The organism is Devosia epidermidihirudinis, assembly GCF_000971295.1.
Classification (GTDB): domain Bacteria; phylum Pseudomonadota; class Alphaproteobacteria; order Rhizobiales; family Devosiaceae; genus Devosia; species Devosia epidermidihirudinis.
Map to the genome: position 1 here is coordinate 1 of NZ_LANJ01000002.1, position 57,671 is coordinate 57,671.

At 61.0% G+C, this 57,671-nt stretch carries 56 protein-coding genes and 1 riboswitch; of the genes, 24 read left to right on the forward strand and 32 right to left on the reverse strand.

The genetic code is table 11. The features are described 5' to 3' along the window. Together WH87_RS00735 and WH87_RS00740 are read right to left on the reverse strand one after the other, a co-directional pair. Positions 1-1,878: DUF2207 domain-containing protein (locus WH87_RS00735; RefSeq protein ID WP_046173209.1), on the reverse strand; the 1,878-nt coding region annotated here is incomplete at its 3' end. Then, positions 1,878-2,435 carry a LemA family protein gene (locus WH87_RS00740; RefSeq protein ID WP_046137712.1) on the reverse strand — a complete coding sequence of 186 codons (558 nt, stop codon included), beginning with the start codon at positions 2,433-2,435 and terminating at the stop codon, positions 1,878-1,880. The genes WH87_RS00735 and WH87_RS00740, both read right to left, overlap by 1 nt. A 292-nt stretch (positions 2,436-2,727) precedes the next feature. On the opposite strand from WH87_RS00740, the gene rnk reads away from it, so the two are divergent. Next, positions 2,728-3,144, forward strand: a complete 417-nt coding sequence (gene rnk / locus WH87_RS00745) for a nucleoside diphosphate kinase regulator (RefSeq protein WP_046137726.1) — start codon at positions 2,728-2,730, stop codon at positions 3,142-3,144. A gap of 53 nt (positions 3,145-3,197) precedes the next feature. Here rnk and WH87_RS00750 read toward each other — a convergent pair whose 3' ends face one another. The 4 genes from WH87_RS00750 to WH87_RS00765 are packed head-to-tail and all read right to left on the reverse strand — an operon-like array spanning position 3,198 to position 6,024. Next, positions 3,198-4,121 (reverse strand): glycine--tRNA ligase subunit alpha, encoded by a 924-nt coding sequence (locus WH87_RS00750; RefSeq protein WP_046137711.1) that lies wholly within the window; start codon positions 4,119-4,121, stop codon positions 3,198-3,200. A gap of 52 nt (positions 4,122-4,173) precedes the next feature. Next, entirely contained in the window at positions 4,174-4,407 is a 234-nt protein-coding gene (locus tag WH87_RS00755) for a hypothetical protein (protein ID WP_046137710.1), read from the reverse strand. Between the two features lie 3 nt (positions 4,408-4,410). Beyond that, the gene (locus WH87_RS00760; RefSeq protein ID WP_046137709.1) at positions 4,411-5,247 is read right to left on the reverse strand and encodes a S49 family peptidase; all 837 of its coding nucleotides are present in this window, start codon (positions 5,245-5,247) and stop codon (positions 4,411-4,413) included. 51 nt (positions 5,248-5,298) lie between these two features. Further along, positions 5,299-6,024 (reverse strand): tRNA1(Val) (adenine(37)-N6)-methyltransferase, encoded by a 726-nt coding sequence (locus WH87_RS00765; protein WP_197410696.1) that lies wholly within the window; start codon positions 6,022-6,024, stop codon positions 5,299-5,301. Positions 6,025-6,197: 173 nt separating this feature from the next. Between WH87_RS00765 and WH87_RS00770 the strand changes: the two genes are divergently transcribed. After that, positions 6,198-7,193: a polyprenyl synthetase family protein gene (locus WH87_RS00770; RefSeq protein ID WP_046137707.1), complete on the forward strand. Its 996-nt coding sequence runs from the start codon at positions 6,198-6,200 to the stop codon at positions 7,191-7,193. Between the two features lie 111 nt (positions 7,194-7,304). On the opposite strand, the gene WH87_RS00775 is transcribed toward WH87_RS00770, so the two are convergent. The 3 genes from WH87_RS00775 to WH87_RS00785 form a co-directional block, all read right to left on the reverse strand. Next, positions 7,305-8,180, reverse strand: coding sequence for a 4-(cytidine 5'-diphospho)-2-C-methyl-D-erythritol kinase (locus WH87_RS00775; protein WP_046137706.1), 876 nt, complete (start codon positions 8,178-8,180; stop codon positions 7,305-7,307). Between the two features lie 7 nt (positions 8,181-8,187). After that, the gene (locus WH87_RS00780; protein WP_156167870.1) at positions 8,188-9,927 is read right to left on the reverse strand and encodes a tetratricopeptide repeat protein; all 1,740 of its coding nucleotides are present in this window, start codon (positions 9,925-9,927) and stop codon (positions 8,188-8,190) included. Positions 9,928-10,039: 112 nt separating this feature from the next. Next, on the reverse strand, positions 10,040-11,686 hold the full coding sequence (locus WH87_RS00785; protein ID WP_046137705.1) for an electron transfer flavoprotein-ubiquinone oxidoreductase: 1,647 nt from the start codon (positions 11,684-11,686) through the stop codon (positions 10,040-10,042). A 68-nt stretch (positions 11,687-11,754) separates the two neighbouring features. Here WH87_RS00785 and WH87_RS00790 point away from each other — a divergent pair, with 68 nt between their 5' ends. From WH87_RS00790 to moaB, 3 genes are all read left to right on the forward strand, one after another. Then, complete coding sequence (locus WH87_RS00790; protein WP_046137724.1) at positions 11,755-12,561, forward strand: uracil-DNA glycosylase; 807 nt, start codon at positions 11,755-11,757, stop codon at positions 12,559-12,561. A gap of 337 nt (positions 12,562-12,898) precedes the next feature. Continuing rightward, positions 12,899-14,224 carry an MFS transporter gene (locus WH87_RS00795; RefSeq protein ID WP_046137704.1) on the forward strand — a complete coding sequence of 442 codons (1,326 nt, stop codon included), beginning with the start codon at positions 12,899-12,901 and terminating at the stop codon, positions 14,222-14,224. Further along, positions 14,202-14,738 carry a molybdenum cofactor biosynthesis protein B gene (gene moaB, locus WH87_RS00800; protein ID WP_046137703.1) on the forward strand — a complete coding sequence of 179 codons (537 nt, stop codon included), beginning with the start codon at positions 14,202-14,204 and terminating at the stop codon, positions 14,736-14,738. The genes WH87_RS00795 and moaB overlap by 23 nt, the downstream gene beginning before the upstream one ends. A 63-nt stretch (positions 14,739-14,801) precedes the next feature. Here the strand turns inward: moaB and WH87_RS00805 are convergent, their stop codons facing one another. Further along, positions 14,802-16,283 carry an MDR family MFS transporter gene (locus WH87_RS00805; protein WP_046137702.1) on the reverse strand — a complete coding sequence of 494 codons (1,482 nt, stop codon included), beginning with the start codon at positions 16,281-16,283 and terminating at the stop codon, positions 14,802-14,804. A 424-nt stretch (positions 16,284-16,707) separates the two neighbouring features. Here WH87_RS00805 and WH87_RS00810 point away from each other — a divergent pair, with 424 nt between their 5' ends. Continuing rightward, entirely contained in the window at positions 16,708-17,856 is a 1,149-nt protein-coding gene (locus WH87_RS00810) for a PA0069 family radical SAM protein (RefSeq protein WP_052726209.1), read from the forward strand. On the opposite strand, the gene WH87_RS00815 is transcribed toward WH87_RS00810, so the two are convergent. Further along, positions 17,853-18,539, reverse strand: coding sequence for an HAD family hydrolase (locus WH87_RS00815; RefSeq protein ID WP_046137701.1), 687 nt, complete (start codon positions 18,537-18,539; stop codon positions 17,853-17,855). The genes WH87_RS00810 and WH87_RS00815 overlap by 4 nt on opposite strands. Before the next feature lie 42 nt (positions 18,540-18,581). Beyond that, complete coding sequence (locus tag WH87_RS00820; protein WP_156167873.1) at positions 18,582-19,187, reverse strand: hypothetical protein; 606 nt, start codon at positions 19,185-19,187, stop codon at positions 18,582-18,584. A gap of 76 nt (positions 19,188-19,263) precedes the next feature. Between WH87_RS00820 and WH87_RS00825 the strand changes: the two genes are divergently transcribed. From WH87_RS00825 to WH87_RS00845, 5 genes are all read left to right on the forward strand, one after another. Continuing rightward, positions 19,264-19,620, forward strand: coding sequence for a DUF4180 domain-containing protein (locus WH87_RS00825; protein ID WP_046137699.1), 357 nt, complete (start codon positions 19,264-19,266; stop codon positions 19,618-19,620). Between the two features lie 40 nt (positions 19,621-19,660). Further along, a complete protein-coding gene (locus WH87_RS00830) occupies positions 19,661-20,311 on the forward strand; it encodes a ribonuclease HII (RefSeq protein ID WP_052726208.1) in 651 nt (216 codons plus the stop codon). 118 nt (positions 20,312-20,429) lie between these two features. Beyond that, a complete protein-coding gene (locus tag WH87_RS00835) occupies positions 20,430-21,563 on the forward strand; it encodes a site-specific DNA-methyltransferase (RefSeq protein WP_046137698.1) in 1,134 nt (377 codons plus the stop codon). Positions 21,564-22,396: 833 nt separating this feature from the next. Beyond that, positions 22,397-24,073, forward strand: coding sequence for an RNA-directed DNA polymerase (locus tag WH87_RS00840; protein ID WP_046137721.1), 1,677 nt, complete (start codon positions 22,397-22,399; stop codon positions 24,071-24,073). A gap of 252 nt (positions 24,074-24,325) precedes the next feature. Further along, positions 24,326-25,018, forward strand: a complete 693-nt coding sequence (locus WH87_RS00845; protein WP_046137696.1) for a spermidine synthase family protein — start codon at positions 24,326-24,328, stop codon at positions 25,016-25,018. 199 nt (positions 25,019-25,217) lie between these two features. Here WH87_RS00845 and WH87_RS19470 read toward each other — a convergent pair whose 3' ends face one another. Both WH87_RS19470 and WH87_RS00850 read right to left on the reverse strand, forming a co-directional pair. Then, a complete protein-coding gene (locus WH87_RS19470; protein ID WP_156167876.1) occupies positions 25,218-25,526 on the reverse strand; it encodes a hypothetical protein in 309 nt (102 codons plus the stop codon). Positions 25,527-25,698: 172 nt separating this feature from the next. Then, complete coding sequence (locus WH87_RS00850; protein ID WP_046137720.1) at positions 25,699-26,727, reverse strand: A/G-specific adenine glycosylase; 1,029 nt, start codon at positions 26,725-26,727, stop codon at positions 25,699-25,701. Positions 26,728-26,845: 118 nt separating this feature from the next. Between WH87_RS00850 and WH87_RS00855 the strand changes: the two genes are divergently transcribed. From WH87_RS00855 to gcvPB, 12 genes are all read left to right on the forward strand, one after another. Further along, complete coding sequence (locus WH87_RS00855) at positions 26,846-27,358, forward strand: DUF721 domain-containing protein (RefSeq protein WP_046137695.1); 513 nt, start codon at positions 26,846-26,848, stop codon at positions 27,356-27,358. A gap of 132 nt (positions 27,359-27,490) precedes the next feature. Beyond that, positions 27,491-28,243 carry a thioredoxin domain-containing protein gene (locus WH87_RS00860; RefSeq protein ID WP_052726207.1) on the forward strand — a complete coding sequence of 251 codons (753 nt, stop codon included), beginning with the start codon at positions 27,491-27,493 and terminating at the stop codon, positions 28,241-28,243. 159 nt (positions 28,244-28,402) lie between these two features. Next, positions 28,403-31,858, forward strand: coding sequence for a chromosome segregation SMC family protein (locus tag WH87_RS00865; RefSeq protein WP_046137694.1), 3,456 nt, complete (start codon positions 28,403-28,405; stop codon positions 31,856-31,858). A gap of 360 nt (positions 31,859-32,218) precedes the next feature. Then, positions 32,219-32,611 carry an AtpZ/AtpI family protein gene (locus tag WH87_RS00870; RefSeq protein WP_052726206.1) on the forward strand — a complete coding sequence of 131 codons (393 nt, stop codon included), beginning with the start codon at positions 32,219-32,221 and terminating at the stop codon, positions 32,609-32,611. A 24-nt stretch (positions 32,612-32,635) separates the two neighbouring features. Further along, a complete protein-coding gene (locus WH87_RS00875) occupies positions 32,636-33,409 on the forward strand; it encodes a F0F1 ATP synthase subunit A (RefSeq protein WP_281175150.1) in 774 nt (257 codons plus the stop codon). A 62-nt stretch (positions 33,410-33,471) separates the two neighbouring features. After that, positions 33,472-33,699: a F0F1 ATP synthase subunit C gene (locus WH87_RS00880; protein WP_046137693.1), complete on the forward strand. Its 228-nt coding sequence runs from the start codon at positions 33,472-33,474 to the stop codon at positions 33,697-33,699. A 100-nt stretch (positions 33,700-33,799) separates the two neighbouring features. Next, the gene (locus WH87_RS00885; RefSeq protein WP_156167879.1) at positions 33,800-34,441 is read left to right on the forward strand and encodes a F0F1 ATP synthase subunit B; all 642 of its coding nucleotides are present in this window, start codon (positions 33,800-33,802) and stop codon (positions 34,439-34,441) included. A 5-nt stretch (positions 34,442-34,446) separates the two neighbouring features. Then, positions 34,447-34,935 (forward strand): F0F1 ATP synthase subunit B family protein, encoded by a 489-nt coding sequence (locus WH87_RS00890; RefSeq protein ID WP_245622279.1) that lies wholly within the window; start codon positions 34,447-34,449, stop codon positions 34,933-34,935. A gap of 165 nt (positions 34,936-35,100) precedes the next feature. Continuing rightward, a riboswitch (glycine riboswitch) is annotated at positions 35,101-35,189 on the forward strand. Between the two features lie 159 nt (positions 35,190-35,348). Then, positions 35,349-36,506 carry a glycine cleavage system aminomethyltransferase GcvT gene (gene gcvT, locus WH87_RS00895; RefSeq protein WP_046137716.1) on the forward strand — a complete coding sequence of 386 codons (1,158 nt, stop codon included), beginning with the start codon at positions 35,349-35,351 and terminating at the stop codon, positions 36,504-36,506. 10 nt (positions 36,507-36,516) lie between these two features. Then, positions 36,517-36,882 (forward strand): glycine cleavage system protein GcvH, encoded by a 366-nt coding sequence (gcvH, locus tag WH87_RS00900; RefSeq protein WP_046137690.1) that lies wholly within the window; start codon positions 36,517-36,519, stop codon positions 36,880-36,882. 9 nt (positions 36,883-36,891) lie between these two features. Further along, positions 36,892-38,235 (forward strand): aminomethyl-transferring glycine dehydrogenase subunit GcvPA, encoded by a 1,344-nt coding sequence (gcvPA, locus tag WH87_RS00905; RefSeq protein ID WP_046137689.1) that lies wholly within the window; start codon positions 36,892-36,894, stop codon positions 38,233-38,235. Further along, positions 38,232-39,755 (forward strand): aminomethyl-transferring glycine dehydrogenase subunit GcvPB, encoded by a 1,524-nt coding sequence (gene gcvPB / locus WH87_RS00910; RefSeq protein WP_046137688.1) that lies wholly within the window; start codon positions 38,232-38,234, stop codon positions 39,753-39,755. The genes gcvPA and gcvPB overlap by 4 nt, the downstream gene beginning before the upstream one ends. A gap of 214 nt (positions 39,756-39,969) precedes the next feature. On the opposite strand, the gene WH87_RS00915 is transcribed toward gcvPB, so the two are convergent. From WH87_RS00915 to WH87_RS18705, 3 genes are all read right to left on the reverse strand, one after another. After that, a complete protein-coding gene (locus tag WH87_RS00915) occupies positions 39,970-40,560 on the reverse strand; it encodes a hypothetical protein (protein ID WP_046137687.1) in 591 nt (196 codons plus the stop codon). Positions 40,561-40,582: 22 nt separating this feature from the next. After that, positions 40,583-41,077: a peroxiredoxin gene (locus WH87_RS00920; RefSeq protein WP_046137686.1), complete on the reverse strand. Its 495-nt coding sequence runs from the start codon at positions 41,075-41,077 to the stop codon at positions 40,583-40,585. Between the two features lie 127 nt (positions 41,078-41,204). Beyond that, on the reverse strand, positions 41,205-42,014 hold the full coding sequence (locus WH87_RS18705; protein WP_052726205.1) for a protein-disulfide reductase DsbD domain-containing protein: 810 nt from the start codon (positions 42,012-42,014) through the stop codon (positions 41,205-41,207). A 129-nt stretch (positions 42,015-42,143) separates the two neighbouring features. Between WH87_RS18705 and WH87_RS00930 the strand changes: the two genes are divergently transcribed. Next, positions 42,144-42,719: a YqgE/AlgH family protein gene (locus WH87_RS00930; protein ID WP_046137685.1), complete on the forward strand. Its 576-nt coding sequence runs from the start codon at positions 42,144-42,146 to the stop codon at positions 42,717-42,719. A 77-nt stretch (positions 42,720-42,796) separates the two neighbouring features. Here WH87_RS00930 and WH87_RS00935 read toward each other — a convergent pair whose 3' ends face one another. From WH87_RS00935 to coxB, 15 genes are all read right to left on the reverse strand, one after another. After that, positions 42,797-45,679: an EAL domain-containing protein gene (locus tag WH87_RS00935; protein WP_046137684.1), complete on the reverse strand. Its 2,883-nt coding sequence runs from the start codon at positions 45,677-45,679 to the stop codon at positions 42,797-42,799. A gap of 164 nt (positions 45,680-45,843) precedes the next feature. Continuing rightward, a complete protein-coding gene (locus WH87_RS00940; RefSeq protein WP_046137683.1) occupies positions 45,844-46,287 on the reverse strand; it encodes a DUF1284 domain-containing protein in 444 nt (147 codons plus the stop codon). After that, on the reverse strand, positions 46,284-46,847 hold the full coding sequence (locus WH87_RS00945) for a biotin transporter BioY (protein WP_046137682.1): 564 nt from the start codon (positions 46,845-46,847) through the stop codon (positions 46,284-46,286). The genes WH87_RS00940 and WH87_RS00945 overlap by 4 nt, the downstream gene beginning before the upstream one ends. 176 nt (positions 46,848-47,023) lie before the next feature. Continuing rightward, positions 47,024-47,692, reverse strand: coding sequence for a GntR family transcriptional regulator (locus WH87_RS00950; protein WP_046137681.1), 669 nt, complete (start codon positions 47,690-47,692; stop codon positions 47,024-47,026). A gap of 45 nt (positions 47,693-47,737) precedes the next feature. Next, on the reverse strand, positions 47,738-48,346 hold the full coding sequence (locus tag WH87_RS00955; RefSeq protein ID WP_046137680.1) for a GNAT family N-acetyltransferase: 609 nt from the start codon (positions 48,344-48,346) through the stop codon (positions 47,738-47,740). A gap of 12 nt (positions 48,347-48,358) precedes the next feature. Then, positions 48,359-49,621 carry a M16 family metallopeptidase gene (locus tag WH87_RS00960; protein WP_046137679.1) on the reverse strand — a complete coding sequence of 421 codons (1,263 nt, stop codon included), beginning with the start codon at positions 49,619-49,621 and terminating at the stop codon, positions 48,359-48,361. A gap of 52 nt (positions 49,622-49,673) precedes the next feature. After that, the gene (gene thrC, locus WH87_RS00965) at positions 49,674-51,068 is read right to left on the reverse strand and encodes a threonine synthase (protein WP_046137678.1); all 1,395 of its coding nucleotides are present in this window, start codon (positions 51,066-51,068) and stop codon (positions 49,674-49,676) included. A gap of 68 nt (positions 51,069-51,136) precedes the next feature. Further along, on the reverse strand, positions 51,137-51,895 hold the full coding sequence (locus WH87_RS00970; protein WP_052726204.1) for an SURF1 family protein: 759 nt from the start codon (positions 51,893-51,895) through the stop codon (positions 51,137-51,139). Then, positions 51,892-52,245, reverse strand: coding sequence for a DUF983 domain-containing protein (locus tag WH87_RS00975; protein ID WP_245622280.1), 354 nt, complete (start codon positions 52,243-52,245; stop codon positions 51,892-51,894). Before WH87_RS00975 ends, WH87_RS00970 begins: the two co-directional genes overlap by 4 nt. A 67-nt stretch (positions 52,246-52,312) precedes the next feature. Next, complete coding sequence (locus WH87_RS00980; protein ID WP_046137676.1) at positions 52,313-53,149, reverse strand: cytochrome c oxidase subunit 3; 837 nt, start codon at positions 53,147-53,149, stop codon at positions 52,313-52,315. A 2-nt stretch (positions 53,150-53,151) separates the two neighbouring features. Beyond that, positions 53,152-53,718 carry a cytochrome c oxidase assembly protein gene (locus tag WH87_RS00985; RefSeq protein ID WP_046137675.1) on the reverse strand — a complete coding sequence of 189 codons (567 nt, stop codon included), beginning with the start codon at positions 53,716-53,718 and terminating at the stop codon, positions 53,152-53,154. After that, positions 53,718-53,900: a hypothetical protein gene (locus WH87_RS00990; protein WP_046137674.1), complete on the reverse strand. Its 183-nt coding sequence runs from the start codon at positions 53,898-53,900 to the stop codon at positions 53,718-53,720. Before WH87_RS00990 ends, WH87_RS00985 begins: the two co-directional genes overlap by 1 nt. After that, the gene (locus WH87_RS00995; protein WP_046137673.1) at positions 53,897-54,823 is read right to left on the reverse strand and encodes a heme o synthase; all 927 of its coding nucleotides are present in this window, start codon (positions 54,821-54,823) and stop codon (positions 53,897-53,899) included. The genes WH87_RS00990 and WH87_RS00995 overlap by 4 nt, the downstream gene beginning before the upstream one ends. Positions 54,824-54,892: 69 nt before the next feature. Beyond that, positions 54,893-56,587, reverse strand: a complete 1,695-nt coding sequence (gene ctaD, locus WH87_RS01000; protein ID WP_046137672.1) for a cytochrome c oxidase subunit I — start codon at positions 56,585-56,587, stop codon at positions 54,893-54,895. A 21-nt stretch (positions 56,588-56,608) separates the two neighbouring features. Further along, positions 56,609-57,532 carry a cytochrome c oxidase subunit II gene (coxB, locus tag WH87_RS01005; protein ID WP_245622281.1) on the reverse strand — a complete coding sequence of 308 codons (924 nt, stop codon included), beginning with the start codon at positions 57,530-57,532 and terminating at the stop codon, positions 56,609-56,611. Positions 57,533-57,671: the final 139 nt, after the last annotated feature.

Consider the following 57,671-nt stretch of genomic DNA (forward strand, 5'->3'; position numbering starts at 1 on the left):
GCCGGAGCCACCGCCTCCGCCACCACCGCCTGAGCTAAAGCCGGACGAGCTGGCCTGCACGGGCTGAGCGGCGACCATTGCCGCCGACATGGCCGTGGCGGCTGCACCTATGGTGTTGGACATACTGCCTGCGGAAAACGGCGCCGAGCCGGAATACCAATAGGGTTGATAGGTCGAAACGCCGCGCGCATCGCTGACTGCATTCCGCGATAACTCGCCATCGAAATGGTCAGACCACGGCTTTTCCACACCCAAGGCGATGGCGTAGGGCAGGATACGCTCAAAGCGCGTGACCGTCATGGGCGGCTCGCCGACGATGTTGAGCCGGTTCTTTTCTGCAGTTTCCAGATACATTTTAAAGCCGTCGATCTGGTCCATGACCTTGCGGCCCTGAATGGTCGGCGCCCGCATCAGCGCGGCGAAAATCACCGTGATCAAGACAATCGAACCCGCAGAGATAGCAGCCGTGTTGATCGAGAGATGGGTCAACATTTCCAGCCCGCTGCCGAAAAAGTTGAACCCGACGACACCGACCCACAAGATCAGGAAGAACCGCTGAAAGCCGCGCCCTTTCCACATATTGGTGACGATGGTGCTGAAAATGCCGAGTATGATGCCCACAACGACCGCGCCGAACAGCCAGATTGGCTCCAACGCATCGAACAGCACCATGACGCCTAGCACCATAAACGCCAGGAAAAAGCCGAACGCGGCATAGCCGAAATTGTGGTTGAACCACACCTTGCGGTTTTCTCGCGAGATGGCCTCGTTGAACGCCTGATGCTGCGCTGCAAGCTCAACGCCGGTCGATTTGTCGACGTTCAGCGTGCCTTTGGTCTGGATATAGTCAAACAGCGTCTGCTCGCCTACCGGCAGTGGTTCATCCGGCTGCTTGCCCGTCACTTCGACCGATAGCCCGCTTTTGGGGTTGTCGATTTTGACCAGCCCTTTGACGCCGAGATCAAACAGCGTCGCGGTGAAGGCCGTCCAACCAGAAAAGCCCCAGCGGTGCACGAAATGGGTCAGCGCGGGCGAGAAATCCTTGGGGGGATGAAACAGGGGTATGATCGTCCCCTTTGGCGGATCACGGCCAACCTTGTTCCAGGAGATCAGATTATAGGCCAGCACCAGAATCACGCCAAAAACCGGCAGGATGATTTCGCGCAGGTCACTCAGCCATTGCAGCAGGGCCTCGGCCCCGCTCGGCGGCACCAAAATGCCCTTCTGGAACTTCACCGCAAAGCTCATGCCTTCGCCAGCCATCAGCTGGCGTGTGGTGGTAAAGGTGGCGGTATTGTCCGAGGTCTTGCGGCTGGTAACGGCCTGCTCCATCGAGCCGACCGCACCGGTATAGGCGATGAGGTCGGAAATCACGGCGCCACTCGGCAGCGTCACCCGCGCCGTCGCGTTGACGATCGGGAATATCCAGTAATTGCCGGTAGCGTTCCAGTAGAGTTCGTCATGATCGTCAAAGCTGCGCGCCATGCGATCCATGGTGTAGTCGATCACATAGCTATTGCGTCCGCGCGGCACGAACTGTTCGGGGTCGCCGATCCAGATGCGCACGAAGTCGCCCATCCGCTCGGTACGGAAGGGCTCTGGCGCACCATTATGGGTGACGTTTGTGACCGTCAGGGTCGAGCGTATTTTTTGTCCGGATATGGAAACCTGGGTCGTCGGGATGTCGCGATAGATCCCGCGCCGAATGTCCACGCCTTCAGCGTTAACGGCAAGCGCTTCGACGACCGAAACCGCGCCATTTGTTAACAGTGTGATATCACTTTGGTAGGAAGTGATCTCTTCGCGTGCATGCGCTGGCAAGGCCAGCGTCAGAGCCAGCAACACGCATAGTGCAACCCGGAAAAAAATCCGACGCATCAGAACTTTACGCTTGGAACGGCGCGATCAGCCTCGTTTTCCAGCTCGAAATACTGGGCTTTCTGGAAGCCGAATGGCCCGGCGATGAAGTTGGACGGCACAGACTCGACCATCACGTTCAGATTGCGCACGGCGCCGTTATAATACCGGCGCGCCATCTGGATTTCGTCTTCGACAGTCTGCAACGCAGCCTGGAATTCGAGGAAGGTCGTATTGGCCTTGAGGTCGGGATAAGCTTCGGCGGTCGCGATCAGGCGTCCCAGTGCAGACGACAATTGTCCTTCTGCTGCAGCACGTTGCTCGGGTGTACCATTGGCAACGCTGGTTGCGGCAGCGCGGGCATTGGTCACCGCTTCGAGCGTTTCGCGCTCGTGGCTCATATAGCCTTTGACGGTTTCCATCAGGTTGGGAATGAGATCGGTGCGGCGCTTGAGCTGCACATCGATCCCGGACCAGCCCTCTTCCACCAGCTGCCGGTTTTTGACGAGACCATTGTAGAGGGCGACGCCGTAAGCGGCTGCCACAACCACCAATCCAAGGATAATCCAACCGATCATGACGCGTTCTCCGTGAGTTAGCCGAACACTGGCACCGCTGTCGGGCAAGCGCAATGGCTGCACCTTGACACAACAGAACGAGGCACTACCTTATACCCATGAGCATGCACGTGACATATTGGCTGGAAAACCCCCTCGCGGGATCGTAGCCCTAAGCATGCCTGCCGCGCTGGCGCCTGCTTAGGGTAGGCTCGCCGCGTTTATCGCGCGATCTGGCGCACATTCCATTTTTCACAATTTTTGGCCCGCCCGGCGCGCATTCCGCGCGACGGTGGCCATTCGAGATATCATCATGACTGAAACTATTCACAACGACCTCAACCCAGAGATCATTCTGGGCCATGCCGACCACCGCCAGCTGAACATCCTTGCGATGGCCGGCCTCGACCACACACCCGAGCAGTCCGACAATCTGCTCTATGAGCTTGAGCGCGCTCGCGTTCTTGAAGACACCGACGTCCCCACCGACATTGTGCGCATGGGCTCCTCTGTCCGCTATCGCACTGATACTGGCCAGGAAACTGACGTGGTGCTGGTTTACCCAGCTGACGCCGATATTGCCGAAGGGCGTATTTCGGTAATGACCCCAGTGGGCACGGCCCTTATCGGCTTGCGTGCGGGTCAGTCCATCACCTGGCGCGGTCGCAACAACAAGCGCCACATGCTGACAGTGCTATCCGTGCTGCCCGCCAAGCCTGCTGCCGAATAATCGACTCCAGATACAAAAAGTCCTCGGGACATGCCCGAGGACAGAGCGAATATTTACTCGGCGCCGCCGCCCGCTGTTTCCAGCCAGGCCGCGCCACAGGCCTTGGCCAGTTCGCGAATGCGCAGAATGTAGCTCTGGCGTTCCGTCACCGAAATCACGCCACGGGCATCCAGGAGATTGAAGTTATGGGCGGCCTTTAGGACCTGCTCATAGGCAGGAATAGCCATTGTCTGGCGCTCGCCAATTTTGCCCTTTTCCAGCACCGCCCGGCATTCCTTCTCCGCATCGGCGAAGTGGCGGAACAGCATCTCGGTGTCGGCAGCTTCAAAGTTGTACTTGCTGGACTCCTGCTCGTTCTGCAGGAACACGTCTGCATAGGTGACCTTGTCCTCGCCCACGCCGCCGTTGAAGTTGAGATCCATAATGGAATCAACGTTCTGCAGGTAGCAGGCCAGGCGCTCAAGACCATAGGTCAGCTCACCGGCAACCGGATTGCACTCAAAACCAGCGACCTGCTGGAAGTAGGTGAACTGGCTGACTTCCATGCCGTCGCACCAAACTTCCCAGCCCAGGCCCCATGCGCCCAGCGTCGGGTTTTCCCAATCGTCCTCAACGAAGCGCAGGTCGTGCACTGCGGGGTCGAGCCCAATCGCGTATAACGACTGAAGGTAGAGGTCCTGGATGTTGTCTGGCGACGGCTTCAGGATGACCTGAAACTGATAATAGTGCTGCAGCCGATTGGGGTTCTCACCATAGCGGCCGTCCTTGGGACGACGCGATGGCTGCGCGTAGGCGGCCTTCCACGGCTTGGGACCGAGGGCCCGCAACACGGTCGCGGTATGGGACGTACCAGCGCCCATTGGCATGTCATAAGGCTGCAAAATCACGCAGCCCTGCTCCGCCCAGAATTGCTGGAGGGTCAGGATGAGGCCCTGGAACGAATTCTTTGGGTCCATATGCGGTGGGCGATTGGTCATTTGGCAGTCCCTAACATGCGGGACAAACCTCTAGTTTGGCCGCCTCTGCCGGTCAACGGCGTTTGTCGTCATCACCGGGACGGAACGTGCCGTCCTTGTCGCGTTTGAGGTCAACTACGCCCGGTTCATCGCGTTCGCGCAGGTCGCGCTCGCGGCGTACACGGCGCGCCTCCTCATCGTCTGCCTTGAACTGGCTGGTCCAGTCGCGCCAGATTCTGCGGATACCGAGATAGATAGCGATCCCCACGATAGCGAAGATCAGAATGCGGATGAGAAAAGCGCTCATGCTTTAAAGCCCAAATCGCGCCCAGGCGGCGCGGTCCTCGATGGTAGCGGCAAGATCGGACGTGAGCCCGGATGCCGAAAAGCCGAAACGTGGCAGGGATAACCAGCCGCGCTTTGGCGCGATCATGCGCAGTTCGACATCCCTGCCGAAGCGGTCGCGCAGAGTTTGGTGCAGATCACCGATGGCATCAACTAGACCCAACTCCACGCCGCGCAATCCTGTCCACCATTCACCGGTGAATAGCACATCGTCGTCCGCTTTGAGCTTATTGCCCCGCCGCGCCTTTACGGCGTCGATAAACACGCCATGGATATCGAGTTCGAACTGCTTGACGCGTTCGATGTCGGACTGCTTTTCGGGCAGGAAGGGATCGAGCGTCGACTTGTTGTTGCCTGCTGTGTGCACGCGACGATCAATACCGAGCTTTTCCAGCGCGCCAACAAAACCAAACCCGGCCATGATGACGCCGATGGAGCCGACGATCGAGGATGGATCAACGATGATTTCGTCGCCTGCCACCGCGATGAAATAGCCACCCGAGGCGGCTGCGTCCTCGACAAACACCAGCACAGGCTTGTCATGCTCGTCGGCCAGATCGCGAATACGCTTGGAAATCAGCCGGCTCTGCACGGGCGAGCCACCGGGCGAATTAATGACGATGGCCACGGCGGGCGCGGATTTGATAGCAAAGGCCCGCTCAAGCAGAGGGCCAACATTGGCGATATTGAGCCGCCCCTGACGCTGGTCGGCAGCGATAACACCATGGAGTTTGACGACAGGAATCACCGGCGAACGGCGCATGATCCGGGCAAGCCAGTTGCGAGCGGGTCTGTCGGCCATGGTCACTCCAATTGTGTGGTCGTGGCCAGACTTAGGGCGTGCGAGGCGCGATTACCAGTCGAGGCGGGCCGCCCCACGAAAGATTGCGTCGAATTCGGGCCGAAAAGCGCGACCCTCGGCGTCATGCAGCGCCCTACTGGCCAATAATGTCAGCGGCGCGCGCGAGCCTTTGATGCCGCGAATGAGCACACGGCTCGCCGGAGCATCCGGTCGCGGCGTCAATGGGAGCACGGTCACAGCGCCAAAGCGTTGGGTGAAAGCACCCAGAAGAGGCGACAGGCTCTCCGCCGGATAGACGAAGATGATCTCGGCCCCACCCGCAGCAGACCCAGCCGCCGTACGCACCCAAAGATCGAGCATAGCCGCGTCCATGTGGCGGGCCCCTGCCCGTCCGGCATCCCCGGCAAGCGTGCCCGCGCCATCCACAAAGAACGGCGGGTTGGCGATGACGACATCAAAGGCATTCTCAGCCAGCCCTGCAGCCTTGCGCACCTCGCCTTTGCCAGCGACATCAGCCAGCAGGATCGTGGCCCGGGCGGCAAAGCCATTGTCCGCCGCATTGGTCTCTGCCAGTGCCTTTGCCTCTGGATTTTGGTCGACCAAGGTGGCTGACAATTCGGGCGCATGAGCCATGGCGACGAAGGCTGCCGTGCCGACGCCACAGCCCAAATCAAGCAGATTGCGCCGCCCTTCGTGAACAGCGGCGCCCAGCAGGACACTATCGAGCCCCGCGCGAAAACCGTGCCTTGGTTGCGACAGAGTGATCCTGCCAGCCAAAAAGGCATCGCGCGTTACGGTTTGGTGTTTTACAACGGTGTTAGGCTGGTCTAGGGACATCGCACCCGCAGGGCCGGTTTGGCGCGACCATATATGCGCAGGCGCGACAGGCTCAACCAGTTTTGCCGCTCGCGGGTAGATGAGGACTAAATAGCGTGTCAATTCTGACGCAAATGAAAGAGGCGCCGGTTGCCAGCCCAATCGAGCGGCTCCTGACTGCGACCGAAGCTGAAATGGCCAAGGTCAACGCGCTGATTCTTTCGCGCGCCCATTCCCACGTCGACATGGTGCCCGAGCTGGCTCGCTATCTGATCGAGAGCGGCGGCAAGCGTTTGCGCCCGATGTTGACCGTGGCCGCAGCCATGCTGTTCGCCAAAGGTACCGGCACCGCCATCAATTTCGCCGCCGCCGTCGAATTCATGCACAATGCCACCCTGTTGCACGATGATGTGGTGGACGAGAGCGACATGCGTCGCGGCAAGCCAGCAGCGCGCATGGTCTGGGGCAACAAGGCATCGATCCTAGTTGGCGATTTCCTGCTCGGCCAAGCCTTCATGATGATGGTGGAAACCGGCGACATTGCATCGCTCGGCGTACTGTCCGCCGCCTCGGCTGTCATGGCAGAAGGTGAAGTGTTCCAGCTGTCCAAGACGGGCGATCTGACGACGACTCCCGCCGACTATGCTGAAGTCATTCGCGCTAAGACCGCCGTGCTGTTCCAGGCGGCGTGCGAAGTGGGCGCCATGTCCGGCGGCGCAGACGAAGCCGGGCGCCAGGCTCTGGCGCGTTATGGCCTTGAGCTAGGTAATGCGTTCCAGTTGGTCGACGACGTGCTCGATTATGGCGGGCAGGCCGGCACCCTTGGCAAGAACACCGGCGACGATCTGCGCGAGGGCAAGATGACCCTGCCGATCATTCTGGCACTGTCGGAAGGCAGTGAAGCCGAGCGCGCGACCATTGCCGCCGCTCTTGGCAAGATGGACGCCACCGACGCGCAGGTTGCCGAAGTCGTCGCGATCCTTGAGGCACACAAGACCCTGACCCGCACGATGGAGCAGGCTCACGCCCACGCCCGCTCGGCCCAGCAGGCACTTGAAGTCCTGCCACCCTCCGAAATGCGGACGTTGCTGAACGACGTCGTCGAATTCAGCGTATTGCGGGCTTATTGACCCATCGCTTCCCGCGGACGTGATCCGCGGGCCACTTTCAGCACAGCACATGTGAACCAAGACCTGCGGATCAAGTCCGCGGGAAGCGTCTGTCGGCGGACTAGTTAGTTTTCAGGGCAATACCAGCGGCGCTGCCGCGACCCAATGGTCAGGATTTGCTGCCCGCATGACCTGCGCGGCCTGATGGGCCTGCCCGCTCGACCCGAACAGCCCAAACACAGTGGCGCCTGAACCAGACATGCGGGCGAGGATACATCCCTGCGTCTGCCCCAATTGCTCGATGATATCGCCAATAACCGGCACCAGCTTCACTGCTGGAGGTTCCAGATCATTCCGCGTCTCGGCCAGCCAGATGCCCAACTGCGCCGGGCGTGTCAGCGGCGTCGGCAATTCGGGGAGCGGATAATTGTCATGCGCCCGCAGGCGGCGGAACACATCGACTGTCGCCAGCGGCACCATCGGATTGACCAGCACGATATGGCACGCTGGGAAGTCCGGTAGCGGCTCGAGCTTTTCGCCGACACCCTTGGCGATCAGCGGCGCCGAGACGAGGCAAGCGGGCACATCCGCGCCGAGCTTTGCTGCAAGGTCAGACAGATTGGCAAACGGAATGGGATAAGGCGCCATCCCGGCCAACAGGCGCAAGGCAGCGGCCGCATCAGCAGAACCACCGCCAATGCCGGCCGCAACCGGAAGGTTCTTTTGCAGGCGCAGCGCCAGCCCGCTCTCGATAGCATCCGGCCAGCGCGCGCGAAACGCGGCGACTGCACGGGCCACGAGGTTCGTATCGCCATTACTCAGCCCACCGGAAAACGGCCCAGTGATGGCGAGCGTATCGGTGTTCGCTGGAATGGCCGAAAGCTCGTCCGCCACGTCCGCGAACACCACGAGGCTTTCGAGGTCGTGGTAGCCATCCTCGCGCCGACGGGTGACGTGCAGCGCGAGATTGATCTTGGCCGGAGCGACCTGAACGATCGGTTCGGGCATGCCGAACCTATTCGGTGGCGTTCTGGTCGGTCAGTCCGTCGACCAGCTTGGACGCGACCCGCTCCTTGACGTTGCCTTCCTGATCGACCGACGATGCGACATTCCACTGGAACCTGGCTTCGAGCTTGCGCCCGGCCTTCCAATAAGCATCGCCCAAATGGTCGTTGATCTCGGCATCGTTGGGGCGCAGCAACACAGCACGCTCAAGGGTTTTGACCGCTTCATCGATGCGACCCAGCTTGTAGAAAGCCCAGCCGAGCGAATCAACGATGTAGCCATCCTGCGGCTGTGCGGCGACGGCCTTTTCGATCATTTCGAGCGCAGGCTGCAGGTTCATGTCCTGATCGATCCAGCTATAGCCGAGATAATTCAGCACCTGTGGCTGGTCTGGGTTGAGCTTGAGCGCTTCCTGGAAGTCCGCCTCGGCCTTCGGCCATTCCTTGGCGCGCTCATAGGCAATGCCACGCACATAGTAGAAACGCCAATCGGCCGGGTTGGTACCTCCCGTCAGTTCCAACGCCTTGGTGTAGGCTTCGGCGGCCTTGGTATATTGCTCATCGTAGCGCAGCAGGTCACCCAACACGGAAACCGCATCAAGATCCTCGGGCTGGGCGGCGACGATGTTGTTCAAGCGACGGAGCGCTTCTTTCCGATCACCGGTAGCGTCGAGGTTCTGCGCCACACGCACAACAGCAGTCGGCTTCATCGCCGAGGTCGCCGGAATGGCCTCGTAAATCGAGTTTGCGGCGGTGTGCTGGTTGGAATTGTCGAGCAACTGACCAATGGCCAGCGCAATCACATCGGCATTGGGGTCGAGATAGAGCCCCATGCGTAGGAACACCAAGGCAAGATCCAGGCTGCCATCGCGCGACAGCGCAACACCGATGCCGTGGAACATTTCGGCCGCGCCGATCTGTACATTGGCGGCGAAGATGCCGGGGCGCTGACCAGCTTCGATCTGGTGTTTGACGATAGTGACAACCGGATGGGTCAGCCCCTGCGCCTCGAACTCTGCGATAACCGCCTTGGCGTCTTCAAACCGGCCGGCATTGGCAAGGATGCGCGCATAGACCTCAACGATCCGCGCCACATAGGGCTCGGCTTCAAACGCCTGACGGGCAAGACGGATCGCCAGCTGCGTGTCACCAGCGGTCTCGGCCATCAGCGCACGATGGAAAACGAGGAAATCTTCGAGGCCGGTATTGCCGAGCTTGTCGAGCAGCGCATCTGCTTCGGGCTTGCGGTTTGCGCCAACCAGTGCCCAGGCCCGCAGAATACTGGCGGTGATCCCAGTAAAGCTGTCCTGTCCGATGGTGCCGAGCAGTTTGTCGGCTGCGCCATAGCGGCGCTCTTTCAGCGCCTCAGTCGCAACGACGAGTTCGGCCAGCTGATTCTGTGGGTCGATATCGAGCAAATGCTTGGCCGTGGCCGCAGCCTGACCGATCTGCCCATCGGCGGCAAACGCGATGAACGCGCGCTCGACCATGATGGGATTGCTCCAATCGCCCTGTGCAGCGCGATTGAAGTAGCGCGCAGCTTCCTCGGTGCGCAGATCCTGCAGCGCCTGCTGGCCAGCCATATAGGCACCCGTGACGCTGATGCGGGCCAGCGACAGCATGTCGAGACCGTTTTGCATTTGGCGCGGCGAGTCCGCCGACTGGGCCGTTTGTGCGGCGTTCGCGGCGGTCGTCGACAACAGGAGAGCCACCAGGGCCGGACGCGCGAAGCGGTTCAGAAACAATGTCACGAGGCTGATAACTCCCTTGGCCCTACCGGGCCCGTTCTGAGGGCGAAGATTGTCCGTTTTGGGACTGCGCCGCAAGGTCGCGCCACGATAGCGTGATCATGCGCATAATTGGTTACATCCCGCTGTAATTCGGGCCGCTACCACCCTCGGGCGGAACCCATGTGATGTTCTGGGCCGGGTCCTTAATGTCGCAGGTCTTGCAGTGCACGCAATTGGCCGCGTGAATGCGGAATCCAGGCGCCCCGCCCTCTTCGGCCACTTCATAAACACCAGCCGGGCAATAGAGCGGCGCGGGCTCACCATAAAGCGGCAGGTTATCGCGCACGGGCACAGCGGGATCAGCCAGTTTGAGATGAACCGGCTGGTCTTCATCATGCGCCAGATTGGCGAGATAGACCGACGAGGTCCGATCAAAGGTCAACTTACCGTCAGGCTTGGCATAGCTGCGCGCTGGCCGCTGCCCCTTGTGGCGCAGGCCGACATAGTCCTGATGCTTGTGGTGCAGCGGACCGAGCAGCGACGTCTTGAAAATCGCCCGCCACCAAAGGTCCGCACCGCCCGCCATTGCACCCACCACAGTGCCCAGTCGCGACCACAGTGGCTTGACGTTGCTGACGCCCTGCAGTTCCCGACCAATGCCAGTGGCCAACACGCGGTGGCCGAGGTCTTTGATGATATCGTGCTGACGGCCCTTCGCGATGGCATCGGCAACGGCATCAGCTGCGCCAATACCGGAAAGGATGGCATTGTGGATCGCCTTCAGCCGTGGGGCATTCATGAAGCCTGCTGCGCAGCCGATCAAACCACCGCCAGCAAACGCCAGCGTGGGAATCGATTGCCAGCCACCGGCCGTCACCGTGCGCGCGCCGTAGCTGATGCGCGTGGCGCCTTCAAGCAGTGGCGCAACGGCCTTATGCGTTTTGAAGCGCTGGAATTCGTCGAATGGCGAAAGCGTCGGATCTTTGTAATCGAGATAGGTCACGAGCCCAACATAGAGCTTGCGATCCTCGGCGTGGTAAACAAAACCACCGCCAGCGGTGCCATTATCGAGCGGGAAGCCGAGGTAGTGGTCGACCTTGCCGGGCTGGTGCCGATCAGCCGGGATTTCCCAGACTTCCTTGATGCCCAGGCCATATTTCTGCGGCTCGCGCTCCAGGCGATGGTTGGCGATGACCTTTTTGGCCAGCGAGCCCCGCGCGCCTTCGGCGATCAGCGTATATTTGGCTTCCAGCGCAATGCCTTCGGCAAAGCCGGGCTTTGGATTACCCGCGTGATCACGACCGAGGTCGCCGGTAATGATGCCGCGCACTGGGCCCTTGTCTGAGCCGAGTACATCGACAGCAGCTGTCATCGGAAAAATATCAACGCCCAGCTCAGCCGCCTGCTCGCCGAGCCAGCGCACCAGGTTCCCGAGGCTGACGATGACGCCGTTGGGCGTTTTCATCTGCGGCGGAATCAGCGCGTGTGGAAAGGCGAAGTCGTGCTGCGCCGTGAGGAAATGATAGGTGTCGGTCGTGACGTCCGGGCCAACCGGCGCACCCTTGAGGCGCCAGTCCGGGATCAGCGCATCGAGCCCAATAGGGTCCATCACCGCGCCCGACAGAATATGCCCGCCGACTTCTGCGGCTTTTTCCACCACTGTCACCGACAGCTCGGGATGGCGCTGCTTGAGGCGAATTGCAGCGGCAAGCCCAGACGGACCGGCGCCAACAATGACGATATCGGTCGAAAGGCTTTCGCGGTTACCGGCCTCTGCCATATAGGATGCCCTTGAACGTGCAGATGCGCGGGTGGCCGCGCCAAACGCGCTGTGACATAACAGAGAACATGTCTGAAGATCGACCGCTAAATCGCGACGAAATGGTCTCGGTGCTCGAATGGTATCGAGCGGCCGGGGTCGACATCGCTGTTGGCGAGGAACCGATAGACCGGTTCGCGCAGCGCGCCCCCGTGCGCACCGCGCCGATTGCCATGCCGCAAACCGAGCGGCCACCAGAACGAACCGCCGACGTCTTGCCCATTGGCGGCGATCCCACCGAGGCCAGAAACCTTGCTGCATCCGCCCAGACGCTGGACGAGCTACAGGCAACTCTGGCTGCCTACAACGGCTGCGGCCTCAAGCTGCGCGCGACCCAGCTGGTGTTCGCCGATGGCAATCCTGAGGCAGACATCATGCTGATCGGCGAAGCCCCTGGCGCTGAAGAGGATCGTCAGGGCAAACCGTTTGTCGGAAAATCAGGTGAATTGCTCGATCGCATGCTCGCGGCGATTGGGTTGGATCGTACCAAGGTCTATATCGCCAACACCGTGCCATGGCGTCCCCCAGGCAATCGCACGCCCTCGCCAGAAGAACTGGCCCTCTGCCTGCCCTTCCTCCACCGCCAGGTTGAACTGGTTGCGCCCAAGATCGTCCTGACGCTGGGTGGCCCCGCCATGCAGACCGTATTCGATACCACCAATGGTATCATCAAGATGCGCGGCAAATGGCAGACCGTGACAATTGGCAAGTACTCAGTAGAGGCGCTCCCGACGCTGCATCCCGCCTACCTGCTGCGCAATCCACCCGCCAAGCAGCAGGCCTGGATGGATTTGCTGAGTTTGAAGATGAAGCTCGAAGAGCTGGGTCTGGGTTAGGGCCCGGCCAACGTCGACCCCGCCTTCGCGGGAATGACACCGAGCTGATGCAAGGTCCACCCCAAATCACCGTCGCTGCCCTCGGACTTGATCCGCGGGCCACTCGCAGCACGGCACGCATGGCAAGAGACCCTCGGATCAAGTCCGAGGGAAGCGACTGCGCGAGGGCGAACTAGGCGCAAACGACAAGATTAGCGTCGTCCTCATTCCCCTCCTCACCGCCATGATGAAAAAACAGGCAACCGTGTTGTCTGTCATGGGTTGTCAAGGTCGCCGCGTTATTGTCACCTTCACGTGATTTGCAACGTTTTTCAAAACCAAAGCAGCCGAAAGCGTCATGGCCTCCGTTATCAAGATCTATGCCCTGTTTCTGGGCTCCGCTCTCCTTATGTTCGGTGGTGGCCTGCAGGGTCTCTTGCTGTCGGTTCGTGGCGCGGAGGAAGGCTTTTCGCTACTTTCGCTGGGCCTGATTGGTACCGGCTGGTCAGTCGGCTTCGTTGCTGGTTCGATCACCGTACCGCTGGTGGTGCGCAAGGTTGGCCATATCCGCGCGTTTTCGGTTATGGCGGCGATTGGCACGATCACCATCCTGCTCAACCTGCTTTTGATCAACGATATCAGCTGGATACTGCTGCGTGCGCTGTCCGGCTTCTGCTTTGCCGGCGCCGCGATGATCGTCGAGAGCTGGCTCAATGAAGTTGCGGAGAACAAAAGCCGCGGCACGATCTTTTCGGTCTATGTGACCATCAACATGGCCGCTTCGACCCTAGGCCAGATCGCCATGTCGATCACCGGCACTGCGGGTTATGTGCCGTTCGTCCTTGGTGCCATTAGCTTTATCTGCGCCGTGCTGCCCACTGCCCTGACCTCGAGCCCCCAGCCCCGCCCGCTGGCCTCGGCCAAGATCGACGTGGGCCTGCTCTATCGCACCTCGCCCGTCGCGGCGATTGCCGCCTTTTCGGTGGGCATGGCCAACGGCGCCTTTGGTACGCTGGCGCCGGTATACGGCTATGAGCGTGGGCTCGATGCCAGCGGCATCGCCCTGCTCTTCGCCGTTGCCGCTATTCTTGGCGCGGTGGCGCAAATCCCCTTTGGCCGCCTGTCCGATCGCATCGACCGCCGCCTCGTTCTGATTGGCCTTTCAGGCTTCGCATCGCTCGTCGGTCTGCTGATCCTCCTGATCAATCCGGAGGCGGGCTGGGTGATGTATGTCCTCTTTGCCGCCTACGGCTTTGCCGCCAACCCGATCTATGCGGTGGCCGTCGCCCATGCCAACGACTTCGCCAAGGATGGAGATTTCGCCAAGATTGCTGGCGGTATGCTGCTTATCCTGGGCATTGGCCTGGCCATTGGCCCTGCCATCGCCTCGATGATCATGGGCGCGTGGTCGCCGGTGGGCCTGTTTGTCATCACCGCCCTGTTCCATGCCCTTCTCGCCATCGCCGCCTATCTGCGGATGCGCGTGCGCAAGAGCGTTGATGCGGCCGACCGTGCGCCATTCCAGCCAATGGGCAATGACAAGCAGGTGACCCCGGAAACTATTGTGCTCGACCCACGGACTGATAGTGAAGAGTACGAAATGCCGGTGGATGAAGAGCCGGTGCCCGAGGAATTGGCGTCGAGCAATGGAGAGACCGGCAATGTTCAAGACGGAAAGATTTGAGGACCGCGCGTTTAAGCGCCTGTCCATCGCCGTCATTGCCGTCTCTGACACGCGCACGCTGGAAACCGACACCGGCGGCGCACTGCTCAAATCGCTGCTGGAGGCAGATGGCCACAGCTGTGCCGAGCGCGTCGTCATCCGCGACGATATCCAGTTGATCCGCCATGCGGTGCAGGGCTTTGTCGCCGACCCGAGGGTCGACGTGATCCTCACCACGGGCGGCACGGGCTTTTCGGGCCGCGACGTCACGCCAGAGGCCGTGGAGCCCTTGTTCGACAAGCGGATGGATGGGTTCTCGGTGCTGTTCCACCAGTACTCGGCGACCACCGTGGGCACCAGTTCGATCCAGTCGCGCGCGACAGGCGGCCTGATCGGCACGACATTCGTCTTCTGCCTGCCCGGCTCGCGCGGCGCATGTCGGGACGCGTGGGAAGGAATTCTGACCCACCAGCTCGACTACCGCCACAAGCCCTGCAATTTCGTCGAGCTGATGCCGCGTCTCGATGAGCGCTGAGCACGTCCATCCAATCTGACTGTACCAAAAACAAACGGCGCCCAATGGGCGCCGTTTGCAGTTTTAGTGGCCGTAATGCGGCTCGGAATCATCGTTGTCAGGCTTGCGCACCATGAAGGCGGCCAGCACGGCGAACAGCGAGATCACGGCTCCAACGAGGAAGGCGAGACGGATGCCACCTGCCAGCGCGGTCACCTGATCGGTACCGGAGGTCACAAGGCTCGTCGTCTGAATGGTCATCAATGCGACGAACAGAGCCACACCGGCTGCACCGGCAACCTGCTGAATCGAGCCCAGAATGGCACTGGCGTGCGAATAGAGATCCTTGCGTACCGAGCTCAGCGAAGCAGTGAAAAGCGGGGTGAAGGTGAACGCGAGGCCAATACTGATGGCCATGTGGCCAGCCAGGACTGCCCACACAGACGTGTTCTGATCCACAAGGGTCAGCGCCCACATCACGGCCGAAACTACCACAGTGCCGGGAACCAGCAGAACGGTCGGACCAACCTTGTCGTAGAGACGACCAACAACCGGACCAAGCACGCCCATGATCAGGCCACCGGGAAGCATCAGCAGACCGGTCTGCAGCGTGTCGAGGCCAAGCACGTTCTGGGTGTAGATCGGCAGCAAGATGACCGTGCCGAAAAGCGCCATCATGGCGATCGCCATGGTGATGACCGACACGCTGTAGTTGCGCGACTGGAAGGTACGCAGGTCAAGCAGAGCGCGATTGTCGCTCTGCAGGGCCAGCTGACGCCAGACGAACGCCGCCATGGCGACGACACCGATGACCAGTGGCAGCCAGATCGGGAACATTGCGCCTTCATGTGCCCCTTCGCCAAGGCTCGACAAGCCATAGACCAGACCGCCGAAGGCAAATGCCGACAGGATCACCGAGAGTACGTCGAGCGGTGCATAGCGCGGGGTCGATACGTTCTGGATCTTCTTGAAGCCCAGGATCAGCGCGCCGATGGCGATTGGCAGGACAAGGATGAACATCCAGCGCCATTCGAAATGAGCGAGAATGAAGCCACCAACCGTTGGGCCGATTGCCGGCGCCACTGACATGACGATGGACACGTTGCCCATGGTCTTGCCGCGGCTTTCGGGCGGCACCAACGTCATCAGCGTGGTCATCAGCAGCGGCATCATAATCGCCGTGCCGATAGCCTGCACCACACGACCGGTGATGAGCAGCTCAAGACCTGGTGAGACGGCGCAGATCAGGGTTCCGATAGTGAAGGTGGACATGGCCAGCACGAAGATCGGGCGGGTATTCATGCGCTGCAACAGAAAGCCGGTCACCGGAATGACGATGGCCATGGTCAAAAGGAATGCCGTCGTCAGCCACTGAGCGGCGCTCGCCGCTACACCAAGATCGTGCATGAGGTGGGGGATGGCCACGCTCATGATCGTCTCGTTCAAAAAGACGACAAAGGTCGACACCAGCAGCAGGGCGATAACCAGCTTGCTGCGGGCCGCATTGTCTGCGCTACTCGGCTCACTCGCCGTCGCGGCGTCAAAAGTTGTTGCGTCGGTACTCATAGTCATTCCCCGGATTCATTTGCGCTGTCGGCACGGCGACGAATGGCGTCGTCGTAGTTCGACGCCATCTTCAATTTAATCTGCGACAGGCTCTGTCAGTGATCTGATAGTTAAGTTGTGGCTTTACGAAAGGCGGCAGCCAGTAAAGATCAACATTCAATATCTGTGCTGGACGACGGGACTGTTACGCCCACCATCGCCAAGGAACGATGGTTTAGCCGTCTCATTTTAAGCCGTCCAGTCGTTCATTTGCAGCCCTGCCCTGCAAAATGCGTGATTCCGCCCTTCCTTATCCGAAGGTGGTATCCCATATCAGAAAGGCCACAAAGTTACAGTTCTTGTTTTGTTCTCATGGAGCTGTTACATCCTGGGACACGTTCCTCAGTCACGATTCGACTGTTGCGCGTCCGGCAGGAGACAGCCCATGGCCCTCTATCAGGCTCCATCTTTCGAAGCATTGGAACAGCTCAGTCGCAGCCGCGATGCCGATCTGGCACGTCGCGAACTGCTGAACCCAGACCGCATTCGTGGCCGTGGCGCTCAGTCCAACAATAGCGGCCGCTTTGAAAGGCAGACCCGCGAGAGCTTCGATGACGGCTGGGACAATGTCGAACCGCTCGGCCTGTTCGAAACCGTCGAGCACACCGAGCGCGCCAAAACCATCATCACCACCAATGACAGCCCCGACATTGGCTTTGAGCGCTCGATCAACGCCTATCGTGGCTGCGAGCACGGGTGCTCCTATTGCTTCGCGCGGCCCACCCACGCCTTCCTGGGCCACTCGGCCGGAATCGAGTTTGAGCGCGATATTTATGTGAAGGCCAATGCCGTCGAGGCGCTGCGAGCCGAATTTGGCGCGCGCAATTACAAGCCCAAGCCCATCGCCATGGGCACCAATACCGATCCCTACCAGCCTGCCGAGCGCAAGCATAAGCTGACGCGTGGCATTCTTGAGGTGATGCTGGAAACCAAGCATCCGGTGATGATCACCACCAAATCAGCCCTGATCCTGCGCGATCTAGATCTGCTGACCGAGCTTGCTACGCTGGGGCTGGTCAAGGTCGCCATCTCGATGACCTCGATGGACCACAAGCTGAGCCGCAAGATGGAGCCCCGCGCCTCCTCGCCCGCCCGTCGCCTCGAGGCGATCCGGGCGTTGAGCGAGGCAGGTGTGCCCGTTGCGGTGTTCGCCTCGCCGATGATCCCGGCGATCAACGATATGGAGCTGGAGCGTATTCTGGATGCCGCTGCGGCCCAGGGCGCACGCAGCGCCTCGATGATATTGCTGCGGCTGCCCGGCGAAGTGCGCGACGTTTTCCGTGAATGGCTGCTGCGCCATTTCCCAGACCGCGTGCGTCATGTGCTGTCGCTGGTCCGCGATACGCGAGGCGGTCGCGACAATGACCCACGCTTTGGCACGCGTTTCACTGGCGAGGGTCCATATGCCACGCTGTTGCGCCAGCGCTTTGACAAGGGGCGCGAGCGCTATGGTCTGGATGCCAAGCTCCCGCCTCTGCGCAACGATCTGTTTGTCGCGCCGAAGTTGGAAGACCGCCAGATGAGCCTGTTCTAGCTCGCGACAAGCGCGCCTGTACGGGCCGCGATGAATTCGAGCAGGACCGGATCGTCATAGCGTGATGCCGTGATCGAGGCTCCGGCGGCGATCATCTCATCATGGGCAAGGCTCGTGCGGATGCCCACAGTCTGCAACCCTGCCCCAGTGGCTGACGTGATGCCGGTGCGAGAGTCTTCGAAGGCAACGGTGAACGCAGGATTGGCGCCGAGCTGGCGGAGACCTTCAAGGTAAGGCAGTGGGTGCGGCTTGCCGTGCGCCAATTCCTCGCCAATCACCAGTGCTTTGAACCGATGCGCGATCCCCAGGCCATTGAGAATCAAATCGGCATTGAGGCGTGGCGCATTGGTCACGGCCGCCATGGGCAATCCAGCCGCATCAGCCATATCCATCAGATCGAACAGACCCGGCACGGCATGGATCTCGGTGGCAGCGAGGTCGCGAAAGATCGCCTCCTTCTCCAGCATCACGGCCATCTGCTCGTCCGGCGACAGATGTGGCACGAACTTACGAGCAATCGCCTCGTTGGCCATGCCCTGCAGTTCAATGGCAAAGCGCGCCTTGTCGAAGTGAAACCCGTAGGGCTCGAACGTGCGGTTAAATGCTTCGAGGTGGATCGGATCGGTATCGGCCAGCGTGCCATCGATATCAAACAGCAGTGCGGCGCCAGGCGTGGGAATCATCGTCGTATCCGAACAGAAAGAAAGAGAGTGCGGCCACACCTATCAGTATTGCGCGACCTTGCGGGCATAGGTGGCCATAAAATCGAGGGACGCGGCCAGTCCCCGCAGCGAAAGGAGCACTTCGACCATGCTTGCCGTGCCACCCGTTAGTGGCACAGTCATGACAAGCGCGTTCCGCTCCACCATTTTGTCGAGCAACGCCATGCGCTTGGCCTCGTCCACAACGAAAAACTGGTTGGCAGTGTCGTAGCGGGTTTCGAGATCGCTGGTAAAATCCAGCAAGGTTGGCGCTTCACCGCCAAACGCCAACACCAGCGGTCGACTGGTATCTGTCGTCACCCCGTCGGCGGCTACCGTCACCGCAATATCGAGATCACCCGACAGGCGATTGTGCAAAACGGTCAGCTTATAGGCCGGTAGTCTGGTGGCGTTGAGCTGGGCCCCTCCCGTACTCGCAAAGCAGGAGAACCCGTAAAAATGTGTCGCGTCTTCGTCTATCACGTCGGGGCATACTGCCAGCCAATCGCGGTTATACTCACGCCACTCTCCCAAGGGATGATGAAACGGCGCCGCCGCAACCGGGGCAATTGAGACCAGCAACAAAGCGAAAGCCCGCAAACTGGCATTGATCATCGACGCATAACTCACGACTAATGCCCCCCTCATTGCCATAATATAGCAAGGCAATGCGAAGATTGCAGGGCAGCGCGCAGAACTGGAGCTTATGGTGAAGACGACGCAGTACAATGGCCTCACGCTGATCGAGTTCGACAGCCAAGGGCCGCGCCTCGGGACCGAACGCGACGCGTCAGATGTGCTGAGCGAGGCCTTCGCTGTCGATGCAAGTGTGGTGGTCATTCCTGTTGATCGGCTTGATCCACAGTTCTTCGAGCTGCGCAGCGGGCTGGCGGGAGGCTTCTTCCAAAAATTGCAGAACTACGACTGCCGGTTGGTGATCGTGGGCGACATCTCAGCCGAAGTCACCGCGAGCAAGTCGCTGCATGACTTTGTGTATGAGACCAACCGACGTGGCCATCACCTTTTCGTGCCAGACCGGCAAACCATGCTGGATCGCCTCTAACGCGCGTTGACTTGACGGCGCCGAGGCGGATGCTGGCGCGATGTTATTCGATTCGACCGTTCAGACAGCTCCCGATTATAGCCACGAGCTTGCATTGCAGGCACGGGGGGCCCGCCTTGTTGCAGGTGTGGACGAGGCTGGTCGCGGTCCGCTGGCAGGCCCCGTAGTGGTTTCGGCGGTCGTGCTGAACCCAGCGCACATCCCCCAAGGGCTCAACGACTCCAAAAAGCTCAACGAAGATCAGCGCGAAGCGCTGTTCGAGCAGATCGTCGCTTGCGCCAGCGTGTCGGTCGTCGTCGCCCCACCCTCGATCATTCTCAGCCATAACATTCGTGGCGCCACCCTATGGGCAATGACCCAGGCGGTGCGCGGCCTGTCGCTGCTGCCCGATCGCGTCTTGGTTGATGGCCGTGACGTGCCAATGGGCCTGCCCTGCGAGGGCCTCGCGCTGATCGGTGGCGACGGGCGGAGCGTGTCGATTGCGGCGGCGTCCATTGTCGCCAAGGTCACCCGTGACCGCATGTGTGCCATTATGGATTGTGACGCACCGCATTTCGGCTTTGCCGGGCACAAGGGCTATGGCACGCCCCAGCATTTGCGGGCGCTGACCGAGCACGGCCCTTGCCGCCACCACCGCGAGGCCTTCGCCCCGGTTGCCGCCGCGCGGGTCCGGTTGACGGTCGTCGGGTAATCTCGTTGGCCGGGGCCAAGTTGAGACAGCTCTTAACCTCCCGCTAACCCCTTGCGAACGCTCCATTAACTCTGACGCGCTATAACGGGCTGGTTAGTAATGCGTTAGGGTTAAGTGTATGTTGCGTACCGCGCGTACGGCTCCTGTAGCCGCTGCGGAGGAGGCACAGCGTCTCCCGATCGATACCATTCTTGTGGGCGATTGCATCGACCACATGAATTCCTTGCCGGCCGGCTCGGTTGATCTCATTTTTGCTGACCCACCCTATAACCTGCAGCTTGACCAGGGCCTCACCCGCCCCGATCAATCCAAGGTGGATGCGGTGGATGACGATTGGGACAAGTTCGACAGCTTTGCCCACTATGACCAGTTCACCCGTGCCTGGCTGAAGGCGGCTCGCCGCCTGCTCAAGCCCGATGGCGCACTGTGGGTCATTGGCAGCTATCACAATATTTTCCGCGTCGGCACGGCGCTCCAGGATCTCGATTTCTGGATGCTCAACGACGTGATCTGGCGCAAGGCCAACCCGATGCCGAACTTCCGCGGCACGCGGTTCACCAATGCGCATGAAACGCTGATCTGGGCTGCAAAGAGCCAGAAAAGCCGCGTCACCTTCAACTATGAAGCCATGAAGCTGGCCAATGACGACACGCAGATGCGCAGCGATTGGCTGTTCCCCATCTGCACCGGCGCCGAGCGGCTCAAGGATGAGGACGATGGCAAGGTCCACCCGACCCAGAAACCGGAAGCCCTGCTGTTCCGCATTCTGAACGCCACGACCAAGCCCGGCGATATCGTGCTGGACCCATTCTTTGGCACAGGGACCACGGGCGCCGTCGCGCGCAAGCTGGGCCGCCACTTTATCGGCATCGAGCGCGAGCAGAGCTATATCGACGCTGCCCGTCAGCGCATCGCCACGATCCGCCCCGGCGTGTTCGAGGCGTTGCAGTCGGTCAAGCCGAAACGTCAGGAAACCCGCATTCCGTTCGGTTCGCTGATCGAGCAAGGATTAATTGAACCAGGCGCGCAACTCTTCGACTTAACGAAACGTTACTTCGCCATGGTTCGTGCAGACGGCTCACTCGTCTCGGGCAACCACCAGGGTTCGATCCACAAGGTCGGCGCACTGGTTCAGGGGTTCGAGTCATGCAACGGGTGGACTTTCTGGCACCACGAGCAAGCGGGCAAAGTGGCCCCAATTGATGATTTACGGGCGGGTATCCGCCAAAAACTTGATTTGCTTTCTGCCTGATCCTGACCTCCAATCATGTCTCAGGCTCTTTAACTGGCCGCCGGTTCATCCCCGGCGGCCTTTTTGTTTTGGGGGCACGGACGTGCAAAAGCGCCGCCCGGCCAGATGGCTTGCGGTGACACGGTGTGAAGCGGCTTTCGCCCCCGAGGGCTTGACGCCCCCAGATTGGTTTATTGAAGAGGCAAAAGCCGCTTCACACGATCTGGCTTTTCCAGCGCACGCATCGAGCGGCTTCCCCTGTGGGGTTCCGAAGCGGCTTGCAGTCGAGACCAGTCGATTGGCCCTGCTGCAGACGCCCCGGCGGGCCGGTGGTCAGCATCCACGCCGGTGCCGGGCGACCCCAGCTTCCAGTCCCCCCGCCCAATGCCTCGTCAGCACCGCGTGATTGGCGGGGATGAGCGCAAGTATGGGCAAGGTCTTGCGGCCGGGGATAACTATTTTGAATTCTGGGGAGCCGAGCTGTCCGAACCGCATTGGTCACCCTCAAGCCGACCCGAGGGTGAGAGCCGGTGGGAGGGCACCTCGGCGCGGTGAATGAATGACCTACAGGCTGTCTGTTTTCGACCCCAAGTCAGTCCTTGACGATAAGATGCGGAGCACCCGAAACCTGCCGTTCATTCAGCACCGGCTTAAGCTGGGCCGGAGCGAGACTGTCCGGGTTTGGATTCACATCGACGAACGCGGCCTCTCGCAGTTCACTCCTATCAGCGGATTCCCATGCGGCGATTGGCACACATCGCCTGCGACCCGCCATAACGTCATTACGATAAGTCGTTGATAGCAAATCCCCGCTATGTAATTCCTTCCTTCGGACCAAGCTGATGGGGGAAGTAATGTCCAAAAGCGAAAGACTGAAAGCGCTATTGGCGGCCGGGTACTTCCCAGAAGAGTTGCCGCCGGCATTCACGACTGCAGATTTCGCAAAGTACCGCCGTGCCATTGGTGATGCATGGGCAGCACTCCCAAATTATCCGCAGTATCCGAGGACAAATCCGGAGCGATTTAGCATCCCAAAGGTAACTGATTGGCGACGGGAATTAGCGATCGTCAATCCGATCGCGCAGTACCATGTGGCGAAGCTCATTGCCGATGATTGGCAACAAATTCATAAGCACCTTACTTCGTGTACTTTTGGCGTCGAAGAGGTTGAGATTAAATTCGACCGAGATAGGGCCGTCTCGACGCCAGACTTCCGACTTGTCTCCTTGAGGCACTCTGAAATCTCGGCGATCCACAATCATGCGCTCGTCGCGGATATTTCTCGATTTTACGGCACACTCTATACTCATGCCATTCCGTGGGGATTGCATACCAAGGCATGGGCCAAGACTAACTTGAACAACGCCGCTGTTTATGACCCCTCACTGGGAGCTCGTTTGGATAAGGCTGTTCGCAAGGGGCAGGACAACCAGACTATCGGCATTCCCGTCGGGCCCGACACATCCCGCATAATCGCGGAAATTGTAGCAGTGTCCATTGATGCCAGAGTGCAAGCGGAGTTGAACTTAGCGGCCGAAAGTATCGTTCGGAACGTGGACGATTGGTACATCGGCTTCGACAATGCTGGGCAGGCCGAAGAGGCGATAGCCGTGCTCGCAGCGGCTGCCCGTGATTACGAGTTGGAGATACATCCTGAGAAGACAAAGGTAGTGAACTCGGCCACCGAGATACAGGCTGTTTGGCCGACCGCACTACGCCAGAGCCCCATTTCCTCTGAGTTTTCCGAGCAATCCAAGACCATCGACCACTATTTCGCTCAAGCTTTCCACTTCGCCGCCGAATATAAACGGTCGAATGTCCTTCGCTTCGCCGTCAACCTTCTCCGAAGCGTCGATATTCTAAGGGTGAACTGGCCTCAGTTCGAGACTTACTTATTGAAAGCGGCTCGGGCGAACGCGACCACCGTACCGATGGTGGTGCACCTTTTGGCACTATACAATGCAAAGGGCTTTCCGGTTAAAAAGGACCGGATTGCAAAATTCATTAAAGATACCATCGCGAAGTGTGGGCCATCGGCCGCTCACTACGAAATCTCGTGGGCCTTGTTCCTAGCTAAGATGCTGAGGATCACCCTTCCAGCGGATTGGGTGCAGCCAGTGACGAAATTGGAGAGCTCGGCTTGCGCTTTGGTCTTGCTCGACCTGCGCCAGATGGGCCTCATTGACGGGGCGATTGATGTGTCGCTGTGGACCCAAGCGATGACGACAAAAGGGCTTGAGTCCAATCTGTGGCTCGTAGCCTACGAAGCGGACCTGAAAGGCTGGTTGACGCCTCCCACTGCTGGCTTCGTTCAAAACCACCTCTATTTTGCCGAACTCCGACGGCGGAACGTGTCGTTTTACGATAAGGAGCGGCGTCTCAAGAATGTTCGACGCAGCAAGCCTAAGAAGCCATCGGATGCCTTCGTGCGCCACATGGCAGCGCTTCGGAGCTGGAAAATGGAAGAAATAGACGCCCAGGATTTTCCCGACGAATGGGAACTCCCCGGCGACGATTACGGGGGCTATTAGTCGGAAGTGAGGTGCGTTGCCGTCGAAGTGCGGCGGCTACCTAAACGGCCGCTACCACAGCTTCGCCGGCCAGAAGCCGTCAGGCAGCAAACCACCCCGATGTTGCCGGTCGGCAGTCGACCCCATTCCGGCCGTTGAACTCAGCAACAGCCGGAGCCAAAAGCCGACGTTTGTGGGGAGTGTCCTATGACCTACGCTAGAGCATAGCGCGGTGCAGCAGTGGCGATTCGCTGGACCAGACTGGAGATATTGATGCTACCATGGGTAAAACTCGGTGAAACCACCATGCCGGGTGGTGGCGTCATGACACTGATGCAACGCGGCAGCGAATTCTCCATTATGTCCGGCGTTGTCACCCTGATGAACAACCGGCAGAACCATTCAGAAGAGCAATTGGCCGCGCTGTCGGCCTCCCGGGTAGGCGCTCGCCCAAAAGCCCGAATTCTAATCGGCGGCCTTGGCATGGGGTTTACCTTGCGTGCTGCCCTTCAGTGCTTTGCCGCCGACAGCGAAATCGTGGTGGCCGAGTTGGTTCCCGAGGTGGTCGCCTGGGCGCGTGGTCCGCTTGCCGTTTTGCATGGCACCAGCCTCGACGATCCTCGTGTTCGCATTCACCAGGGTGACGTCGCTACCGCCATCGGCGGCGGCAAGCTATTCGATGCTATCCTGCTTGATGTAGACAATAGTCCCGACGGACTGTTTCGTCCCGCCAATGACCGGCTGTACAATGCCGCTGGCCTTGCTGCCGCCAGGTCGGCACTGACGACGGGCGGCCACCTGGCCGTTTGGTCCTCTTACTCCGATGCCAGATTTACCAAGCGCTTGAGGCAAACCGGAATGGCGATCGAGGAAGTGACCGTTCGCGCCCGCAGCAACGGCAAGGGCGACCGTCACACCATTTGGATTGCCGTGAGGCCCAGTGGGACAAGTGTCAGGCCGCTGTAATCCGGAGAGGGAATAAAACGACATAAGTGGGGACGGTTGCCATCGAAGCTTGTTCGCCCAGCGAATGATAGTTTCCCAGAGCAGCCGTCCAAAAACTGACCGTCGGCTTCCCACCCCCTTCTATACTGTTCAGATTGCCGCGCCTGCGGCAGCTCTATGATGCTGGATAACTTCGTCGACAATGAAACGGAGGAAGCGCTCAGCGGCCTTTTTGTTTGTGTCCAAATACCGGTCGATCCGAAGGATCGAGCGCTGCGCGAAGCCCTCGATCAATCTCAGGTGTATGCGCGTAGGACAGAGCCTCTCGCACGACCGAGGTTTTACCAAAGGTCTTGGGCGCAGCATGTATCTGTTTTAGCGCTATAGACGCCGCATCGCTCCACAGAACATTGACCAAAGGCCCGCCCCCCAAGTAGCTGAGCGCGCTCTGGTCATCCGTTCGTTCAGCAATCACCAGAACCAGCTCCACAGCCCTTTCGGGTTTGGTGTGACTGAGATCCAGCAACAATTGGTGTGGCCTGTTCCCGGATCGACGGCGCACTTTGGGAGCATTTCCCGTGTTGGCCGCGAGCCATATCCGAGAAAAGCGCTCATTCCGTGGTGTCGACAATTGCTCGCCTCGATCTTCGGTCCTGCGTTAGGAAGAAATGTAGGACGAAAACTCGGTCATGGCAGCCCTTCTATTCCAACCCCGCCGTTGCCAGCACCTTGCGGAACAGTGTTGGCAGGGCTTCGGATTTCAGGGCTGCTGGTTCGGTCCACCAGCCACCGTCGAGGGTTTCGGCGGGGACGGTTGCCGACCAGATTTCCAGTTCCAGTCGGAAATGGGTGAAGATGTGGACCACTTGCCCGCGATGGCGCCAGTCGCCTTGGGCCGGATAGTTTGCATCAGGGAGATCGGCCGCCCAGTCGGACCCCGGCACTTCGGTCATTTTGGCGAGCAGGCCTTTGTCGGGGCGCGACTGCAGATAGACGTCGCCAGACGCGTCGAGCATTACATAGGCGTGGCCCTTGCGCACGGGGCGCTCGGCCTTGGTTGGCTTGATCGGATACACTGTCGGATCGCCTGCCTCGGTGGCGATGCAACCGCGCTGGATGGGGCACAGCATGCAGAGAGCGGTGCGCGGCGCGCAAATCGTGGCACCGAGATCCATCATGGCCTGCGCAAAATCGCCGGCACGTTGGGGCACCGAGGCCTGCAAGGCAGCGCGCAGCTCGTCCTTTGCCTCTCGCACGGGAACCGGCAGCGCATAATAGCGCGCCAAGACCCGGTCGAGATTGCCATCGAGCACGGCAATTTTTTCGTCAAAACAGATCGCGGCAATGGCAGCACTGGTATAGGCGCCGACGCCCGGCAGGGTTTGCAGGCCCGCCGACGTCTGCGGAAAAACGCCACCATGGTCGCGCACCACCGCCTCGGCGCAGGCATGGAGGTTGCGCGCGCGGGCGTAGTAGCCGAGCCCAGCCCATTCCTTGAGCACGCTATCGAGTGGCGCGGCGGCCAGGTCGAACACGGTCGGCCACAAGCTGGTGAAGCGCAGGAAGAACTTTTTGACGGCCGCAACCGTCGTCTGCTGCAGCATCACTTCGCTGAGCCAGACCCGATAGGGATCGGGCCGCACGCCGGCTGCGCGATCCGCAGGGGAAACCCGCCACGGCAGATCGCGCGCATGCCGATCATACCAGGCCAATACGGCAGTCGCGTCGATGGGGGCGGGATTGGCGAGATACATAGTCCCTCGGATACAATCACCGCTGCCCTTCCCACAAGGGCCACGATCACGCTCCCCTCTTGTGGGATAGGCATGCTGGGGCTACTTGCTTGCTATGGCCAAAGACCTGCCCGAACCGAAACGCCGCAATCGCTCGCTCAGCGTCGCTGATGCGCTCAGTGGCGCGCTCGATCCGGTGTTGAAAAAGCGCGGCTTTGCCAGCCGGGACCTGATTGCCCATTGGAGCGTGATGGCACCCAAGCCCTATGACACTGTCGCCATTCCCGACAAGCTGACCTGGCCGCGCGGCGAACGCAGCGCCGAGGGCGCCACATTGCTGTTGCGCTGCATTCCGGGTCACGCGCTGGCAATATCCCATGAGGGCGGCAAGATCGCTGCTGCGGTGAACCGCTATTTCGGCTTCGTGCTGGTGGATAGTGTCCGTTTGTCGGCAGAGCCATTCACGCCTGGTTCAGCGGGTCGGCAGCAAAACACTAACCAACCGAGCCCGAGCACCGTTGCAAAGGTCGGGGCCCTTGTGGCCGATATCGAGAATGAAGATCTGAGGGAGGCGCTTCGCCTGCTTGGCCATGCGCTGTCCAACAGATCGACAGAGAAGGGGAAATAAGCCCCTCAACGTCATCGTGCCTCACTGTCAACGCAATGCAACCGGACCGTTCACCTTAGGTTGATGAATGTGCCCACTTGCCCACACAATTGCCCCGTGTAGTGTCCGCACACCAAAACAGGAGCGTTAGAAGTGAACTTTACCCGCCGTGACACCCTTATTCTGGCCGCTGCCGCCTCGGCTCTGAGCCTTTGCGGGGTCGCCACTGCCAGCGCCGCAGAAGGCGACGTGGTTGATGTCGCCAAGCTGATGGCGCCTGCTGGTGACTATGTTGATCACGTCCAGGGCAGCGATAGCGCTCCTGTCACCGTTATCGAATATGCTTCCCCAACCTGCCCGCACTGCGCGGCATTTGCGGTCAATGTGGCCCCAAGCTTTGTTGAAGCCTATGTCAACACCGGCAAGGTCAAGTTCATCACGCGCCCATTCGTGCGCAACGTGCTCGACGCCGCTGTGTTCATGCTGGCCGAAGCTGCTGGCCCGACCAATTATCACAACGTGCTGACCACGTTCTTCAAGACCCAGGAAACCTGGGCTGCCTCGGCAGCACCGCGCGATGCGATCCTCGAAATCGCCAAGCAGCTCGGCTTTACCCAGGAAACTTTCGACGCCGCATTGACGAATCAGGCGCTGTTCACCGGGATGGAAGCTGTGCGCGAGCAGGCGCTCAATGATTTCGGCCTCTCAGGTACCCCGACATTCTATGTCAACGGAAAGACACTCAGCGGCGACAAGACCCTCGAGCAGCTCGGCGCTGAAATCGATCCGCTTATTCCTGCCGATTTCGTTGCCACCGATACCGGCGCAGCCCCCGCTGCGGCAGCACCAGCCGAGCCAGCCGCTGACGCTGCACCAGCCGATCAGGGCGCAACGCCTGTCAACTGACACTGAAAAATTGGTGCCCTCTCCCCCATCGGGAGAGGGTTATCCCCTTTCTGGCTGGGCAGGTACGCCTGCCCGCCGCTCAAATCTGGCACGCATGAAGCGTCGCTCTTCCGTGATTGCGTTGCATCCAGTCTTCCCACCGGTTGGCAGCGTCGACCGATGAAATTCTCCCGCCTCAAATTGCACGGCTTCAAATCGTTCTGCGATGAGATGACCCTTGTCATGGAGCCGGGCCTGACCGGAATTGTCGGGCCAAATGGCTGTGGCAAATCCAATCTCGTGGAAGCCATGCGCTGGGTCATGGGCGAAAGCTCCTACAAGGCCATGCGCGCTTCGGGCATGGATGACGTGATCTTTTCGGGCTCGGGCAATCGCCCAGGCCGCAACTCTGCCGAAGTTACGCTCGTTCTCGACAACTCCGACCGCACTGCCCCTGCTGCGCTCAACAATGCTGATGTGCTGGAAGTCACGCGTCGCATCGAGCGCGAGAATGGCTCGGTCTATCGCGTCAATGGTAAGGAAGTGCGCGCCCGCGATGTGCAGTTGCTGTTTGCCGATGCCTCGACGGGTGCCCATTCGCCCGCCATGGTGCGCCAGGGCCAGATTGGCGAGTTGATTGCTGCCAAGCCGACCGCCCGCCGCGCCCTGCTCGAAGAGGCAGCCGGCATTTCCGGGCTGCATTCTCGCCGCCACGAGGCTGAGCTGCGCCTACGCGCCGCCGAAGCCAACCTTGAGCGCGTCGATGACATCATCGCGCAGGTCGACACCCAGCTTGAAACCCTCAAGCGGCAGGCGCGCCTTGCGACGCGCTATCGTGGGTTATCGGGCGACATCCGTCGTACAGAGGCGACGCTTTATCATATCCGCTGGGTCGCCGCCCGCTTCGCCGAAAAGGAAACCGAGGCGCAGCAGGCTATCCTGATCCGCGATCTGGCCGACGCTACCCACCTCGAACTGGCGGCACAGAAGAAACTCGAAGCCGCCGACGCATCGCTGCAACCGCTGCGCGAACGCGAGGCCGTCACCGGCGCGGTGCTGCAGCGCTACACCATCCTGGCCGAGCAGTTGGCCGAAGAATCGCGCCGTATGGGCCAGCGCCGCATCGAACTTGAGGACCGCATTCGCCAGCTTGCCGCCGACGGCGAGCGCGAACGCGAATTGAGCGCAGAAAGCGAAGTCACGCTCGCGACCTATGCCGAGGAACTCGAAATCCTCGCAGCCGAGGGCGAAGCCGCCCAAGCCGATTTCGACCGCGCCCGGCAGGGGGCCGAAAGCGCGCGTGCCGCCGTGGTTAGCGCGGAGGCCGAAGCGCGCGCCGCAGCCGATGCGCTCTCGCAAATGCGCGCCCGTCGCAGCCAGGCGCAGCGCAGCGCCCAGGAAGCCGCCCAGCGCATTGCCCGCCTTACGACCGAGATCGCCGATGTCGAGGCCGAGGCCCGAACCGTCAATGCCAGCCTGGATGCCGACGAAACGCTGAGCCTGAAGCGCGCGGCCCTCGAGGCCGCACAGGCCGCAACGGCCGAGGCCGAATACTCTGCCGTGCTCGCCGAAGAGGCGACTGCAGAGGCGCAGATCAAACTGGACGAAACGCGGCCACGTCTCGCCGAGATCGAAGCCGCCCTCAACCGCCTTGAGGCGGAAGCGGCCACTTTGGGGAAAATGCTCAATGTCGGCGCCAGCCTCTGGCCAGCCATTGTCGATGAACTCAAGGTCGCCCCGGGCTATGAAACCGCGCTCGGCGCGGCTTTGGGAGATGACCTCGACGCCAGCTCGGACGCCGGCGCGCCGATGCACTGGTCAGTGCCGGTCGACCATACCGATGATCCCGCCCTGCCCCAGGCCGCCGAACCGCTGTCGCGCTATGTGACCGGCAGCGCTCTGCTTAAGCGCCGCCTCGATCAGATCGGCCTGATCTCCGAAGCTGATGGCCCGGCGCTGATGCATGCGCTCAAGCCCGGTCAGCGCCTTGTCACCATGGAAGGCGCGTTGTGGCGCTGGGATGGCTTTATCGCCGCCGCCGACGCGCCAAGCGCTGCGGCCCAGCGCCTTGCCCAGCGCAACCGCCTGGCCGAACTCGATGAAGACATTGCCCGCTCCAAGGGCGAACGCAACGCGTTCAAGCGCGATGTCGATGCCCTGACCGCAGCGCTGGAGGCCACCCGCCAACAGGAGCGCCAACAGCGTGAAGCCTGGCGCGCGGCCCAACATGCCATCGGCGCGGCACAGGGCGAAGTCGACAAGGCGCAGCGCGCCATTGGCGATCTTGTCACCCGTCAGTCGGCGCTCGAAGAAGCCCGCACGCGTCTGGCCACCAGCCTTGCCGAGGCCGAGGCCATCCGCGAGGAGGCCGAGCAGTCCCTTTATGAGGCAGGTGACGAGAACGACGCCGCAGATATTGCCGAGACCCGGCAGATCTCCCTCGACGCCGCCCGCGAGCGCGCCGACCAGTCGCGGCTGAAACTGGGCAGCTTTGAAACCTCGGCGCGTATGCGCGAGAGCCGCATTGCCCAACTTGAACGCGACAGCACCAGCTGGCAGCGTCGCCGTGAAGGCGCGCTGGCCCAATTGGCAACGCTCGATCAGCGTACGGCAGAAGTCGCGGCACAACTCGCAGCTGTCAATCAATCCCCCGATGGTTTCGCCGATCGTCGTGCGCAGCTCGAAGACCAGATCGAAACTGCCAGCATCGAACACAAGGCCGCGGGCGACGCACTCAACCTTGCCCAGACCGGCTATCGCGAAGCTGACAAGGCGCTGAAATCAGCAACCGACCTGCTCGCCAATGCCCGCATTGAGTTGACCCGCATCGACGAGCGCCTCAAGGGCTTCATTGCCCAGCGCCAGCAGATTGAACGCCAGATCGAAGAAAGCCTCGACATCCCCGCGTCCAAGACACTCGAGGCCTCGGGCATTCGCCCAGAGGAGGCGTTGCCCAATGAAGCGGCGACCGAGCAGCGGCTGGACAGGCTCAAAGCCGAGCGCGAGCGACTGGGCGGGGTGAACCTGTCGGCGGAAAAGGAATCTATCGAGGTTCAGGAAAAGCTCGACACCATGGTCAAGGACAGGGACGACCTGATCGAGGCCATTGCCAAGCTGCGCACCGGCATTCAGTCGCTTAACCGCGAAGGCCGCGCCCGCCTCAACGAGGCCTTCGTCAAGGTCAACGCCCACTTCCAGGAGCTGTTCACCACCCTCTTTGGCGGCGGCACGGCTGAGCTGACCTTTGTCGAGAGCGACGATCCGCTGGAAGCCGGCCTAGAAATCATCGCGCGCCCACCCGGCAAAAAGCCTCAGACCATGACGCTGCTCTCGGGTGGCGAGCAGGCCCTGACAGCCATGTCGCTGATCTTTGCGGTGTTCCTCACCAATCCGGCACCGATCTGCGTGCTCGACGAAGTGGACGCCCCGCTCGACGACGCCAATGTGGAGCGCTTCTGCAACCTGCTCGAATCCATGCGCCAGCGCACCAATACGCGCTTCATGGTCATCACTCACAACCCGATCACCATGAGCCGGGTGGATCGCCTGTTCGGCGTCACCATGGCCGAGCGCGGTGTCAGCCAGCTGGTTTCGGTCGACCTGACGACCGCCGAAAGCTTCCGCGAAGCCGTCTAAGGGACGATATTGGTCTTAGGTTGGTTCTGCTGCGTCGTAATACACAGCTTTTTCGGACCCAAATTCACCGCTCTGATCCATTCCGGGAGCGCAAAGGGCCATGCCTAAGCCATTGCAGCGGCAATGGCCCGGAACGCCTCAGGACACAGAGAATCCTCGCGCCACTGCCCTGACTCTGCCACGATTGGGTGTGGACAGCATGCCGCACCCCCCTACTGCGCCAAAAACCCCAATTCTTTCAATAATTTACCTAGCTGAGGCGAATCTTGACACTCCAAGACCCCACCACTATGTTGCGCGCGACTAAAAAGGGCGCCACGGAACCATCCGGGATAGGGGCCAGCCGAGGGGAGCGAGCGGATGTCTAAACCGCAAGATACCAAAGGCGAAGGCCCGAGCTCAGGTGAGGTGACGCGCGATCTCGCATCGCGTATTGCTTCAGCCCAGAGGGGTCGCATCATCGAAGCCAATAGAGCTTCGGGAAACGGCCCTGACGATCGAACCAGTCTGGCGCGCGGCATGCGCATCGGCACCGAGTTCGTCGCGGCGATTGTGATTGGTGGCATTCTTGGCTACCTGATCGATCTGGGTCTCAATACGAGCCCGTGGGGCTTGCTCATCATGTTCATGTTGGGCTTCGCCGCAGGAATACTAAATGTCACCAGATCGGTGGCAGAAATGAACGCCGCATCGCCTCCCCCGCCTATGCCACCACGGCATGACGCGGAAGACGACAAGCGGAACGAACAGTGATGACGACGCGCAAGGGGCTCTGTTTTGGCCGGTACTGACCCAATCCACCAGTTTGTCATCGAGGACATGATTCCGATCCACCTCGGTGGTGACGGTACGGCCGGAAGCGGCCTGAATTTCTCCTTTACCAACTCGTCGCTCTTTATGGTGCTGACGGTTGCTGCGATCACCACCTTCGTGCTGCTGGCTTCGTCCAAGCGCTCGCTGGTGCCATCGCGCCTCCAGCTCTCGGGTGAGCTGCTGTATGAATTCGTAGCCAACATGCTGCGCAGTTCAGCCGGCAAAGAGGGCATGAAGTTCTTCCCCTTCGTGTTCTCGCTCTTCACTTTCGTGCTGTTCGCCAACCTGTTTGGCCTCGTCCCTTACTTCTTTACGGTCACCAGCCATATCATCGTCACCGTGGCTCTCGCGGTTCTCGTGATGACTGTTGTGATTGGCTATGGCTTCTTCCGCCACGGTCCAAAGTTCCTCAAGCTCTTCGTGCCTGCTGGCGTTCCCGGCTATGTGCTGCCAATCGTGGTGCCGATCGAAATCATTTCGTTCCTTTCGCGCCCTGTCAGCCTGTCGGTTCGTCTGTTCGGTAACATCCTTGCTGGTCACATCACGCTGAAGGTCTTCGCCGGCTTTGTGGTGAGCCTTGGTGCACTGGGCTGGCTCGGATGGCTTGGCGCCATTCTCCCGCTCATCATGACGGTAGCGATTACGGCACTCGAATTCCTCGTCGCAGCAGTTCAAGCTTATGTGTTTGCAGTGCTGACTTCGATGTATCTCAACGACGCGGTTCACCCTTCACACTGAGCGTTGAGTCCCTCAACGGCGGGCCCCGCCGGCAAACTACGACCCTTGAAAGGACTACAAAAATGGAAGCTGAAGCCGCAAAGTTTATCGGCGCTGGTATTGCAACTCTCGGTATGGCCGGCGCTGCGCTCGGCGTGTCGAACATCTTCTCGAACTTCCTGTCGGGTGCTCTGCGCAACCCATCGGCTGCTCCAAGCCAGACCGGTAACCTGATTTTCGGTATGGCTATGACCGAAGCTCTGGGCATCTTCTCGTTCCTGGTTGCCCTGATCCTGCTGTTCGTCGCCTAATATCGGCACGATCTGCCTGCTTTCGCAGCCGGGGCTTCTTCCCGGCTGCGCACTATTATCCGGCCTTCTGCCGGACTGACCGGATTTAACGGGACCTCACCTGATGGTAACGCAAGCCTACGCCCAAGAGGCGGTAACCCCGGCCGAAGAGCATGTGACCGTTGACGGCACCACTGGTGCAGTTGACGCGACCCACGCCGATCCGACCGCTGATACCCATGCCACCACCGAAGCGCATGATGGTGGGCACTCCGATGTGTTCCCTCCCTTCGATCCGGCAACTTTCCCATCCCAGCTGCTCTGGCTGGCGATCAGTTTTGCTGCGCTCTATCTCCTGATGAGCAAGCTGGCCCTTCCTCGGGTTGGCTCCATTCTGGAAGAGCGTAAGGCACGTATAGATGCCGATATCGCTGCGGCCGATGCCAGCCGGCAGAAGACCGACGCGGCTATCGCTGCTTACGAAGCCGCTCTCGCTGCTGCCAAGGCCAAGGCCCAGGGCATTGCTGCAGAGACTGGCGATGCGATCAAGACCGAGCTCGCGACCAAGCGTAAGGCCGTCGAAGCCGATCTCGCATCCAAGGTGACGTCCGCTGAGGCCCGCATTGCGGCGACCAAGGCTGCTGCCATGTCGCATGTCGATGAGATTGCTGCAGAAACTGCACAGACTGTCGTGACCCAGCTGGTCGGCGACGTCTCGGCTGACAGCGTTCGCGCTGCCGTCGCCAAGGCCAGCAAGGAGTAACGACGATGGCAGAGTGGATGGATAACAGTTTTTGGGCCGCCGTCGGTCTGGTCCTGTTCCTTGGCCTTATGGTCTATTTTGGCGTGCCACGCGTTATCGGCAAGATGCTCGACAAGCGCATCCAGCAGATCGCTGACGAACTCGAAGCAGCCCAGAAGCTGCGCGAGGAAGCCGCTGCCCTGCTCGTGGAATATGAGCAGAAACGCATTGCCGCTGAAGGCGAAGCCGAAGAGATCATCGCCGCTGCCAAGCAGGAGGCCGAGCGCCTGACTGCCGACGCACAGACCGCCCTTTCGGAAATGGTCACGCGTCGTACCAAGGCTGTGGAAGACAAGATCGCCCAGGCAGAAGCTCAGGCCGTTGCTGAAGTGCGTGCCCGCTCCGCGGATGTCGCGATCGAAGCCGCCCGCGCTGTGCTCACCGACGAAATGAACCGCAAGGGTGCTCAGGTCGTCGACAAGGCCATCGCCGATGTCGGAAGCCGCCTGAACTAAGGTTCGGATGGATTTGAAATTTGAAGGCGGGCCGCAAGGTCCGCCTTTTTCGTTTGGCATCACCTCGCTCACCACTCGTGGCCTCGGGCTTGACCCGAGGGTCACGACCGGCGTTGCAAAACCGCCCTCCCCCCGATTGACGCCCCTTGGATTCTCCACCATGGTGCCCTCACTGCGGGAGAGATTGGATTTTCTCCAGCGCCGAAGGAGCAACCGCCCCGGAAACTCTCAGGCAAAAGGACCGCAGTACCGATACAACTCTGGAAAGCGGACCGGCACAGCGCCAGGTCCCACCGAAGGAGCAACCGGCGCTCAGCCGGGAAATCTCTCAGGTGATGAGGACAGAGGGGGCACGGAATTCGCCGCAAGGCGAGTGTAGTCGTGTCGCCTTGTTCAATTTCCGGGATGTGTTGATGGCCCAGACCTCAGCCGAAGACCTCAAGATCACGCCCCTGTTCGATCAGCACGTTGCCGCTGGCGGCCGCATGGTGCCGTTCGGGGGCTATAACCTGCCCGTGCAATACCCCTCCGGCATCATGACGGAGCACAAATGGACCCGCGAACAGGCTGGCCTGTTCGACGTGAGCCATATGGGGCCGAGCTTTTTGGCGCTCACCCAGCCAAGCGGCGACGCCGAAGCCGATCATGCTGCCATTGCCGCCATAATCGAGCCGCTGATCTCCGGCGACATTGCTGCCCTCAAGCCCGGCCAGATCCGCTACACCCTGCTGCTCAACGAGACCGGTGGCGTCATCGACGATCTGATGGTCGCGCGTACCACGACGCCGGGCACGCTCTACATCGTGGTCAACGCCGGGACCAAGGAGGGCGACTTCGCTCGGATCGCCGCTGCCGCTGGCGACAAGGCCAAGCTGACCCGGGCCGATGATGGTGCACTTCTCGCCCTGCAAGGACCCGAGGCCGTTGGCGTGCTGAGCGCCATGATCCCGGGCGTCGTTGAGCTCGGCTTCATGCAATTTGGCACCTTCGAGTGGTCAGGCGAAACGCTAACCATCGCCCGCGCTGGCTATACCGGCGAAGATGGCTTTGAAATCCTCTCCTCTGCGGCCACTGCACCCACGCTGTGGGCAGCACTGCTCTCCGATCCGCGCGTCAAACCCGTTGGCCTTGGCGCCCGCGACAGTCTCCGCCTTGAGGCGGGTCTGCCGCTTTATGGCCACGACCTCAACGAGACCACCTCCCCCATTGAGGCCGATCTCGGCTTTGCCGTCTCCAAGCGCCGCCGCGAGGCCGCTGACTTTCCCGGTGCGTCCCGCATTCTGGCGGAGCGCGAGAACGGCCCTGCCCGCAAGCGCGTCGGCCTGATCGTTGAAGGTGCCCCCGCCCGCGAAGGCGCCGAAATCCTGGATGAGGCTGGCGCCGTCATCGGCGTTGTCACCAGCGGTGGCTTTGCCCCGTCGCTGGGCAAAGCTATCGCCCTCGGCTTTGTGCCGCCGACCCATACCGCCATTGGAACCAAGCTGGCTGTCAGCGTCCGTGGCCGTGCCCAATCGGCCGAAGTGGTGGCAACACCCTTCGTGCCCCATCGTTATTTCCGCAAGTCCAGTTGAGGGATCTGTCATGACCACCAAATTCACGCCTGACCACGAATACATTCGCGTCGAGGGCGCCACTGGCGTTGTCGGCATCACCAATTATGCGCAGGAAGCGCTTGGCGACATCGTCTTCGTCGAGCTGCCCAGCGTCGGCAAAGTGCTCAAGAAGGGCGACGAGGCCGCCGTCGTTGAATCGGTCAAGGCCGCCTCCGAGATCTACGCCCCCGTTTCGGGCACCGTCACCGAAATCAACGAAGCGCTCTCGGGCGAACCGGGCTTGGTCAATCAGGACCCGACCGCTGGCGGCTGGATCTACAAGATCGCCATCGCCGATGCGGGCGAACTCGATGGCCTGCTCGATGACGCCGGCTATGCCGACCTGACCAAGTAAGAGAGCTTCATGCGCTACCTTCCCCATTCCGATGCCGAACGCGCCGAAATGCTTGGCGTCATTGGCGCGGCCAATATCGATGCCCTGTTCAGCGCCGTGCCCAAATCGGCACTGAAAAGCTTCGATCTCGGCCTGCCCGCCCATAGCCCCGAATTTCTGGTCGAAGCCCATATGCGGGCGCTGGCCGCCAAGAACCGCGCGGGCGCAGACGGCCCGTTCTTCGTCGGTGCTGGCGCCTATCGCCACCATGTTCCGGCGACAGTGGATCATCTGATCCAGCGCTCGGAATGGCTCACCGCTTACACGCCCTATCAGCCCGAAATCTCGCAGGGCACCCTGCAGATGCTGTTCGAGTTCCAGACCCAGGTCGCCAAGCTCACCGGCATGGACGTGGCCAATGCCAGCCTCTATGACGGCTCCACCGGCACTGCCGAGGCCGTGCTGATGGCGCGCCGCCTGACCCGTCGCAACAAGATCGTTCTCTCGGGAGGCCTGCACCCGCATTATCGCGACGTGGTCCGCGCCTATCTCAAGGACGACGCCGACCTCGAAATCCTGTCGGCCTCCCCCGAAGGTCAGGGCGATATTCTCGACCATATCGACGAGAACACCGCCGCCATCGTGGTGCAGACCCCGGACTTTTACGGCCACCTGCGCAACGTCAAGACCGCCGCCGACGCCGCTCACGCCAAGGGCGCGCTGCTGATCGTGGTGATCACCGAGGTGGTATCGCTCGGCGTGCTCGAAGCCCCCGGCGCGCTCGGCGCGGATATCGTCGTGGCTGAAGGCCAGTCGATCGGCAACGCCCTGAACTTTGGCGGCCCCTATCTCGGCCTGATGGCGACCCGCAAGGAATTCATCCGCCAGATGCCCGGGCGCCTGTGTGGCGAAACCGTCGATGCCGATGGCCAGCGCGGCTTCGTGCTGACGCTCTCCACCCGCGAGCAGCACATCCGCCGCGAAAAGGCGACGTCGAACATCTGCACCAATTCGGGCCTCTGTGCCCTCGCCTTCTCCATTCACATGGCGCTGCTTGGGGAGGCCGGTTTCACCCGCCTTGCACGCCTCAACCACGCGCAGGCCTGCAAGCTGGCCGACGCGTTGGCCGGTGTGCCGGGCGTTGAGGTGCTCAACAAGTCGTTCTTTAACGAGCTCACCATCCGCACTGCCCAGCCAGCTGCGCAGCTGATTGAGCGTCTTGCCGAGCGCGGCATTCTGGCTGGTGTTCCCGTCAGCCGCCTTGAGCCGACCAATCCGGATGTCGCCAACCTCCTCGTCCTGGCGGCAACCGAACTCACCACCGATAGCGACATCAGCGAACTCTGCGTCGCTCTTGCGGAGGAACTGGCATGAGCATGAACAATCAGGGCCGCCCCACCGGCGTCGGCACGTCCGGCTTTGCCTCCACCTCCGGCTCAGCGCTGCTCCCCAATGAGCCGCTGCTGTTTGAAATCGGCGACACCGAGCATTCTGGCGTCGATCTGCCTGACGTGACCATCAGCAATGACCGCCTCGGCGGCTTCGAGCGTAAGTCCAAGCTTGATCTGGCTGGGCTCACCGAGCCCGAGGCGATGCGCCACTATGTGCGCCTCAGCCGCCTCAACCACTCGATCGACAGCGGCATGTACCCACTCGGCTCGTGCACGATGAAGCACAATCCGCGCCTCAACGAAAAGATGGCCCGCCTGTCCGGCTTTTCGGACATCCATCCGCTGCAGCCTGTTTCGACGGTTCAGGGCGCTTTGACGCTGATGAACGAGCTCAGCCATTGGCTGATGACCCTCACCAATACCGCTGCCGTCGCCCTGACGCCCAAGGCGGGCGCACATGGTGAGCTGCTCGGCATGATGGCGATCAAGGCAGCCCAGGACGCCGCTGGCCAGAGCCACCGCACCATCGTGCTGGTTCCCGAAAGCGCCCACGGCACCAATCCAGCCACCGCCGCGTTCCTCGGCTATTCGGTCAAGCCAATCCCGGCCCGCGCCGATGGCACGGTCGACGTGCAGGCGGTCAAGGATGCGCTGTCTACAGACGTTGCGGCGATCATGCTGACCAATCCCAACACCTGCGGCCTGTTTGAGCCACAAGTCATCGAGATTGCCGAAGCCGTGCATCAGGCCGGGGCGTTCTTCTACTGCGACGGCGCCAATTTCAACGCGATCATGGGTGTTGTCCGTCCGGGTGACCTCGGCATCGACGCCATGCATATCAACCTGCACAAGACCTTCTCGACGCCGCATGGCGGCGGCGGTCCCGGTGCTGGCCCCGTTGTGCTGTCCGAGGCTCTGGCGCCATTCGCGCCCGTGCCCTTCGTGCGCAAGGGTGCCGGTGGGCTTGAGCTGGTGGAACACGCCAAGGATAGCGCTCTGGGCCGCATTACGGCCTTCCAGGGCCAGATGGGCATGTATGTGCGGGCATTGACCTATATGCTCAGCCATGGCGGCGACGGCCTCGCACAGGCGGCGCAGGACGCCGTGCTCAACGCCAACTACATCAAGGCGCGCCTCGCCCACGCCTTCTCGGTGCCGTTCGGCGACTACCCGACCATGCATGAGGCGCTGTTCGACGATACGTTCCTGGCCGGCACCGGCGTCACCACACTCGATTTCGCCAAGGCGCTGATCGACGAGGGTTTCCACCCCATGACCATGTATTTCCCGCTGGTCGTTCACGGCGCCATGCTGATCGAGCCCACCGAAAGCGAAAGCAAGCAAACGCTGGATCGGTTCTGCGACGTGATGGAGGAGCTGGCCGCCGACGCCAAGGCGGGCAACAAGGAACGCTTCACCTCAGCCCCGCTCAAAGCACCGCGCCGTCGTCTGGATGAGACCCGCGCAGCTCGCTCGCCGATTTTGAAGTGGGAACGGACTTAAGAGTACCCCCACCTAACCTCCCCCTGAAAAGGGGGAGGAATGCGGCCGGTGCTTAAGCACAATGCCGCGCCAAACTCGATCAGTCCCTCCCCCTATCAGGGGGAGGCTAGGAGGGGGTACTCCGATGCCCCAGAAAACTCCCCAACGTCCCCCAAGGACAAAAAGGCCCGCGGAGCGATCCGCGGGCCTTTTGCTATTCAAACTGCACCAGAGCTTAGCCCTTGGTATCGAAACCGACCCAGATGGTGATGGTCTCGCCGCCCAGATAGGGGATCGCGACATTGTCGATCACCTTGACGAACTCAGCCGACTGGGCCGGTGGGGTGATGGCGACGGGGATGGTGTATTTCTCCGAGAACACAGCCTGACCATCGCGCTCGACAGCGAAGCGGATCGGCGCGTTGACGGTCGACTGGCTACCAGCGGGACCAAGCAGCACGCGGCCGACCACGCCCATATTCACGGTGATGAGGCCGTTCGAGACCACGCAGTTGCGCGAAGTTTCGTCGATCACGCCCTGGTATTGCAGCGCCTTGGCGTTCCCAGTCTGGCCATTGCCGTAATAGAACATCGCCTCGGTACCGGCGCGCACCTTGATCGGCGGGCACTGGGTGGCGATTGCGGGCAGCGCGCTCGACTGAGCCTGGGCCACAGCCGCTGGACTGGCCGTCGCGTTCTGCAGCGACTGGGTCTGCGCCGCAGAATTGCCGCCGCCAAACATGCCGCCCATCGAGCAACCAGCAAGCAGCGCCGCAACACCGCACAGAGCGGACAAGCGCAGGACCAGAGAAGTGGACTGGGTCATATAGGGTCTCCTGACGCTGACTTTAGGCATTTGCGGCTTCAAGCGCCATCAGAATGGCGGGTGCGCCGCTGGCATTGACGCCCGGCGCATCTTCGACGAACACCGCCTGAGCGATGCCATCACGGATCAGCAGGGCGGACCGCGCAAAGCGCTTGCCCATGCCTGCTCCGGAGAAATCTTTGGCAATTCCAAGGGCTTCGGCCAGATCGCCATTGCCGTCGGCAATAAAATCGACCTTGCCCAATGCGCCCGAGGCTTCAGCCCAGGCCTTCATCACATGCACGTCGTTGACCGACGCACAGACGATGCGGTCCACACCGGCAGCATGAAGCTTTTCGGCATTGGCCACATAGCCGGGCAGATGATTGACATGGCAGGTGGGGGTGAAGGCGCCTGGAACGGTGAAAAGGACCACGGTCCCCGCGCCCAACACCGCGTCACTGGTGGCATCGCTCACGCCGTCGGCAGTGACCAGTTTGATCCCCACGGATGGAATTGCGGATCCGTTTTCGATCATGCGTGATAGTCCCATGCCTCTGGCTGCCGGGCGGCGGCCACTTCCCCAAGAAATCGTGCATTCGGGATATGCGGCTTTGCCCCCGCATTCAAGGTCTGCGACCGACCTTCCCCGTTTACACGCGCTGCTAGCTCTTCGGCACCGTGATGGACCGCGAGACTTCGTATGGTCCCATGCTGGTCATGAATGTGATCTGAACGCTGCGGGTTTCCAAGCCGTGATCGCGGCTTTTACCCAGGATCGGGATCAGGACTAGGTTTGGTTCCGGGCTTTTTTGCGGCGCACCGAATAGCGGCTCGCCGGTGTCCGTCGCGGCAATCAGCGAGGCCGGGTCCACATCCGGATCGGCAATGTGCACCGCCAGCATGTCGTCATCTGCGCGGTACTCGATCGTGTCGAAAGGCTGGCTCTTGCCATCCCACTCGATCGGCACCTCGGCCGCCGCCTGCTTGATGCGCAGCCCATTTGGCATGTCCGCTTCATCGCCGTCGACGGGCAGACTGAAATGGGCTTGCGCCGGCACACAGATGTCCGAACAGACGCCCAGCACGGCCGAAACCTCAATATTATTCGCCCCCGCCGCGAGCTTCAGCTCGATCGGGAGCATGGTCGGGCCGAGATAGACGTAGTCCAGATAGCCATCGGCCTCGTATCGGGTCGGATAGGGCCAGAGAATTTCGTGATCCAGCACGCCAGTCGACCCAGCGAAATCAAGCTCGGTGGGCAGGCCGGTGTCGCCGGGCACACGCCAATAGGTCTTGGTGTTTTCCGGCATATCGAGTTCAAGCCCGATCAGCGCGGTGCCATCGGCATTGATCTGGCCAGTGCTCACCAGTCGCAGGTTCACGCCCGGAGCCACTTCCTGCCATGGCGTTTCGCCCGCAAAAGCGGGCACAACAAGGCTCAGGGTGGAGATGGCTAGGATCGACAGACGCATGATTGAGGCATTAGCGCAGGATGGGATGAAGAAATAGCTGACACGCCATCAGGCCTTCGTGATGGCTGCAGGACAGCCATTCGACCAAGTTAACTTGGCACAGGAGACGCGCGTCCCTACAATCACACCATGAACTCGCTTGAAGGACAATTCCTAGTGGCCATGCCCGACATGGCCGATGAACGCTTTGCAGAAAGCGTCATCCTGCTCGTTGGCCATGGCAGCGAGGGGGCGATGGGCCTTGTCATCAATCAGGAACTGACCGACCTGCGCTTCGCCGATGTGCTCGACGAGATCGACCTGGGCGATCCGGACGCGGTCATCCGCCTGCCCGAGGCGATCCGCGATCGCGTGGTGATGCGCGGTGGCCCGGTGGAAAAAGGGCGTGGCTTCGTGCTGCATTCCGCGGACTATCACAGCGGCAACACCTATCCGGTCGCCGAAGGCATCAGCCTGACCGCCACACTCGACGTGCTCAAGGCCATCGCCTTCGGCCCCGCACCCAAGTCTACATTTTTCGCGCTGGGGTGCTGTGGCTGGGCCCCGGGGCAACTGGAAGGCGAGATCAGCGACAATGGCTGGCTCACCGTGCCGTTCTCCCGTGAGCTGTTGTTCGATACGCCAGTGGAAGAGCGCTACGACGCCGCACTGGCCAGCCTGCACATTACGCGGGCGACGCTGAGCCCGGATGCCGGGCACGCCTGACCAAGGCAAACCCACAGGGCAAATCCCTCCCCCTATCAGGGGGAGGCCAGGAGGGGGTACTCTGATCCTCCGCCAGCCTACCGCGCCAACTGTGCGCTCAGCTTCTTGCCGAACTCAGGCCCGCTCATCGCTGCGCCAAAGGCGAAGCCCTGGGCATAGCGGCAGTTGAGTTGGCGCAGGCGCTCAATCTCATCCAGCGTCTCCACCCCTTCTGCAATCAGCATCAGATCGAGATCGGTGGCCAAGGCCACGACCGCCCGGATGATCGGCCCCTGCGTATGAGAAATGCCGTTCGCGTCGCTGATCTTCACGAATGGCGCGGGGATCTTGATGGTGTCGAAGGGGAAGCGGTGCAGATAGCTCAGCGATGAGTGCCCGGTGCCGAAATCGTCCAGCGCCAGACCCAGCCCCAGATTGCGCAGCGCCTGCAGCATATAGGCGGAGTGCTCTGGATTGGTCATCACTTGGCTCTCGGTAATCTCGAGCTTGAGGTGACGCGCCAGGTTCTTGTCCTGACTGACAAGGTTGCGCATGTCGTTGAGCAGCGTTTCGGTCGCCAGTTGGGTGGGCGACAGATTGACCGAAATGAAGAAGTCCTCGGGCAATCCACCCATGGAAGACATCCATTCCTTGGCCTGTGCCGCGGACTGTTCGAATGCCAGGCGGCCGAGCTTTTCGATCTGCCCAGAGCGTTCGGCCAGCGGCACGAACTCATCGGGATTGACCGCACCACGCGTTGGGTGGTTCCAGCGCATCAGGGCTTCAGCACCAGCGATCTGGCCAGTCTGAATATCCATGACCGGCTGGAACTGCACATGCAGCTCGCCCTGCTTCATGCCGCGTTCCAGGTCTTCCTCGCTGGCGCGATTATAGGCCGAGATCGAACGGGCAGAGGCGCGATAGGCCTCAATACGGTCGCCGCCAAGCCGCTTGGCGTAATACATCGCCAGTTCGGCATCGCGCAGCACGTCCGCCGCCGTTGCCGGATTGCTGTCGTAGATGGTGACACCAATGGACGCCGACAGCGTCAGGTCGCGATCACCAAAATTGAACGGAGCCTTCAGCGCCTTGCGGATCTGCTCGGCAGTTTCGGCAATCTTGCCCGCCGCCTGCTCGGAGGCCAGGATCACAGCAAACTGGTCGCCCGTGACGCGCGCAACGGTGTCGAGCGGACGCATGATGCGGGAGATGCGGCGGGAAATTGCCAGCAGCACAGAATCGGCCGCCGAGTGACCAATGCGTTCTTCGAGCTCCATGAACCGGTCGATATCGATCAGGAACACGGCAGGCTTAGTGCCGCCGGGCGTCCTTGCCCGCACCAGAGCGCGTTCCAACCGATCCAGGAACAGCATGCGGTTGGGAAGGCCGGTCAGGCTGTCATGCACGGCGTCGTGCAACAGGCGTTCGCGCGCTGCACGATCATCGGTCACGTCCTGCAGGGTGCCGACGATACGGTTCACCTGCCCGTCGCCGCCCAATACGGGCTTCACCCGCATGCGGAAGCTACGATAGCTGCCATCATGGCTGGCAATGCGCATGTCGGACGACACCTTGCCACGGCGCAGCTCCACCAGTGTATCGAACGCCGTGCGGAAACGGTCACGATCATCGGGATGCACCCGGTCAAGCCAGCGCTTGATGGCGCCCTTGAGCGCCCCGCGCTTTTCGCCGAGCCGCGTCGCCAGCTCATCGCTGACCGACACGCGATCGCGCTCGATATTCCAGTCAAAGACGAAGTCGCCCGAGCCAGTGAGTGCCAGAGCGCGGCGCTCGACTTCGCTCAGTGTGCCGATGGAAACCTGCCCCTCGGAGAAGGCGTGTTGTACTGCGGTAAAGCCGAGCAGCATGACCACGAGAACAAGGCCACCGCCCACAGCGGGCTGTGCCACGTCGTTGGACACCTGACCCGAAATCACCAGCCAGCAATAGAACAGCCAGGCGATGATGATGATCCAGGTCGGCACCAGCAGCACGGCGCGGTCATAGCCACGCAGCGCGAGCAGCAGGATCAGGAAGAAGCCCGAAATACCCAGCATCGCCAGCACGAGACGTGAGATCGTCGCCGCAATTTCAGGCTGGAAAAACGCGAAGGCAAACAGCGCGAGGAACAGGGTCGCCAGACCAAGCGCCAGATGCACAAACCGCAGATGCCATCGATGCAGGTTCAGATAGATAAATAAGAACCCGGCTAATGTCGTCGCTATGCCCGCCTCGGAGGCAGCTCTCAGCGGTTGCACCCCTCCCGCTGGTAGGCCCAGCAAGCGGCCCAAAACGCCAAAATCGATCAGCAGATACACCAGCACGGCCCAGGCAAAAGCTGCCGTCGCCGGGAATACGCCACGCCCCTTGACCACAAACATAATGGTCAGGAACACAGCCGCCAGCGAGGCCACGCCCAGCACCACGCCGCGGAACAACGTGAACGAGTTGACGTAATCACGATAGGCATTGGGCTGCCAGAGATAAAGCTCGGGCAATTTGTTGGATTGGAGCTCGGCCACGAAGGTCACGGTCGCGCCGGGATCGAGGGTCACCTCGAAGACGTCGGCCTCGCTGTCCACCAGCTTCACCGGACGAATGCCGGCGCTTGGGGTCAGCGCCTTAACGCGCTCGTCGCCCAGATCAGGCTGGATCAGCCCGGAGCCGGGCAGACGATAGAACGGCGCGACGAGCAGGCGCTCGATCTGCTGATCGCTTTCGTTGCGCAGCGCAAACAGTGCGAAATCTGGATTGGTGCCACGCTCGCTCGCTAGCACTTCGATGCGGCGGATAATGCCGTCCTCGCCCGGGGCGGTCGACAGCTGAACCTTGCCATCGGAGCCGGGAACGATCTCGATCACGTCGGACAGATTGACCGCGTTAACGTCCTGCGGGACGGAAATGACTTCGAACGCGGTGGCGGGCACGATCATCGCAAGCGCGAACGCAAGCCACATCGCGAGTGCTTTGAGGTGACGCATCAGGGGTGAGTATATCCTGCGCTAGGCTTCATTGTGGCGGCAACGCGCGGGGACAAAAATCACCCCGTTGCCGAACGGCATCCGCGTGTCGAGAAGCACCTTTGGTAGCGGGGATTGGCCTGTGCGACAAGCACTGGGGGCTGTTGCCAATAGGCAACAGGGGGTCAGAGGGCCTGCTGCGCCCCAGCAATATCAAGCCGGACGTCCGGATAATCGGCACCAGCAATTGCTGTGCAAAGCCCGCTCCACTCGCACCCCTCGCACGCCTGCCGGATATCTCGCCCCGCAAAGGCGCGGCGCATCATGGCAAGTTCGGCCTCTCCAAGACGAAAACGGGTGCCAGCGCGGATAGACCGCGCCAGCAGATTTGTGAGGGCTTTGGCAGCCTGGCGATCCCGCTCAATGACGCTATCGCGCCAGCAATGGGGATCGGGCTCGCCGAGCAGGGGCGCGCAGATATCGTCGGGGCCATCCACAATCTGAATGTCCTCGCCACCATTGAGTCGCTGCACAATCGCGTCGTAGTTGACGGTAAAGGCAGGCGTGTAGCCCTTGCCGACATAGGTCAGCATGCAGAGCAGATGGTGGGCGCGCAGGTTGACGGTCAACGGGCGAGAGCCTTGAGAGCCGCCGCGCCCAGCACCGATTTCAGCACGGCACCAACGACGAATGGCGCAACCCCCGAAGCGATTGCCACTTCAGCGCCAAAATTAACACCAAGCCACGCGCCGCCGACAGCGAGGCAAACCACATTGCCCAGCAGCATCGCAGCAAAGGCCAGCACGACGCGATGACCGTTCCAGCCACGCTCGGCCAGAAAGCCGACGAGGGCCGCAGCCAGTGGGAAGGCAAAGAGATAGCCGACCGTTGGCCCGGCAAAGTGGGCAAGGCCGCCTGCCCCGCCTGCGAGCACCGGCAGACCAAATGCGCCCTCAACCAACCAGGCAGCAACGGTGACAGCGCCCAGGCGCCAGCCATAGAGCGCGCCAACCAGCGTCACAGCCAATGTCTGCATGGTCATGGGCACCGGCACCATCGGCACCTCGATGTAAGATGAGAGTGCCAGCAGCACGGTGCCCAGCACGACAGCGGCAGCCTGCCAGGCCAAAGGCCGAGTCTCAAGGCGCAGCGGGCTGAAGGATCGGGTGGAAGTCAGTGTCGTCGTCATGAAGATTTCTCGTTTCGATAAATTATAGATAATTCTGTCGACTCATCTATTAAACCGAAAATCTGCGCCCGGAGCAATGCCCGCGCGGCATCCAAGCGCGCATAGACCGGCCACGTCCGTCCGTTGAACGGATGCACAGATGATAGTTGGAGCTAAAAAGCGGGGGCCTGACGCCATTACCCGACGATGGCGAAGGCCTCGCGGGTGGTGCCAGCGGCGGTGCGGACGGGCTTCTGGCCGATCCATTGCACATGCCGTCCCAAGGTCGTCAGTGCAGCGTCGACATTGCCCTGCCGCAGCGCTGCCAGAATGGCCAGATGATCCATATCGGTGCGGGTTTCCCACTCGGTGCGCCACGCGGCAAACAAAAACCGGGCACTGGCCGCATGCAAATCATCAATCGTGGCAAGCAGACGCGGCATGGCGCAAGGAGCCAGAATGGTGCGGTGGAACGTGCGGTTCGCCTCCTCCCATGAATGCACATCGCGCGACTTATCCCCAGCCCGCGTGGCGTCTTCGGCCAGATCCAGAATCGCCTTGGTCAGGTGCGGTGCGGCATGGCGCAATGCCAGCACTTCAAGCGAGGCCCGCATTTCAGCGACTTCGCGCACTTCGGCCAGATCGAACGCGGCGACACGTACCCCGCGCCGTGGTTCGCTGATCGCCAGACCCTGCGCTTCCAGCCGGCGGAACGCCTCGCGCACCGGCACATGGCTAGCCCCGAACTCACTGGCAATGTGATCCTGCCGCAGACGGCTGCCCGGCTCGATCTCGCCGGCAATGATGCGATCGGCCAGCACCTTGCTGATCCGCACGGCAATGGTGTCGTCTTTGGTCTGGGTCATGTTTTATAGATAATTTGCGTCGCTGCGCCTGTCGAGGCGAAAGCGTCAGCGTCGATTGGCTGCGCGGTGCAATTCGTAGCGCTCGCGCGTCATGCCAAACAGCACATGGTCTTCCCAGCGCCCGTTGATCTGCAGGTACTTCTCGGCAAAGCCTTCTTCGACAAAGCCGTTCTTTTCGAGAACCCGTCGCGACGGCACGTTGCCCGGCAAAAACGCGGCATGGATACGGTGCAGGTCGAGCGTGTCGAACACAAAGGGCAGGCAGACCGAAACGGCCTCGCTCATGATCCCCTGCCCGGCATATTGCTGGCCCATCCAATAGCCGAGGTTGACGAACTGGGCGGCGCGTCGGCGCACATTGGATAGGGTTATGCCGCCGACAATATCTTCGGCGCGTCCCTCGCCGCTGAAAATGAAGAAGGAATAATCGGTCCCCTCTTCGACTTCCTGGCGGGCGCGTTTCACGCGATTGATAAACACCTGCCGGGCCAAGTCGGCCTCGGTCCAGCGCGGCTCAAACGGGCGCAGGAAGTCGCGGCTGCCACGGCGCAGGGCATACCAGGCGTCGTAATCGCCCATCTGCGGCAGGCGCAGAAGCAGGCGATGTCCCCGCAGGGAGATCAACGACGCCGGCGATGACCATGGCCACAGCATGCGCGTCTGGCCTCAGCGTTTGAGATGGTCGCCAATGGCGCCAAGGTCGGGCAGACCAGCGATCGGGCCGATACCGGCCAACGTGGGTGCACCCATGGTGAAAATCTGCTCGGCCACGTCTTGCACGCGCTGGGCGGTGATGGCGTTGATGCGATCCACTGTTTCCTGCATCGGGATCGGGCGACCCCACAGGATCTGCTGGCGCGCCAGCTGCCCGGCACGCGCCGATGGGCTTTCCAGAGACATCAGCAGGCCCGCGCGGATCTGGTTACGGACGCGGATCACCTCTTCCTCGGTGATCGATTCCGTGGCGCGCTTGAGCTCGTCGAGCACGACCGGCACAAGGTCGGCGACCTCGTCTTCCCCCGTTGCCGCGGCAACACCAAACACGCCGCTATCGGCAAACGCCCAGTGGAACGAATAGACCGAGTAACAGAGACCACGCTTTTCGCGCACTTCCTGAAACAGGCGCGAGCTCATGCCGCCGCCAAGGATCGAGGCCAGCACCTGCGCGGCATAGAAGCCGTCAGCATTATAGGCGCGGCCTTCAAAGCCGATGACGATGTGAGCCTGCTCGTGGTCGGACACGAGGCGCTCTTCGCCGCCTTGATATTCAGCTCGCTGCGGCGCTGGCGCGCCATTGGGCTTGAGGTCGGCAAAGCGCTGGCGCGCAACTTCGACGAGCCCCTCATGGTCCACATTGCCCGCAGCCGCCATCACCATGTGGTCGCCCACATAGTTGCGGTTCATATATTTGCGGATGGTGTCGGAGCTGAATTCGCGCACCGAATCCACTGTGCCCAAAATCGTGCGGCCGATGGGTTGGGTGGGAAAGGCTGCGGCCTGAAACAGGTCGAACACGTGATCGTCCGGATTATCGCGCGCCGCGCCAATTTCCTGCACGATGACCTGCTTTTCGCGGCTGAGCTCTTCTTCCTCAAAGCGCGAATTCTGCAGGATATCGGAGAGAATGTCAGCGGCCAGCACCACATCCTCTTTGAGCACGCGGGCGAAATAGCCGGTATGCTCGATCGACGTCGCAGCGTTGAGATCGCCACCCACATTTTCGATGGCTTCGGCGATCTGCAGGGCCGAACGCCCCTCGGTGCCCTTGAACGCCATGTGCTCGAGCAGATGGGAAATGCCGTGCTCGGCCTTGCGTTCGCTGCGCGCCCCGGCCTTGACCCAGACGCCCAGCGAAGCACTTTCCAGATGCGGCATGTCGTCGGTGAGAACCACCATGCCGTTGTCGAGTGTCGTCGATTCTACGCTCACGCAAGGTCCTCCTCAGGCCCGGCGGTTGGGGGACCGCCGCTCCCTCAACACGTCAGGCAGCGCGTGTCCGCGCCGAGATGAATTCTTCAACCGCGCTCTGCTCGTTGGCAAGCACGCTGAGGCGCTCCTCCCGCGAATAGAGATCGGCCAGCCACGCCGGCAGGGGTGGCTCGATGCCGGAAGCATCCTTGACGGCAGCCGGGAACTTGGCCGGATGCGCCGTCGACAGGGTAATCATCGGCACAGCCGAGCGCGGCTGCGCCTGCGCCACATGCACGGCGACGGCGGTGTGCGGATCGAGGAGATATCCCGACTGGGCGAGCGTTGCGGCAATAGCCGCCTTGGTCTCAGCCTCGCCGGTGGTGCCAGCGGCAAAGTCGCGACGGATGGCGGCCAATGCGCTCTCTGGCAGCGCGAAACCACCCGACTGCTTGAGGCCATCCATCATGCGCACGACGGCGCCCGCATCGCGGCCCGCACCTTCAAACAGCAGGCGCTCGAAGTTGGACGAGATCTGGATGTCCATCGATGGGCTGATGGTGGGCGCAACGCCGTCCATATCGTAGCGGCCGGTGTCCATCGCGCGACGCAGAATGTCATTGGCGTTGGTCGCGATGATCAGGCGCTCAATGGGCAGGCCCATGGCCTTGGCGCAATAACCGGCAAAAATATCGCCGAAATTGCCGGTCGGCACGGTGAAGCTCACCTTGCGATGCGGCGCACCCAGCGACACAGCCGCCGTGAAATAATAGACAATCTGCGCGACGATGCGGCCCCAATTGATCGAATTGACGCCACTGAGGCGCACGCGATCGCGGAAATTGTGGTTGTTGAACATCGCCTTGACGATGTTCTGGCAGTCGTCAAACGTGCCCTCGATGGCAATGTTGTGCACATTGGCGTCGAGCACAGTCGTCATCTGCAGGCGCTGCACCGGGGAGGTGCGGCCGCGCGGATGGAGAATGAAGATGTCGGTGGTGTCGCGGCCCCGGAAGGCCTCGATGGCTGCCGAACCGGTGTCGCCCGAAGTGGCGCCAACGATCGTTGCCTTAAGGCCCCGCTCGGTCAGGATGTGATCCATGACCCGGCTGAGGAACTGCATGGCCACGTCCTTGAACGCCAAGGTTGGCCCATGGAACAGCTCAAGCACGAAGTGATTGGATTCGATCTCGACCAGTGGCGCAACGGCCGGGTGGCGGAACGAGGCATAGGCCCCATCAATGATGGCACGCAGTTTGTCGGGTGCGATCTCATCGCCGACGAAACGACCGATAATATCGTACGCGACGTCTGCATAGGATTTGCCAGCAAAAGCGGCAATTTGAGCAGGAGAAACCTGAGGCCAGCTCTGTGGGACATAAAGCCCGCCATCGGAGGCGAGGCCCGCCAGGACTGCGTCGGAGAAGCCGAGCACGGGCGCCTGGCCGCGCGTTGAGACAAACTGCATTCGGGGAGAAAGCCCTTTTAGAATTGTTGCAACCTAGAGAAACGGGCGATGAACCGCAAGTTTGATGGTTAGCCCGCCTTTGCGCCCTGCCGCTGCCGCCAAATCCAGAAGCCCAGCATGACGACAGCCACGATGGCAAAGCCGAACCAGGTGTAGGCGTAGCCCAGATGGTTATTGGGAAACTCAACCACGGTCTCGCCACCCTGTGGCAGCTCGCCGGGAGCGCCGGCAGGCAGATCCACATAGAAGGGCGCAATCGGCGCCAGCGCTGGATCGGCCATCGCCGCCATGCGCTGGGGGTCCCGCACCCACTCGATGCGGTCCGACGTATTGGGCGCGGGCGTCATGAAGCCAGCATGTTCACCGGGACGCAACAAGCCGGTGATGGTCACCTGGTTTTCCGCGCCCTCACCATCGGTGACGGCGGCTTCCTGAACCTGTTGCGGAATAAAACCGCGATTAACGAAGACCGTGCCGCCATCGGCCAGCACAAACGGGGTCATCACCCAATAACCCGGCCCAGATGCCTTGCCCTTGCTGTTGGCAAGGCTGGTGAACACGGTCAGCGTCTGATTGTAGCGGAAAGCGCCAGTCAGCGAGACCGGCTGGAAGTTCAGGGCTTCAGTATCGAGCGTAGACCAGGTGGCGGCTTCCGGCACGGGGATCGGCGCAGCCGTCAGGCGCGAGTCGACGGCGGCGATCAACGCCTCCTTTTCGTGGAGGCGTTCAAGCTGCCAGGTACCGAGCCAGGCGCAGACCACGGCCAGTATCAGCATCAGCACGACGAACGTGCCGGTCATGACTGTGCTGAGGCGTTTCTCGCTCATTGGTGTCCCTCGTGAGCATCGTGACGATATTGCTGGGCCACCAGCACGCCCTTGAACGGGGGCAGCAGCGCCAGCGACAGAATGATGGTGGTGGGGATCCACAGCGCCAGATGAACCAGCGGCGGCGGATTGAACATTGCCCCGACGATCAGCGCGAGGGTGATGACGATAGGCGCGACTAGAAAAATCACGAAGATCGCAGGACCGTCGCCGCTATCGGCAAATTTGAGATCGATCCCGCAGACCGAACAGGACGGGGCGACCTTGAGATAGCTGGAGAACAGCTTGCCCTCTCCGCAGCGCGGACAGCGGCAGAGCAGACCAGTGGTCAGGGGGGAAGGTTGTGCCACAAGGCTCTCCAAACAAATCGGGGCGCAGCCAGCAGCTGCGCCCCGTAAAAGACGTCGGGCGGGACCGTTAGTGGCTCAACGCCACGCCCCAGCTGCCCCACACATAGATGGAGGCAAACAGGAACAGCCAGACCACGTCCACAAAGTGCCAGTACCAGGCCGCAAATTCGAAGCCGAGGTGGCGTTCTGGGGTGAAGTCACCACGGTAAGCGCGCAGCAGGCAGACGGCCAGGAAGATGGTGCCGATCAGAACGTGCAGACCATGCAGGCCCGTCGCCATGAAGAAGGTCGCGCCATACATGTCGCCAGCGAACGAGAAGCCGGCTTCCGAGTACTCAATGCCCTGAACGACGGTGAAGACAGCGCCGAGAGCAACGGTGAGGATCAGACCCCACTTGAGGCCTTCGCGGTCATTCTCCAGCAGCGCGTGGTGCGCCCAGGTCACCGTGGTGCCCGAGGTCAGCAGCAGCAGCGTGTTGAACAGCGGCAGGTGGAACGGGTCAAACAGCTCGATGCCGGTTGGCGGCCAATGACCGCCAGTGGCCGCAACACGAGCATACTGCTCAATGTCGTCGAAGCGGAAGAAGCCGTCGAAATAGGCCCAGAAGAAGCCGAAGAACACCATCACTTCAGAAGCGATGAACAGCATCATGCCGTAGCGGTGGTGCATCTGCACGACCGGGGTGTGATCAACGCCATTATTGGCTTCTTTGATCACGTCGCTCCACCATGCGTACATGGTGTAGAGCACGCCAACCAGGCCGATGAAGAAGACGAACGGTGTCCACTGGTGCATCCAGAAGATGATGCCCAGGGCAAAGACGAAGACGGCGGCCGACATGACAAACGGCCACGGGCTCGGTTCGACCATGTGGTAGTCGTGGTTCTTGGTAATTGCCGACATCGTCAGCTTCCCCCGTTCTCTGAAGCGTAGAAGGTATAAGAGAGTGTGATCTCTTTGATGGTATTGAGCTCAGGATTATCGTTGAGCTCAGGATCGACGAAAAACACGATCGGCATTTCCACGGTTTCACCGGGCTGCAGCGTCTGCTCGGTAAAGCAGAAGCATTCGATCTTGTTGAAATAGACGCCTGCGCGTTCGGGCGACACGTTGAACGTGGCCATGCCGGTCAGCGGCTTATCGGAAAGATTGGTGGCAATGTAATTGACCGTATCCACGGCACCGATGTTGTCGGTGATGGATGGCGCAGCCTTGACCGACCAGGACAGATCGTTGGCCACGTTGGAGTCAAAGCGCACCGTCATGATGCGGTCGATAATGCCCTTTGGATTGTCCGTTGCCTTGCCGGGCGTACCACCAAAGCCAGTCACCTGGCAGAAGATGTTGTAGAGCGGCACAGAGGCATAGGCCAAGCCGACCATGCCGATGGCAATGGACAGACCGATCACAGCCACGCGCTTGTTACGGCGCGCCATTGCTGGGTCGATACGCTGGTTCGTCAGATCAGCCATCAGAGTGCCCGATCAAACAGAGCAGGGCCCATCTTGACGATGGTCAGCGTATAGAAGGTGATCGCAAACAGCGCGAGGGCGATGGCCAGAGCAATCGAGCGGCGGCGACGCACGCGCGAGCGCGCGGCGGCTATCTCTGGTGTCTCGATGGCTACGCTGTGAATTTCGTCTGGTGCGCTCATCCGAAGAAGCTCCCATACCGTGTCAGAAGATTGTCGGTGAGGAAGGCGAAGTACACGATGAACAGGTAGCTCAGCGAGTAATTGAACACCACCCGCGCCGCTTTGCGCATGGCCACGTCTTCACGGGCCTGCAGCAATCGCCAGGACAGGAACAGGAACGACGCGCCGGTAATGACAGCGACGACCGTGTACACCATGCCCGAATATCCGAGCCAGGTCGGCAGCATGGCGGAGGCCGCCAGCAGCACCGTATAAGCGAAGATCTGAACCTTGGTGGACTGGTTGCCCACGACGTTTGGCATCATGGGAATGCCGGCTGCGCCATAGTCGCTCTGCTTGTAGAGGGCGAGCGCCCAGAAGTGTGGCGGGGTCCAGAGGAACGTGATCAGGAACAGCACGACGGCTTCCATCGAGATGGTACCGGTGACCGCAGCCCAGCCGACGATCGGCGGGAAGGCACCAGCAGCACCACCGATGACGATGTTCTGCGGCGTCGCGCGCTTGAGCCACATCGTATAGATGACGGCATAAAAGAAGATGGTGAAGGCGAGCAGGCCTGCCGCGACCCAATTGGTCGCAAGCCCTAGCAGCGCCACCGAGAAGACCGATAGCACGAGACCGAAGACCAGCGCTTCACCCTTGGTGATGCGACCGGCCGGGATTGGACGGTTGACGGTCCGGCTCATGATGGCGTCGATATCGGCGTCGTACCACATGTTCAGCGCGCCAGAGGCCCCTGCCCCGATAGCGATGCAGACGATGGCGATGATGCCGATGAATGGGTTGATGCCACCTGGTGCTGCCACCAGGCCAACAATGGCGGTGAACACGACCAGCTGCATGACGCTCGGCTTGAGCAGCGCGAGGTAGTCCTCGACGCGTGCCTCGCCGGTCAATCCGGGTGTGTTCCTGGTGTCATCCATAAAAGCCACTGGCTTTGCCTCAGTTAGGGAAGCGGGCCGCGCGAGCGCGGCCCGATCTATACGTTGCGCTTAGTGCGCGTTTGTCGACTCGATACGTGGCAGGGTCGAGAACTGGTGGAACGGTGGTGGGCTGGACAGGGTCCATTCCAGTGTCGTTGCACCCTCGCCCCATGGGCTGTCGCCCGCTGGACGCTTCTTACGGCTGGCTTCCCACGTCGCGTAGAAGAAGATCAGCATCGCGAAGAAGGTGATGTAGTAGCCGTAGGAGGAGATGCGGTTGAACAGGGTAAACGCATCTGGGTAATCGATGTAGCGGCGCGGCATACCGGCAAGGCCGAGGAAGTGCTGCGGGAAGAAAATCAGGTTCACGCCAACGAACATGACCCAGAAGTGCAGCTTACCCAGGAACTCCGAGTACATGTAACCGAACATCTTGGGGTACCAGTAGTACCAGCCAGCGAAGATCGAGAACACGGCACCCAGCGACAGCACGTAGTGGAAGTGAGCAACCACGTAGTAGGTGTCGTGCAGGGCACGGTCGGCACCAGCATTGGCGAGCACCACACCGGTCACACCACCAACGGTGAACAGGAAGATGAAGCCGATTGCCCACAGCATTGGCGTGCGGAAGGTGATGGAGCCGCCCCACATGGTGGCGATCCACGAGAAGATCTTCACGCCGGTCGGCACCGCGATAACCATCGTGGCGGCCACGAAGTAACGCTGCACGTCGAGGCTGAGGCCGGTGGTGTACATGTGGTGAGCCCACACGACGAACCCGACGAAGCCGATGGCGACCATGGCGTAAGCCATTGCCATGTAGCCAAAAATTGGCTTGCGGCTGAAGGTCGACACGATGTGGCTGATGATGCCGAAGCCCGGCAGGATCATGATGTACACTTCGGGGTGACCGAAGAACCAGAACAGGTGCTGGAACAGGATCGGGTCGCCACCTTCGGCAGGCTTGAAGAAGGCAGTACCGAAGTTACGGTCCGTCAGCAGCATGGTGATGGCACCAGCCAGCACTGGCAGAGCCAGCAGCAGCAGGAATGCAGTCACCAGAACCGACCAGGCGAACAGCGGCATCTTGTGCAGCGTCATGCCCGGAGCGCGCATGTTGAAGATGGTGGTGATCAGGTTGATCGCACCAAGGATCGAGCTGATACCGGCAACGTGCAGGGACAGGATCGCGAAGTCCATTGCCGGGCCAGGGTGGCCGGAGGTGGACAGTGGTGGGTAGATCGTCCAGCCGCCGCCGAAGCCGAGCGCGCCAGGGCCGGTACCTTCAAAGAACAGGCTCATCAGCAGCAGGATGAATGCTGGAGGGAGCAGCCAGAAGGCGATGTTGTTGATACGCGGGAACGCGGTATCGGGCGCACCGATCATCAGGGGCGCGAAGTAGTTTGCAAAACCACCCATGGTGGCTGGCATGACCACGAAGAACACCATGATCAGCGCGTGCGCCGTGGTGAACACGTTGTACATGTGCTTGCCGGCGTCGAGGGCTGCGTCGCCATCCACACCATAGACCATGGCTGCAAGGCCGTGGAAAATCTGAATGCCGGGCTCCTGCAGCTCCATGCGCATAACGCCGGAGAGAAGGCCACCGACGATCCCCGCGACGATCGCGAAGATCAGGTACATGATGCCGATGTCTTTGTGGTTGGTCGAATAGACCCAACGACGCCAACCCTTCGGCGTGTGATCATCATGGGCAGCATCGTGGCCAGTAGCGTGGGCCTCGAGGTGAGCGGTGTTTGCCATTATTATGTCCCCTGACCCGTCTTACTTAATCGCAACCAGCGTGGCGTTGGCAGCGTCATAGTCGCCCGCCTTGAACGCCGCGATGAACGCTGCATATTCAGCCTTGGTGACCACGCGCACGGCGATGGGCATGAAGGCATGGTCCTTGCCGCAAAGCTCAGAGCACTGACCGTAATAAACGCCGGTTTCGCGCGCATTGAACCAGGTCTCATTGAGACGGCCGGGCACGGCGTCGATCTTGATGCCGAAGGACGGCACTGCAAAGGCGTGGATCACACCCATTGGATCGGCAGTGACCTGAACGCGAACAGTGGTGTCGACTGGAACAACCAGCTCATTGTCCACTGCAAGCAGGCGCGGCTGGCCAGGCTTGGTCGCATTGCGATCGGTTTCATTCAGCATCAGCTGCGTGAAAGCCAGATCGTCATCGACGTATTCATAGTCCCAGTACCACTGCTGACCGGTTGCCTTGATGGTCAACTCGGGCGCAGGCACCTCGATCTCACCGAACGAGAAGATGTTGGCGCCAAGATATTTGCGCTCGCCATCTGGCGTCGTCAGCTGATCGCTCAGCACGCCGAAAGACGGCACCGAGATCACGATCAGCGCGATGATTGGCAACACGGTCCAGACGATTTCAACCAGCGTATTGTGGGTGAAACCTGCCGGCACCGGATTGGCCTTGGCATTATAACGAATAACAACCCAGATCAGCAGCGCCAGAACCAGGATGACGATGAGCGAAATGCTCCACATCAAAATCCCGTCGTGGAACGCCGTGATCGAATCCATAATAGGCGTCACTGAACGCTGCAGATGGAACTGGCCAGGGAGCGGATGACCAGCTGCGTAGCCGCCCTCTTCCTGCGCCGTGGCAAGAACTGGGGCCAGCGCCATTGCGGCTGCCGAAATCGCCCCCATCTTCCTCAAGAACTGCCCGGTCACCTCAAACCCCCGTATCGAATTCCATTGGTGCATCCACACCGGATTGAGGGCGAAATAAGCGGCATAGCTAACGCCGCCCCGACTCAACCTCGGAGCGAAAAACTCTGGCTTGACCTAAATCACATTGAATTGGCCGAGT

Coding starts and splice junctions, on each gene's coding strand:
- WH87_RS00775 (WP_046137706.1), bottom strand. CDS start 8,180: ATGCCCGAACCGATCGTTCAGGTCGCTCCGGCCAAGATCAATCTCGCG.
- WH87_RS00945 (WP_046137682.1), bottom strand. CDS start 46,847: ATGACGACGACACTGACTTCCACCCGATCCTTCAGCCCGCTGCGCCTT.
- WH87_RS00870 (WP_052726206.1), top strand. CDS start 32,219: ATGTCTAAACCGCAAGATACCAAAGGCGAAGGCCCGAGCTCAGGTGAG.
- WH87_RS00760 (WP_046137709.1), bottom strand. CDS start 5,247: ATGGCCGACAGACCCGCTCGCAACTGGCTTGCCCGGATCATGCGCCGT.
- gcvPA (WP_046137689.1), top strand. CDS start 36,892: ATGCGCTACCTTCCCCATTCCGATGCCGAACGCGCCGAAATGCTTGGC.
- WH87_RS00790 (WP_046137724.1), top strand. CDS start 11,755: ATGTCTGAAGATCGACCGCTAAATCGCGACGAAATGGTCTCGGTGCTC.
- WH87_RS00990 (WP_046137674.1), bottom strand. CDS start 53,900: ATGAGCGCACCAGACGAAATTCACAGCGTAGCCATCGAGACACCAGAG.
- WH87_RS00830 (WP_052726208.1), top strand. CDS start 19,661: ATGTTATTCGATTCGACCGTTCAGACAGCTCCCGATTATAGCCACGAG.
- moaB (WP_046137703.1), top strand. CDS start 14,202: ATGTTCAAGACGGAAAGATTTGAGGACCGCGCGTTTAAGCGCCTGTCC.
- gcvH (WP_046137690.1), top strand. CDS start 36,517: ATGACCACCAAATTCACGCCTGACCACGAATACATTCGCGTCGAGGGC.
- WH87_RS00915 (WP_046137687.1), bottom strand. CDS start 40,560: ATGACCCAGTCCACTTCTCTGGTCCTGCGCTTGTCCGCTCTGTGCGGT.
- WH87_RS00970 (WP_052726204.1), bottom strand. CDS start 51,895: ATGAGCGAGAAACGCCTCAGCACAGTCATGACCGGCACGTTCGTCGTG.
- WH87_RS00920 (WP_046137686.1), bottom strand. CDS start 41,077: ATGATCGAAAACGGATCCGCAATTCCATCCGTGGGGATCAAACTGGTC.
- WH87_RS18705 (WP_052726205.1), bottom strand. CDS start 42,014: ATGCGTCTGTCGATCCTAGCCATCTCCACCCTGAGCCTTGTTGTGCCC.
- WH87_RS00770 (WP_046137707.1), top strand. CDS start 6,198: ATGAAAGAGGCGCCGGTTGCCAGCCCAATCGAGCGGCTCCTGACTGCG.
- WH87_RS00845 (WP_046137696.1), top strand. CDS start 24,326: ATGCTACCATGGGTAAAACTCGGTGAAACCACCATGCCGGGTGGTGGC.
- ctaD (WP_046137672.1), bottom strand. CDS start 56,587: ATGGCAAACACCGCTCACCTCGAGGCCCACGCTACTGGCCACGATGCT.
- WH87_RS00755 (WP_046137710.1), bottom strand. CDS start 4,407: ATGAGCGCTTTTCTCATCCGCATTCTGATCTTCGCTATCGTGGGGATC.
- WH87_RS00935 (WP_046137684.1), bottom strand. CDS start 45,679: ATGCGTCACCTCAAAGCACTCGCGATGTGGCTTGCGTTCGCGCTTGCG.
- WH87_RS00865 (WP_046137694.1), top strand. CDS start 28,403: ATGAAATTCTCCCGCCTCAAATTGCACGGCTTCAAATCGTTCTGCGAT.
- WH87_RS00930 (WP_046137685.1), top strand. CDS start 42,144: ATGAACTCGCTTGAAGGACAATTCCTAGTGGCCATGCCCGACATGGCC.
- WH87_RS00750 (WP_046137711.1), bottom strand. CDS start 4,121: ATGACCAATCGCCCACCGCATATGGACCCAAAGAATTCGTTCCAGGGC.
- WH87_RS00855 (WP_046137695.1), top strand. CDS start 26,846: ATGGCCAAAGACCTGCCCGAACCGAAACGCCGCAATCGCTCGCTCAGC.
- rnk (WP_046137726.1), top strand. CDS start 2,728: ATGACTGAAACTATTCACAACGACCTCAACCCAGAGATCATTCTGGGC.
- WH87_RS00950 (WP_046137681.1), bottom strand. CDS start 47,692: ATGACCCAGACCAAAGACGACACCATTGCCGTGCGGATCAGCAAGGTG.
- WH87_RS00795 (WP_046137704.1), top strand. CDS start 12,899: ATGGCCTCCGTTATCAAGATCTATGCCCTGTTTCTGGGCTCCGCTCTC.
- WH87_RS00890 (WP_245622279.1), top strand. CDS start 34,447: ATGGCAGAGTGGATGGATAACAGTTTTTGGGCCGCCGTCGGTCTGGTC.
- WH87_RS00835 (WP_046137698.1), top strand. CDS start 20,430: ATGTTGCGTACCGCGCGTACGGCTCCTGTAGCCGCTGCGGAGGAGGCA.
- gcvT (WP_046137716.1), top strand. CDS start 35,349: ATGGCCCAGACCTCAGCCGAAGACCTCAAGATCACGCCCCTGTTCGAT.
- WH87_RS00995 (WP_046137673.1), bottom strand. CDS start 54,823: ATGGATGACACCAGGAACACACCCGGATTGACCGGCGAGGCACGCGTC.
- WH87_RS00825 (WP_046137699.1), top strand. CDS start 19,264: ATGGTGAAGACGACGCAGTACAATGGCCTCACGCTGATCGAGTTCGAC.
- WH87_RS00980 (WP_046137676.1), bottom strand. CDS start 53,149: ATGTCGGCAATTACCAAGAACCACGACTACCACATGGTCGAACCGAGC.
- WH87_RS00880 (WP_046137693.1), top strand. CDS start 33,472: ATGGAAGCTGAAGCCGCAAAGTTTATCGGCGCTGGTATTGCAACTCTC.
- WH87_RS00785 (WP_046137705.1), bottom strand. CDS start 11,686: ATGGCAGAGGCCGGTAACCGCGAAAGCCTTTCGACCGATATCGTCATT.
- WH87_RS00840 (WP_046137721.1), top strand. CDS start 22,397: ATGTCCAAAAGCGAAAGACTGAAAGCGCTATTGGCGGCCGGGTACTTC.
- WH87_RS00740 (WP_046137712.1), bottom strand. CDS start 2,435: ATGATCGGTTGGATTATCCTTGGATTGGTGGTTGTGGCAGCCGCTTAC.
- WH87_RS00810 (WP_052726209.1), top strand. CDS start 16,708: ATGGCCCTCTATCAGGCTCCATCTTTCGAAGCATTGGAACAGCTCAGT.
- WH87_RS00955 (WP_046137680.1), bottom strand. CDS start 48,346: ATGCTGTGGCCATGGTCATCGCCGGCGTCGTTGATCTCCCTGCGGGGA.
- thrC (WP_046137678.1), bottom strand. CDS start 51,068: ATGCAGTTTGTCTCAACGCGCGGCCAGGCGCCCGTGCTCGGCTTCTCC.
- gcvPB (WP_046137688.1), top strand. CDS start 38,232: ATGAGCATGAACAATCAGGGCCGCCCCACCGGCGTCGGCACGTCCGGC.
- WH87_RS00805 (WP_046137702.1), bottom strand. CDS start 16,283: ATGAGTACCGACGCAACAACTTTTGACGCCGCGACGGCGAGTGAGCCG.
- WH87_RS00985 (WP_046137675.1), bottom strand. CDS start 53,718: ATGGCTGATCTGACGAACCAGCGTATCGACCCAGCAATGGCGCGCCGT.
- WH87_RS00815 (WP_046137701.1), bottom strand. CDS start 18,539: ATGATTCCCACGCCTGGCGCCGCACTGCTGTTTGATATCGATGGCACG.